Here is a 57,671-nt window from a genome sequence, read left to right on the forward strand (position 1 = left end):
GGCCTGCTGCACGTGGCGCAGGGCGAGATCGAGGTCCTTGACCTCCATGGTGTTCGGATAGGCGTTGACGGGTGCGTCGTCGACGGGCGCGGGACCCTGCCGCGGCACCAGCCCGCCGTCGATCCCGGGTCCGTCGCCGGTGCTGATCAGCCAGTACGGGTTGCTGCCCCAGCGCTCGAAGGACCAGTCGAACACCGTCTTGTAGAACGTGATCGCGCGTTCCGGGTCGGTCGCGTGGATCTCGAAGTGGACGGGACGAGGCATGCCGAGCCTCCTCGCCTGCGGGGAAGGGATTGCGCGAGTCTACCGTCCGGCCGCCCACCCGGCAGCAATCTCCACCGTCGAGGCTCGCCCGCCCAGCGGCAAGCTCCGCCAACCTCGCGTGCCCGGCAGAAGCTCCACCGGTCCGGGGTCCCACCACCCGCCAGGCAAGTTCCCCCAATCCCGCCCCGGCAGCAAGCGTCGCTCGTCCCAGCCGCGCGCATGGCAACCTGCACCGGTCCCGGCCGCGCGCCCGGCAGCAATGCCCACCCGTGCCTCCGGCAGCAGGCTTCGCCGGTCCCACCCGCGCCTCCGGCAGCAGGCTTCACCAGTCCCGGCCGCGCGCCCGGCAGCAATGCCCACCCGTGCCTCCGGGGGCAGGCTTCGCCGGTCCCACCCGCGCCGCCGGCAGCAGGCTTCACCAGTCCCGGCCGCGCGCCCGGCAGCAACCTGAACCAATCCCGACCGCCCGCCTGGCAGAAGTTTCACCGGCACGGGCGACGCGCATGGCAGCAAGCTCTGCCAACCCGCCCGGCGTCACCGGGTCCCGGCCACCCGGCAGCAAGCCCCATCAGCTCACTCACCCACCCAGCAACCCTCACCGGGCCTTGAGCCACACCATCGAGAGGTGCTCCCGCTCCACCAGGGCCTCCAGCTCCGCCACCGTGGGCAGCCTGCCGACGTTCACCTTCAACCCGAGCCGTCGCTGGGCCTGTTCCAGTCCCAGCTCCTCGAACCGCTTGGCGTACGTCTCCGCCACCGTGCGCGCGTACTCCACCAGCACCCCGCGCATCGGCGTGGTGCGGCCCTCGAACACGACGTCCACGTCCCGGCCGCCGCGAAAGTTCAGGCGCCACCGGGCACCGGTGAGCACCATCAGCCCGTCGTCCCACCGGTGGGCCGTCGCGGGCACCTCGTACCGCCGCCCGGTCCGGCGCCCGCTGAACCGCAGCACCAGCACCGACCGCCCGATCGGCCCGCCCAGCGGCGTCCGCAGCAACCCCAGCAGCACCGGGTTCAGCAACCGCACCGCGGCGGCCGGCGGCCGCGTCACCGAGACAGCATCCATGGCCGCCAGTATTTCAGCTCGTGATGTCCTTCGTGGCGAATCGGCGAGCCGCGATCAACGCCAGCACCGTCCCGTAGGCCACCGCCGACAGCACACCCGCCGCGATGTTGGCCCAGTCGACGTCCGTCGCGACCAGGTCCAGCCACGCGTAGGAGTAGTGCGTCGGCAGGTAGTTGCGCAGGCTGCCCAGCGCCGTGATCTGGTCCAGGATCTGCGACAGGATCGCCGCCAGCACCGCACCGCCGACCGCGCCCAGCGGCGCGTCCGTCGACACGCTCAGCAGCAGCGCCAGTCCCGCCACCCACGCCAGTTGGATCACGATGTACACCGTCGACACCACGATCACGACCAGGCTCTGCCCGAACGGGATCGCGTCCCCGGTCGGGCTGATCGCGTCGCCCGCGCCGTACCAGATCAGCCCCACCACGAGCGACACCAGCGGCAGCAGCACCAGCGCCAGCACCGACAGCAGCCCCGACGCGATCGCCTTCTGCCGCAACACCCGGTGCCGCGGCACGGGGATCGCCAGCAGGTACTTCAGGCTCGACCACGAAGCCTCGCTCGCGATCGTGTCGCCGAAGAACAACGCGACGATCGTCGGCAGCAGGAACCCGCCCGCCACGAACAGCGCCAGCACCACGAAGTTCGGCGCGCTCGCCGTCGCGAGGTCGACGAACCCGCCCGAACGCCGGTTCGGGCTGGACTGCCCCACCTCGAACGCGATCACCAGGATGAACGGCAGCAGCACCACGAACCCCAGCACGAGCTGCGTGCGCCGGCGGCGGAGCTGGCGCCGCAGCTCCACCCCCAGCCGCAACGTCCGCCCCGCGCGGTACCCGGCGACCGCGCCGTCCGCCCCCGAGGCCACCTGCTCCCGCCGCGCCAGCGCGGTCAGCTCGTCCAGCGCCGCCGGATCGGTGTGCACCCCGGAATCGAGCACCGCGTTCTCGGCGGCGCGATCCTTCCCGGCCATCACGACTCCCTCCCGCACGACCACGGTGACAGCGCGACCCGGCTGCCCAGCGGCGGCATGAACCGGCGGTCGACGGCGGACACCCGCGACACCGGCACGATTCGGTGGTTCGGGGCGGCCACCTGACCCGGTGCCCGCGACAGCGGCAAAGCCCGGCGGCCGGGAACGAACCTTCCGCCGTTCGACGGCGGCCTCGGCGCGGTCCGACACGCAGCGGCGAACACACCGCTGCCCGGTGGCGACCCCGGCGCAGTCCGCGGCCCTGCGGCGGATACACCGCTGCGCGGCCGCGGCATCAGCCTGGTTCGCGGCCCGGCGCCGAACTCCCCGCTGCTCACTCGCGACCCGGGCGCGGTTCGGCAAGCAGCGGTGAACTCCCCGCTGCTTACTCGCGGCCCGGGCGCGGTCCGGCCTGCAGCGGTGAACACACCGTTGCGTGGCCGCGGCATCAGCCTGGTTCGCGGCCCGGCGCCGAACTCCCCGCTGCTCGCTCGCGACCCGGGCGCGGTCCGGGAAGCAGCGGCGAACTTCCCGTTGCTTACTCGCGGCCGGGGCGCGGTCCGGCAAGCAGCGGCGAACTCCCCGCTGCTCGCTCGCGGCCCAGGCGCGGTCCGGGAAGCAACGGCGAACTCCCCGTCACGCATCCGCGACACCGGCACCGTCCCGTGCGCGGCGGTCGAAATCCCGGCGCTCGCGTGTGGCACCTCGCGCCCTCCGGTCATCACGACTCCTCACCCACCAGCCGCAGGAAGGCGTCTTCCAGGCGGCGCCTCGGGCCGGCCTGGTCGACCGCCACACCGGCGCGCACGAGCGCCGCCACGGCTTCCGCTCTCGGCAGGCCGTCCAGGTTGGCGTGCACCAGATCCCCTTCGACGTCCACATCGGACACTCCGCCGACCGAGCGCAGCGCCGCGGCCGCCGCCTCCGGGTCGCCGACCCGGAAAGTCGCCTCGCCGCCCGCCGCCGCGATGTCGCCGACCGGGCCGGACGCCACCAGCGCCCCGCGGTGCATGACCACCACGTGCGTACAGGTCTGCTCCACCTCGGCCAGCAGGTGGCTCGACACCACCACCGTGCGCCCGGTCGCCGCGTACCGCTGCAGCACCTCGCGCATCTGGTGGATCTGCGGCGGGTCCAGCCCGTTGGTCGGTTCGTCGAGCACGAGCAGCTCCGGCAGCCCCAGCATCGCCTGCGCGATCGCGAGCCGCTGCCGCATGCCCTGGCTGTACGTCCGCACCTTCCGGTGCACCGCCGAGCCCAGCCCCGCGATCTCCAGCGCCTCCGCGAAGTGCGCCTGCTCCGCCGGCCGCCCGGTCGCGTCCCAGTACAGCCGCAGGTTCAGCTCACCCGACAGGTGCGGCAGGAACCCCGAACCCTCCACGAACGACCCGATCCGCGACAGCACCGGCGCCCCCGCCGACACCGGATGCCCGAACACCCGGATCTGCCCGGCGGTCGGGGTGATGAGCCCCATCAGCATCCGCAGCGTCGTCGTCTTGCCCGCGCCGTTCGGCCCGAGCAGGCCGAGCACCTGCCCCGGCTCGACGCGGAACGACAGGTCCCGCACCGCGGTGAGCCCGCCGGGATACGCCTTGGTCAGCCCCTCGATCACGAGCGGCACGTCGGACAGCGAAGGATCGGCCCGGTGCGCCCGGCGCCGGCGCAGCGCGGCGATCACCGCCACCACCAGCGCGACGAGCAGGATTCCGAGGATCGCCAACACGGTGCCCAGCGGCCAGCCGGAACCCGCCGCCGTGCCCGGGATGACCGGCACGAACAGCCCGCCGTCGGCGGAGATCTGGTACGCCGCGGGCGCGATCGGCGTCGCGAACGCCTGGTCGGTGGTGGTGACCACGACCTGCAGCGCGTGCCCGGACTCGATCGGCCGCACGATGCCCGCGAGCGTCACGGTGACCTCGGCGGCACCCCCGGGCAGCGGCACGCGGATCGGCGCCACCTGGTTGGCGGGCAGCGTCCGCGTGCCGTCCGGGCTCACGTCGTAGAGCTTCGCGAACAGCACGGCCTCCGGCGCGGTGCCCGCGATGCGCAGCCGCACCGTCGCGGACCCGGCGACCAGCAGCTGCGAGTCGACCGGCGCCGTGGTGAAGCGCGCGGACTGCCCCGGCGGGTCGACGCCGAACAGCCCCGACACCCGCGAGGACCCGGCGAGCCCGTTGAGCCCGGGAATTCCGCTGACCGCGGCGGGCACGCCGCCCGGCGGATTCACCACGGTCTGCTCGCCGCCCCGCAGCGCGAGCGGGTTCCGCTGCGTCGTGTCGCCGGTCAGGCCCGGGTAGTCCGGCGCCGTCACGATCCGCACCGACGGCGAACCCGACGCGCGCAGCGAACCCTGCACGTCGTAGGAGAAGCCGGTGACCGGGTCGCTGCCCTCGCCGGTGAGCTGGAACCACAGCCAGTCGCCGATCTTCGCGCGCAGCTGTGGCCCCGGCTGCCCGCCGTCGTGACCGCCCGCGTACCAGATCTGCTGCACCTTCCCACCCGCCGCGACGATCTGGCGCGCGGTGGCGTCGGACTGGTCGAGCCCGAACAGCGTGTCGTTCTCACCCTGCACGAGCAGCGTCGGCACGGTGATCTTCGAGGTGACCGACGCGGGGGAGACGCGGTGCAGCAGGTCCACGGTCGCCTGCGTGACCCGGCCGGTGGTGGCGAGCTCCGTGTACGCCTGGCAGATCTGCGCGGTGAAGCGGCCGCAAACGTTCGCGGCGGGCGGCAGCTGCACCCGCCCGGGCGCCGCCGCCCCGCCCCCGGAACCGCCGCTGGAGCTGCTGCTGTCGCTGCTCTCCTGACCCGGCTCCGGCGCCTCGGTCGCCGCTTCCGCGCCGGTGCCCGAGCCCGCGGAGAACAACAGCCCCGCCCACGACCGCTTGAAGACCCCGTCCGCGGCGAAGGCTCCCGCGGCCGGAGTGGCGGCCGGGACGGCGTCGGCCCGAGCGGCGTTGGGCACCAGGCCCTGCGCGAGGTCGTTGTACGTGATCACCGGTGAGATGGCGTCGACGCGCTTGTCCGTGCCCGCGAGCAGCAGCGCGAGCGCGCCGCCGTAGGACGCCCCGATCACCCCGACGCGCGGGTCGCCCGGGCCGTCCTGGCGCACGTCGGGCCGCTTCGCCAGGTAGTCGACGAGGCGGGCCGCGTCGGCGACTTCGAGGTCCGGGTCGTCGAGGCCGATCTGCCCCGTGCTGTGCCCGAAGCCGCGCGCGGACCACGTGAGCACCACGAACCCGCGGCGCGCGAGCTCCTGCGCCTGCCCGGTGACGCTGGTCTTGTCGCCGCCGAACCCGTGCGGCAGCAGCACGGCCGGGGCCGGGGTGCGCGCCGGCAGGTACAGGGTGGTGTCCAGGTGCACCTGCGTGGCGGCGCCGGGCGCGGCGGGCACGTCGAGCACGGCGTCCTGGCTCGCGACGGGCGCGGCGTCGTTCCCGGCGCGGGCCCAGACGATCCCGGCGGCGGCGAGCAGCACCACGACCACACCCAGGGTCACGAGCCGGCCACGGCGGGTGTGCGGTAGCGGAATACGGGGCACCCCGAAACCGTAGGTGAAGTTTCCTGAGAACGGACGAGAGCGGTCCCCGATCCCGGTGATGAGGCTTACCTAAGCTGGCCCGCCGGCCTGACATCGGACATGATGGACAGGACGTGGAGGGGAGTATTCCTTCGCGGCGGTGTCGTCAGCACGGCGGTCCTGCGGGACACCCGGCGCCGTCGGCCGGTCCTCGGACCGGCGGAAGAGACCTCCGGCTAGCTGCTGTGCGCGCTAACCGGAGGTATTGCGTAAATGACTGTCCCCGTGTGGCTGTGGCTCGCGACCGTGGCGGGTCTGCTTCTCCTCATCGCGATCGACCTGGTGATCGTCGATACCAAGCCCCACGAGGTGACCACCCGCGAAGCCGCGAAGTGGGTCGTGTTCTACGTGGCCTGCGCGGTTCTGTTCGGGGCCGGGGTCTGGTTCTTCGCCGGGCACGATCCGGGGGTCGAGTTCTTCACCGGGTACCTCACCGAGTACTCGCTCTCGGTGGACAACCTGTTCATCTTCATGGTGATCATGGCGTCGTTCAAGGTGCCGCTGATCCACCAGCACCGCGTCCTGCTCGTCGGGATCCTGCTCGCGCTCGCCATGCGCAGCGTGTTCATCGCGATCGGCGCGGCGCTCATCGCCCAGTTCGTGTGGGTGTTCTTCCTCTTCGGCGCGGTCCTGCTGTGGACCGCGGTGAGCATGCTCCGCGGCGACGACGAGAAGGAGGAGTACCACGAGAATGTCCTCACGCGGTGGGTGCGCAAGATCTACCCGGTGAGCGACGACTTCGACGGGCACAAGATGTTCGTCAAGCGCGAGGGACGGCGGCACATCACGCCGATGTTCCTGGTGATCGTCGCCATCGGCAGCGCCGACCTGCTGTTCGCGGTCGACTCGATCCCCGCGATCTTCGGCATCACGCAGGAGGCGTTCCTGGTCTTCACCGCCAACGCCTTCGCGCTGATGGGCCTGCGGCAGCTGTTCTTCCTGCTCGGCGGGCTGGTCAACAAGCTCGTGTACCTGACCTACGGGCTCGCGGTGATCCTCGCGTTCATCGGCCTGAAGCTGGTGGTGCACGCGCTGCACGAGTACCACGTGGCGCCGGACTGGCTGGACATCAACAACTGGATCTCGCTCGGCGTGATCGTGGTGGTGCTGACGATCACCACGGTCGCGAGCCTGCTCAAGAGCAGGCGTGACGCTGCGGTGGAGCAACCGAGCGAACGGTAACCTCGGCGAATGCGTCCCACCGACATCGACCTTCTCACCACCCCCGGCGCGCCGGCCCTGCACGGGGACCTGCTGCTCACGGGAGTCTCCGCCCCGCACGCCGAAGGCAACACCTATCGCGGCGCACTGTGGCGGATCGGCCTCGACGGCGAGGCCCGCCAGTGGACCCACGGCGAGCGCGACTCCGCTCCGGCTGTTTCGCCCGACGGGCGCTGGGTCGCTTTCCTTCGAGCGGAAGCGAAGGCGAGCCCGCAGCTGCACGTGATCGCCGTCGACGGCGGGGACGCCCGTCGGCTGACCGACCTGCCGCTCGGCGCCGGGCAGCCGGTGTGGGCGCCGGACTCGCGCCGGATCGCTTTCACCGCAAGGATTCCCGAGCCGGGCCGCTACGGCGTGCCGACGGAGGACGGGGAGAAGCTCGAACCGGCCGAGGAGGCGCCGCGGCGGATCACGCGGTTCGACTACCGCATCGACGACATCGGCTTCCTGCGTGACCGCCCGGAGCGGTTGTTCGTCGTCGACGTCACGGAACCCGCGGGAGATCTTGTGCCGCTGACCGACGACCGGGTGGACGTGTCCGGGCCGGTATGGACCCCGGACGGTGAGCGGATCCTCGTGATCGCCCAGCGTGAATGGGGTGCCGCGGAAACCGAGGAGACCGACCTCTACGCCGTGCCCGCCGGCGGCGGCGAGCCCGTGCTGGTCGTGCGCAGCAAGGGCGGTGTCGAGAACGCCGCCGTCACCGGGGACGGCACGGTGTGGTTCATCGGCGCGGAGTACACGTGGCCGTATGGCGAAGCGCGCAACCCGGGCTTGTGGGCGGCGAAGCTGTCCGACGAGCCCGCGACGCCGCGCCGCCTGACCGACGCCGAGACCGTGCACGTCGTCTCCGGCGCCGGAGCGCCCGCGGTGCTCGGTGACCAGCTGCTCGTCGCGGTGCTCAACCGCGGCGCGGTGGAGCTGCGGGCGGTGCCGCGCGACGCGGAGGAGGCGCCGCTGGACAAGCTCGCCGTCCTCGCGGGCGAGCGGGCGGCCGTGCGGTCGTTCATCGTCGACGGCGGCCGGGTCGCCGCCGTGGTGGCGCGCCCGGACAGCGCCGGGGACGTGGTGCTGATCGAGGGCGATGCGCAGCGCACGCTCACCGACTTCTCGAAACCGTTGCGGGAGCGGGGAATCCGGCCGCTGGAGGAGCTCACCGCGACGGCGCCCGACGGTTACCCGGTGCACGGCTGGCTGGTCCGGCCCGAAGGCGAGGGCCCGCACCCGGTGCTGCTGGTGGTGCACGGCGGCCCGTTCGCCGCCTACGACTGGGGCCTGTTCGACGAGGCCCAGGTGTACGCGGCGGCGGGCTACGCGGTGGTGCTGGGCAACCCGCGCGGGTCGGCGGGCTACGGGCAAAGCCACGGCCGGGCGATCGTGCGCGCGTTCGGCACCGTCGACGCCGACGACCTGCTGGCCCTGCTGGACTCCGCGCTGGAGCGGCCGGGGCTCGACTCGTCCCGGGTCGGTGTGATGGGCGGCTCCTACGGCGGGTTCATGACCACCTGGCTGGCGGCGCACCACGGCGAGCGCTTCCGCGCGGCGTGGAGCGAGCGTGCCGTCAACGCCTGGGACTCGATGGTCGGCAGCTCCGACATCGGCTGGTCCTTCGTCGACGCCTACATCGGCGACGACCTGCAGGAGCAGCTCAACCGCAGCCCGCTGACCTACGCCGACCGCATCCGGATCCCGTTCGCCGTGGTGCACTCCGAGCACGACTGGCGTTGCCCGGTCGAGCAGGCGCAACGGCTGTACGTGGCGCTCAAGCGCGCCGGGGCCGACGTCGAGATGCTGCTGTTCCCCGGCGAGGGGCACGAGCTGAGCCGGTCCGGCAGGCCGCGGCACCGGATCCAGCGGTTCGAGGCCGTGCTCGGCTGGTGGGCCCGCCACCTGTAGGAACCCGGGATGAAGTGGACGGTGCGGCGCGCCGTGCCCGCGGACGCGGGGCGCATCGCCGAGATCAACATCGAGGGCTGGCGCGCCGCGTACCGCGGTCTCCTGCCGGACTCCTACCTCGACGGGATGCGGTACGAGACGCTGCGCGAGCGGTGGAGCACCGGTCTGCGCAGCTACACCGAGCCGGCGGCGATGTTCGTCGCCGTCGGCCCGGACCCGGTGGTCCGCGCGTACGCGTTCGTCAGCGCCGCGCGCCAGGAGACCGACCGGCACCCGAACCTGCCGACCGGTGAGCTGTGCGCGATCTACGCCGACCCGCGGTGGCGCGGCACGGGCGCGGGTTTCGCGGTGCACCAGGCGGCGCTGGGCCACCTCGCCGCGCACGGCTACCGCCATGCGGTGCTGTGGGTGCTGGCGGGCAACGCCCCTGCGCGGCGGTTCTACGAGGCGCGGGGCTGGAAGTGCGACGACGTGCTGCAGGACCTGCCGCTGGGCGGAGAGCCGATTCCGGAGGTGCGGTACTCGCGGGGGCTTCAGGAGAGCAGGACGTAGTTGAGCTGCTCGCAGACGCGCCCCAGCGGGATGTCCAGTCCGGGGTGGTCCAGCGGCAGCAGCACGTCGGGCTCGGTGGGCAGCGCCTCGCCCGCCGGCGGGTCCCACAGGCACACCGCGGGGCCGCCGCCGTCCATCGACGAGCGGTACCACAGGCCGTCGAGGTCGTCGAACACGTCGCGGATCGCGCGTGCCCACGCCTGCGTGATCTTCTTGGGACCACTGGAGATCTCCTGCGAAGCCCCGGCGCGGGTCGGCCACAGGCCGGACAGGTCGAGCAGCCGCAGCGTGCGCGTCGGGTGCGCGATCACCAGGTAGGGCTTCTTCGTGTGCCGGTCCACAATGGACGACTCCTGGAACACCTCGGCGACGCTCGTGCGCACCGAAAGCCCGTAGTACGCCACGCCGTTGCCCGGGTCGTGCACCGGCGCGCCGCCGTGGCCGGGGTGCTGCGGGTCGAACCGGCCGTGCGGCAGGGGACCGTTGTGCCGGAAGGAGTGCCACTGCTGCGGGTGGTGGCCGCCGGTGCTGAAGATGCGCACCAGCCGGGTGGCGGGGTGCACCGCCACCACGTCTTCGTCGTGGAGCGCGCCGACCAGCGTCGCGCGGTCGGGCGGCAGGGGGAGCCGGGCCATCGGGTCGGGCTACCGCCTCAGAACGCGGTGCCGAGCGTGGCCGCGAGCGCGGCCACCGGCCGCGGGTCGCCGCCGGCGAGCAGCCACTGCACGGGGCTGACCGGCTCGTTCGCCACGGTCAGGTCGGACTGGGGACGGGTCATGAACGCGGCCACCACGAGCGCGGGCTCGTCGCCGGGCACGGCCGCGAGCACGGCGTCGAGGCCCGGCAGCACGCCGTCCTCGGTGAACTGCCACGCGGGCAGCCGCCAGCCACCCTGATCCTTCCAGCCGGACAGCCGCCGGTCGGCGAGCCGGTGCCGGACGCGGCTGGGGTCGACGCCGAGCCGTTTCGCGGCGGCGCCGACGGAGAGCGCGGACTCGGCCAGCACGGCCTGCGCGGCCACGGCGCGCGCCCGGTAGTCGGGCTCGTCCTCGTGGTACGGCGAGAGGTCGAGGCCGGCCTCGGCGAGCGCCCGCCGCTCGCGGTCGTCGAAGAACTGGGCGGGCTCGGGGTTCGGCGGGGCGAGGCGGCGCGCCTCGTCCTCGACCAGCGTCAGGAACTCCGCCGCGTCGATGCGCAGTCCCGCGCGGGCGAGAACGTCCTCCAAGGCGAGCGTCACGGCTTCAGCGTAGCGCAGGCGTGCGCCTTCGTGCGCGGGCCGGAAGAACTCGCTTGACACGTGTCCTGGGTCACTCTAGCGTCGCAGTAATCGATTTCTCGCCGAGGCTGCCGAGGAGGTGGGGATGGACGGCGACGTCGCCCCGCTGGCCGGGCTGACGGGGATCAGCAAGTCCTTCGGCGGGGCGCAGGCCGTCCGCGAGGTGGACTTCACCCTGCGCGCCGGGGAGGTCCACGCGCTGCTGGGGGAGAACGGCGCCGGGAAGTCGACGCTGATGAAGGTGCTCTCGGGCGAGCTGACCCCCGACTCCGGGGAGATCCGGATCGAGGGCGCGCCGGTCCGCCTCTCCGGGCCCGGGGACGCCCAGCGGGCCGGTATCGCGATGATCCACCAGGAGCTGGACCTCGTGCCCGCGCTGTCGGTGGCGGAGAACGTCTTCCTCGGCCGCGAGCCCAGGACCAGGCTCGGCACGGTCGACCGGCGGCGGATGGTGCGCGACACCGCCCGGCTGCTGGAGCGCGCGGGGGTCGGCTTCGACCCGCGGCGGCCGGTGGAGCAGCTGCGCACCGGCGAGCAGCAGCTGGTCGTCATCGTCAAGGCGCTGTCGCTCGACGCCCGGATCCTGATCATGGACGAGCCGACGTCCGCGTTGTCCGCGCCCGAGGTCGAGCGGCTGCTGGAGGTGATCGGCGAGCTGCGGCGCGCGGGTGCCGGGATCGTCTACATCTCCCACCGGATGGAGGAGATCGGCCGCGTCGCCGACCGTGCCACGGTGCTGCGCAACGGGCGCGTCGTGGCGGAGTTCGACGCGCGGTCGATGACGGCGGCACAGGCGTCCGAGGCGATGGTCGGGCGGCCGGTGCACCTGATGTTCCGCACCGCAGGGGAAACCGCCGCGGCGGCGGGGGAGGAGCTGCTGCGGGTCGAGGGCCTGGCGGTGCGGACCCGCAGGCCCCGGCCGGGGCGCAGGGACCCGGCCGGGGTCAGCCTGCGGGTCGGCAAGGGGGAGATCGTCGGGCTCGCCGGGCTGCTCGGCGCCGGGCGGACGGAGCTGCTGGAAACGCTGTACGGCGCGGGCACCAAGGGGACCTGGCAGGGGAAGGTCCTGTTGGACGGCAAGGAGATCCGGCCGCGTTCACCGCGGCGCGCGCTGTGGCTGGGCATGGCCTTCGTGCCCGAGGACCGGCGGATCTCCGGGCTCGCGCTGGAGCACTCGGTGCTGGCCAACACGGTGCTGTCCATTGTGGACAGGATCGCCCGGCTGGGCTGGGTGCCGCGGCGGCGCGAACAGCAGGCGGCACGAGCTTCCGTGGACCGGCTGGGGGTGAAGCTCGCGTCGCTGCGCGGTCCGGCCGGCGCGCTGTCCGGCGGCAACCAGCAGAAGGTGGTGCTCGGACGCGGCCTGCTCACCGAGCCCCGCCTGCTGCTGCTCGACGAGCCGACCCGCGGCGTGGACGTGGGCGCCAAGGCCGAGATCTACCGGCTGCTCGGCGAGGCGGCGGCGCAGGGCGTGGGCGTGCTGCTGGCCTCGTCCGAGCCCGCCGAGCTGATCGGCGTCTGCCACCGGGTGGTCGTGCTGCAGGGCGGGCGCACGGTGCGGGAGCTGGACACCGCGGCGATCTCCGAGGCGGACCTGCTGGCGGCGGCGATGGGGCAGGGCGCACTGGAGGACCTGGTGGCAGGGGGTACGCGATGACGGCGGAGCTCACGGGAGTGCCCGCGCGGCGCCACGACGTACTGGCGGCGGTGTTCCGGTTCCAGAGCCTGTTCGGGCTGGTGCTGGTGTTCCTCGCGGCCGTCGTGTACTCGCCGAGCAAGAACGGGCACCTGCTGTTCCTCGACTCCGGCAACCTGTTCAACGTCGTGCGGTCGATCTCCGAGATCGGCATCCTCGCGGTGGGGATGACGCTGGTCATCCTCATCGGCGGGATCGACCTGTCGGTCGGGTCGGTGCTCGGCCTCGCCAGCGTCGGCTCGGCGGTGCTGCTGGTGAACAACGACCTCGGTGTCGTCCCGGTGGTGCTCGCCGTGCTCGCGATCGGGCTCGGTTTCGGGCTGCTGCAAGGGATCGCGGTCTCGCAGTTCAAGATCCAGGCGTTCATCGTGACGCTGGCGGGGATGCAGATCGCCCGCGGGCTCGCGCGGATCTGGTCCGGCGGGCAGGGCATCACGATCACCTACGGCGACGCGCCCGGGCAGGCGCCGGTGGTGTTCTCGCTGCTGGGCGAGCGCACCTTCGACGGCGTGGTCCCGATCCCGGCGCTGATCTTCGTCGTGGTCGCCGCGCTGGCGGTGCTGCTGCTGCGGGTCAGCGCGTTCTCCCGGCACGTCTACGCGATCGGCGGCAACGAGAAGGCCGCGCGGCTGTCGGGTGTGCCCGTGCGGCGGGTGAAGATCGTGGTGTTCGGTGTCTGCGGGCTGCTCGCGGCGCTCGCCGGCATCGTGCACGCCGGGCAGCTCAACTTCGGCGGGCCGAACGACGGCGCGATGTACGAGCTGGACGCGATCGCCGCGGTGGTGATCGGCGGCACCAGCCTGTCCGGCGGCCGCGGTTCGGTGGTCGGCACGGTCGCCGGCGCGCTGCTGGTCGGCGTGCTGCGCAACATCCTGGCGCTCAACAACGTGGACTCCAACGTCCAGCTGCTGGTCATCGGACTGGTGATCGTCCTCGCCGCGGGCCTGCAGCGCCTGCGGCCCGCCTCGGTTTCCTGAACAACGAGATGGGGTTGGTATGACAAGGAAGTCAGCCATCGTCCTCGGCGCCTGCGTCGTGCTGGCCGCCTGCGGGACGACGCACGAGAACACCGGTGCGGGCGGCCCGAGCTCACCGGGCAAGTGTGGTGGTCCGGGGGGCAGCTACACGATCGGCATGAGCCAGGCCAACGTCGCCGAGCCCTACCGGCAGCGGATGGACGACGACATCCGCGCGGCGGCCGCTGCCGTGCCGCAGTTCAAGGTCAACTTCGCCGACGCGGCGCAGGACAACTCCAAGCAGGTCGAGCAGGTCGACAACTTCGTGACGCAGCAGGTGGACCTGCTGATCATCAGCCCGAACGAGGCGACCCCGCTCACCGCGCCGGTGAAACGCGCCTACGACAAGGGAATTCCGGTGCTGGTGCTGGACCGCAAGGTCGACGGCGACGCCTACACCGAGTTCATCGGCGCGGACAACGTCGACATCGGCAGGCAGGCCGGGCAGTACTTCGCGAAGACGCTGCTGCCGCACGGCGGCAAGATCGCCGAGATCCGCGGGCTCGCGGGCTCGACACCGGCGAAGGAGCGCGGCGACGGGTTCGCGCAGGGCATCCAGGGCAGCGGTATCGACATCGTGGCCACGCAGGACGGCGACTGGCTGCGGGACAAGGGACAGCAGCAGGCGGACGCGATCCTCAAGGCGCACCCGGAGATCCAGGCGATCTACTCGCAGAACGACCCGATGGCCGAGGGCGCGCGGATCGCGGCGCAGAACGCCGGGCGCGCCGACCTGCCGATCACCGGTATCGACGGGTTGCCGATCGAGTCCGGCGGCATCAAGGCCGTCGAGGCCGGACGGCTGTCGGCGACCTTCATCTACCCCACCGGGGGCAAGGAGGCGATCGACGCGGCGAAGAAGCTGCTGATCGACTGCCAGCAGGTGCCCAAGACCCAGACCCTGAGCACGCAGCTGGTCACCAAGGACAACGCCGCCCAGGTGTACGCCAAGCTCAACGAGGGGAAGTAGCGCGCTGGGTGCTGCCGCGTTCGATGAGCCGGGCCTCGAGCATGGTCGCGGCCGGGGGCAGCGACGGCTCCGCGATCCGCGCGAGCAGCAGGCGTGCGGCCGCGGCGCCGATCTCGTAGGCCGGCTGGGCGACCACCGTGAGCGGCGGGTCGATGAGCGTCGCCCACGGGACGTCGTCGAACGCCACCACGCCGACGTCCCGGCCGAGCCGCAGCCCCGCCTCGCCGAGCGCCTCCAGCACGCCGATCGCCATCGCGCTGTTGGCCACCAGCAGCGCGTCCGGCGACTCGGCGAGCAGCGCCTCGGTCGCCTGCCTGCCGCCGGACGCGCGGTACTCGCCGCGCCGCTCCAGCCGCAGGTCCCGGCCCGCGGCGTCGAGCGCGTCGCGGTAGCCGGCGAGGCGGTCGTCGGCCGTGCGGATGCCGGCCGGGCCCGTGACGCAGCCGATCCGCCGGTAGCCCGCGCCGATGAGGTGCTCGGTGGCCTGCCGCGCGGCGAGCCGCGAGTCCACGAGCACCTGGTCGCATTCGGTCAGCGGGCGGTCGACCGCGACGAGCGGGGTGCCGCGGTGGCGGAGCCGTTCGACGCTGGAGGAGACGTCGGTGGGGGAGAGCACCACGCCCGCCACCCGCTCCTGCAGCGCGACGTCGATGTAGCGCTGTTCCTTGTCGGCGTTCTCGTCGGAGTTGCACAGCACCACGGAGTAGCCCGCGGTCTGGGCCACGTCCTCGACCCCGCGCGCGATGGACGTGAAGAACGGGTTCTCCACGTCGGAGATGATCAGCGCCAGCACCGCCGTCTCCTGCCGCCGCAGGTTCCTGGCCAGGCCGTTGGGGTGGTAGCCGAGCTCCTCGGCCGCGGCGCGCACGCGCGCCACCAGCGCCGGGTCCACTGTGGACTTCCCGTTGAGGGCTCTCGACACGGTCGCCGTGGAGACGCCCGCCTGCCTGGCGACGTCGCTGATGGTCGCCACGGCGACCCCTCCCTTCCCGGCGCCCTTGACAGCGCCGTCCGCGAAAGCATAGCGTCCCGAGTAATCGATTACCCGCATCAGGAGGCAGCGTGGCCCGCATCGGCGTAGTCAGCATTTCCGACGGGCGTGACCATGTGCACGCCCGCAACGCCGGTTTCATCCAGTCCAAACAGGACGCTCTGGTCCGCTCGCTCGTCGCGGCGGGCCACGACGTGGTGCCGGGGCCGGACCTGGTGTCCAGCAACGTCCTCGCGACGTCCGTGGCGCGGGAGGTGGCCGCCGCGGACGTCGACGTCACCGTCTTCTACTACGCGGTGTGGAGCTTCCCGCACTTCACGATGCTCGCCGCGGACGCCACGCGCAGCCCGCTGGTCCTGGTCGCCAGCACCGACCCGACGGAGCCGGGGCTCGTCGGCATGCTCGCCGCGGGCGGGGCGCTCGACCAGATCGGGCGCACGCACACCCGGTTGTGGGGCGCGCCCGACGAGGCCGAGCTGGTCGAGAAGATCGGCGCACAGGCTCGTGCCGCCGGTGCCGTCGCATCGCTGCGCGGCTCCACGTTCGGCCGCTTCGGTGGCCGCCCGATGGGCATGAACACCGCCGTCGCCAACACCGACCAGTGGATGCGCCAGTTCGGCGTCGACGTCGAGGAGATCGACCAGTACGAGCTGGTCCGCCGCGCGGAGCTGGCCGACGCGGGCGAGGCCGCCAAGGCGCGGGAGTGGATCGAGGCGCACGCGGCGGGCGTGCACTACGACGGCAAGAAGCTCACCCCGGAGCTGCTGGAGCGGCAGATCCGCTCGTACCTCGCGATCCGCGACATCATCGCCGAGCGCGGGCTGGACTTCTCCGGCATCAAGGGCCAGCCCGAGCTGACCGAGCACTTCGCGACCATGGACGTCACCGAGGCGTTCCTCAACGACCCGTACGACTGGAACGGGCCGAAGGACGTGCACGTCACCGCCACCGAGGCGGACATGGACGGCGCGCTCACCATGCAGCTGTTCCACCGGATCTCCGGCACGCCGGTGCTGTTCGCCGACGTCCGGCACTACCACGCCGACCGCGACATCTGGGACCTGTGCAACTCCGGCCAGCACGCCACCTGGTTCGCCGCCCGCAGCGACGACCCGGCGGAGAACCTGGCGAAGGTGCACTTCTACCCCGAGGTGTTCTTCTTCCCCGCGGGCGGCGCGTCGGTGCAGCACATCGCGGCGCCCGGGCAGATGACGCTGGGCAGGCTCACCCGCGAGTCCGGCGAGTACCGGCTGCAGCTGATGCTCGGCGAGTTCGAAAGCTACGACGACGCCACGAACACCGAGCTGGTGAACCAGTCCACCCCCGAGTGGCCACACGCGTTCGCACGCCTCGACGTGCCCGGCGAGACGTTCCTGTCGAAGTTCGGGGCCAACCACATCCACGCCGTGCCCGGCGACGTCCGCGCCGAGCTGCGCGCCGCCGCCGCGCTGCTGGGCGTCCGGCTCGACGAGTGGACCCGTGGCTGAGCGCGGGCTGCTGCTCGGCATCGACATCGGGACGGCCAGCTCGAAGGGCGTCCTCGTCACGCCGCGCGGCGAGATCGTCGCCCGCGCCTCCCGCGCGCACAGCACGTCGTACCCGCACCCGGGCTGGGTCGAGCACGACGCGGAATCCGTGTGGTGGCAGGACTTCGTGTGGTTGTGCCGGGAACTGACTTCGGAGGGCCGGTCCTTGGCGGGCCTGGCGGTCAGTGGCATCGGTCCCGTGCTGCTGCCCGCGGACGGCGGGGGAAAGCCGTTGCGGCCCGCGATCCTGTACGGCGTCGACACGCGGGCGCAGCGGGAAATCGAAGAGCTGACGGAGGAACTGGGCGCGGACGCGATCCTGGAGCGTGCGGGCACGGCCCTCTCGTCCCAGGCGGTCGGCCCGAAGTGGCGGTGGCTCGCGCGGCACGAGCCGGAGGTGTTCGAGCGCACGAAGCTGTTCCTCATGGCCAGCTCGTACCTCGTGCACCGGCTCACCGGGGAGTACGTGCTCGACCACCACTCGGCGAGCCAGTGCGACCCGATGTACGACCTGCGTGCGGGCGGGTGGGCGGCGGACTGGGCGGAGCGCGTCGCGCCCGGCGTCGAGCTGCCGCGGCTGCTGTGGCCGACGGAGGTCGCGGGCACGGTCACCGCCGCGGCAGCCGAGGAAACCGGTCTGCCGCAAGGGCTTCCGGTCACCGCGGGCACCGTCGACGCGTGGGCCGAGGCCGCCAGCGTCGGCGTGGCCGACCCGGGCGACACGATGGTCATGTACGGCACCACGATGTTCCTCGTCCAGGTGCTCGCGGATCCCCGGCCGCACCAGGGGTTGTGGACCACGTGCGGCGCGTTCCCCGGCACGTACTCGCTCGCCGCGGGCATGGCGACGTCGGGGGCGATCACCGAGTGGCTGCGCAAGCTCGTCGGCGGCGACTTCGCGGACCTGGTGCGGCAGGCGGCGGCCGTGCCCGCGGGCAGCCGGGGTTTGTTGCTGCTGCCGTACTTCGCGGGCGAGCGCACGCCGCTGTTCGACCCGGACGCCCGCGGCGTGATCGCCGGGCTGACCACGGGGCACGGGCTGGGCGAGCTGTACCGGGCGGCGCTGGAGGGCATCGCGTACGGGGTGCGGCACAACCTCGAAGCGATGCACGCGTCCGGCGGCGAGGCGCGGCGGCTGGTCGCCGTCGGCGGCGGCACGCAGGGCGGGCTGTGGACGCAGATCGTCAGCGACGTCACGGGCAGTGAGCAGCAGGTGCCGGCCGAGACCATCGGCGCGGCGCTCGGGGACGCCGTGCTGGCCGCGGTCGCGATCGGCCTGGAGCCCGACGCGGGGAAGTGGAACCCGGTGTCGGCCACCGTGCGGCCCGACGAGTCGCGCGGAGCCGTGTACGAGGAGTTCTACGCCCACTACCGAGGGTTGTATCCGTCCACAAAGGACACGATGCACTTCCTCGCGGATCGTCAGCAGGCCGCCGACCGGGGCGTTCCGTGAGCGTGCGATCACGAAGCGACAGCGCGAGCTCCGTGTGCCTACCCCGTCCGAGTGAAAAGAGACACCTGGTCGTCACGTGGGTAACGATTCGTACTCTTCTCCCGAGTAGTAGTTGACGCGCTTGGCGGAAGCGCGGTGAGTCGAGAGAAGACCTGCCATGGGTGTAGTCCCCGCGGTAGGCCCCGCGTCCAGGCGGAGGCTGAGGTCCGGAACGGTCGTGCTGCTGGCCGGGCTCGGAGTCGTGCTGGCGGTCGGGGTCGTCTCGGTGCTGGTGGCGGTCCAGCGCCCCGGCGCGCCGGCGCCGTCGACGTTCACCGGCCCCGAGGTGCCTGCCGCGCCACCGGTGGCTACGGCCGTCACGCATGTGGTGACGTACGAGCTGACCGGCAAGGGGACCGCGCGGAACATCACCTACGTCGGCCAGGGGGCGGACATCGAGCAGGTCCCGCAGGCGACCGCGCCGTGGTCCACGACGGTGCGGCACACGGGTGCCGCGGGCGGCAGCGAGTACTTCAGCCTGACGGCGCAGAACGCCGGCCCGGGCAGCCTCGGCTGCCGCATCTGGGTCGACGGCACGCCGGTGAGCACGTCGTCGGTGGACGCTCCGCAGGGCATGGTCCGCTGCTCGAAGTCACTGAGCTGATCTCGGCGCCCCCGCCGCACCGGGCGAACCTGGACCGGGTGCACGTCGCGTCGGTGCTGTCGTCGAGGATCTCTCCGTGACCGGTGCGACGATCGCCTTCGGGCCCATGCTCGGCGTGGTGCTGGTGGCGCTCGTCGCGCTCGGCGGGGTCGTGTTGTGGCTCGGTGAGCTGGGGCAGGCGCGCGCCGTCGTCACCGCCGCTCTGCGGGCCGTGCTGCAGCTGGCCCTCGTGTCGCTCGTGATCACCGCCGTCCTGCGCACCGGGTGGCTCACCGCGCTGTTCGTGCTGCTCATGTTCTCCGTCGCCGCCGTGACGTCCGCGCGGCGCGTCGGCGTGCCCAAACGGGTCCCGCAGACAGCCGCCGCCATCGGTGCCGGGGTGCTGCCCGTGCTGGCGCTCGTCCTGGCGACCGGCGTCGTGCCGTGGCGGCCGATCGCCGTCGTGCCCATCGCGGGCATCGTGACCGGCAACGCGATGTCCGCCACCTCCCAGGCCGCCCGGCGCGCGCTCGACGAGCTGAGGACCCGCCACGGCGAGTACGAAGCCGCGCTGGCGCTGGGGTTCCTGCCCCGCGCCGCCGCGCTGGAGATCTGCCGCCCCTCCGCGAGCCAGGCCCTGATCCCCGCCCTCGACCAGACCCGCACCGTCGGGCTGGTCACCCTGCCCGGCGCGTACGTCGGTGTCCTGCTCGGCGGCGCGAGCCCGCTGCAGGCCGGGATCACGCAGGTCCTGGTGCTCATCGGGGTGCTCGCCGCGCAGTCCGTCGCCGTGCTCGTGGCCGTCCAGCTCGTCGCGGCGGGAACGATCGCGCGGGACTAACTTGGGGGCCATGACTCTTGCCGATCTCGTGATCGACGGTTACGACCGCGTCCAGCAGGTCGTGCACAGCGCCGTGCGGGGGCTGAGCGACGAGCAGCTGGCCACCCCGCCGGAGAAGGGCGCCAACACGATCGCGTGGCTCGTGTGGCACCTGACCCGCGTGCAGGACGACCACCTCGCCGACCTCGAAGCCGCGCCGCAGGTGTGGACCGAGCAGGGCTGGCACGACCGCTTCGCCCTGCCCTTCGGCCCCGAGGCCACCGGCTACGGCCAGAGCGAGAAGGACGTCGAGGCCGTGCGCGCGTCCGCCGAACTGCTCACCGGTTACCACGACGCCGTGCACGACCAGACCGTCGCCTGGCTCCGCGGGCTGGAGGAGTCCCAGCTCGACCGCGTCGTCGACGAGAACTGGGACCCGCCGGTCACCCTCGCCGTGCGGCTGGTCAGCGTCCTGTCCGACGACCTGCAGCACGCCGGGCAGGCCGCGTACGTCCGGGGAATCCTGCAACGCCGGTGAGTTTCCGGCCCGCGCCCGGTCTGCACTCGCATGGGTGACTACGCGGACATCAACGGCCTGAAGCTCTACTACGAGGTGCACGGTGAAGGCCGGCCCGTCGTGCTGCTGCACGGCGGCCTGCACACCTTCGACCTGTCCTTCGGAGCGCTCCTGCCGCGACTGGCAGGTCATCAGGTGATCGGCGTCGAGCTGCAGGGGCACGGGCACACCGCCGACATCGCGGCCCGACGGCTACCACGACGACGTCCGCGATCCGGCGCTGTTCGCGACCTCCACGCGGTTGCCCACCGAGGCCGACTTCCGCGAGATGAGCGAGGCGTACGCGCGCGTCGCCCCCGATCCCGCCCATTTCGCCGAGTTCCAGGGAAAACTGTCCGCGGTCGTGGCGGGAATGCCGGGCTGGCCGGACGACGCGCTGCGCGGCATTCCGGTGCCGGCGCTGCTCGTGTTCGGCGACCACGACTTCGTCCGCCTCGACCACGCGCTCGCCATGACCGCGCTCATCCCGGACTCCCGGCTCGCCGTCCTGCCCGGCACCACGCACGCGGACGTCCTGCGCCGCACCGAGCTGCTCGCGCCGATGCTGACGGAGTTCCTGCGCTGAGCCGAACGGGCGACCAGGTGCCGAGCGGGTGAGCCGCCCTGCTCGGCGCCGGATTTCCGGACCCGGCGACGACGCTCGGGACAGCCGGAAGCCGTTGCGCACGCACTCTGCGTGGTTCCGCGTTCAGTCGGACAGGTAGCCGGTCCCGCCGGAATGGCCGTCGCCGGAGCGGGGCCCGGGCTGGAAGCGTCGGACGGCATGCAGGCTTTCACGTTGCCCGACTTCTACCTGCCGTACCCGGCCCGCCTCAACCCGCACCTGGAGCGCGCCCGCGCCCACAGCGAGGAATGGGCCCGGCAGATGGGCATGCTCGACGCGCCCACTCCGGACGGCGGCCTCGTCTGGGACGCCGACCGGCTGGCCAAAATGGACTACGCGCTCATGTGCGCCTACACCCACCCCGACTGCGACGGGCCCGCGCTCGACCTCGTCACCGACTGGTACGTGTGGGTGTTCTTCTTCGACGACGACTTCCTCGAACAGTACAAGTACTCCCGGGACCTCAAGGGCGCCAAGGCGTACCTGGACCGGCTGGAGCTGTTCATGACCGACGAGCCGCCGGAGGTCACCAACGCGGGCGAGGCGGGCCTGAAGGACCTGTGGCAGCGCACGGTGCCGTCGATGTCGGAGGGCTGGCGGCGGCGGTTCGTCACCAGCACGCACAACCTGATGGTCGAATCCCTGTGGGAGCTGGACAACATCGACCGCGGCCGCATCGCCAACCCGATCGAGTACATCCAGATGCGGCGCAAGGTCGGCGGCGCGCCGTGGTCGGCGAACCTCGTCGAGTACGCCGTCGGCGCCGAGGTGCCGGACCAGCTGGCCGGCACGCGGCAGATCCAGGTGCTCACCGACACCTTCGCCGACGCCGTGCACCTGCGCAACGACCTGTTCTCCTACCAGCGCGAGGTGCAGGAGGAGGGCGAGAACTCCAACGCGGTGCTGGTGTTCGAGCGGTTCCTCGACCTGCCCACGCAGGAGGCGGCGGAGCTCGTCAACGACCTGCTGACCTCCCGGCTGCAGCAGTTCGAGAACACCGCGCTGACGGAGGTGCCCGCGCTGCTGGCTGACCAGGCGGTGCCGCCGCACGAGCAGGCGGGCGTGGCGGCGTACGTGAAGGGACTGCAGGACTGGCAGGCCGGCGGACACGAATGGCACGCGCGCTCCAGCCGGTACATGAACGAGGGCGCCGCGGCGAACTCCGCGTTGAGCGGCCCGACCGGACTCGGCACGTCCTCCGGCCGGTTGTCGTTCGCCCCTGGGATCAAAGGAAAAGCACGCCAGCACGCGCACCTCCCGCACCAGCCCGTCGGGCCGCTGCCCGTACCGGAGCTGTACATGCCGTTCCCGATCCGGATGAGCCCGCACCTCGACGCGGCGCGGGAGTACTCGGTCGGCTGGGCGCGGGAGATGGGGATGCTCGACGGGAGCGTCTGGAACGAGCGCCGCTACCGCGGGCTCGACCTCGCCCACTGTGCGTCGATGATCCACTCGGATGCCACGCCGGAGCAGCTGTACCTGTCCACGGACTGGCTGACGTGGGGCACCTACGGCGACGACTACTACCCGGTGTTCTTCGGCGCGACGCGCAACATCCCCGCGGCGAAGCACCTGACGGACCGGCTGTCGTTGTTCATGCCGCTCGACGCGGGGGAGACCCCGCCACCGTCGAACCCGCTGGAGCGCGGGCTGGCGGACCTGTGGCAGCGCACGGCGGGCCCGATGAGCGAGCGGTACCGCGGCGCGTTCCGGAAGTCCGTCGAGGACATGGTGCAGAGCTGGGTCTGGGAGCTGTGGAACCAGGCACAGCACCGCATCCCCGACCCGGTGGACTACGTGGAGATGCGGCGCCGGACGTTCGGCTCCGACATGACGATGAGCCTCGCGCGCCTGGCGCACGCCGACGTCCTGCCGCCGGAGCTGTTCCGCAACCGCGTGCTGCACGAGCTGGACACCGCGGCGCAGGACTACGCGTGCTTCCTCAACGACCTGTTCTCGTACCAGAAGGAGATCGAGTACGAGGGCGAGCTGCACAACATGGTGCTGGTGGTGGAGAACTTCCTCGGCGCGCCCCGCACCGAGGCGGCGGACGTGGTGGCGAAACTGATGCGGGCGCGGATGGAGCAGTTCGAGCACATCCTCGCCAACGACCTGCCGAACCTGTTCGAGGACCTGGAGCTGTCCGGCCCCGCGCGCGAGGCGCTGCTGGCGCACGCGGACCATTTGAAGAACTGGATGTCGGGGATTCTGGAGTGGCACCGCAAGTGCGTGCGGTACACGGAACCGGAGCTGCGGCGGAACCGCTTCCCGGGCCTGGAGGCGCTGGGGCTGGCGGTGGGCTGACTCAGCGGCGGTGGCGCCGCACCCAGTCGACGGTGCAGCACCACTCGCAGGGCTCCAGCTCACCGGGCGCGACCTCCGCCCACGCGATGGGCGTCAGCTCGTGCGTGGTCATGCCCTGGCGGGTGGCGCGGCGGGTTGGGGCGGGGTCGACGGGGCGGCGGTTCGCCCGGTCAACACGCTCGGCCTACCTCCGCTCCGGCGGGTAGGCGAGGCCCGCCCCCGCCGCATGGGGCCCCTCGCTTCCCGCCGTTGGCGCCACTCGCGTGACCGCGAGTGGTAGCGCGCCGTCGTCCTCCACGACCACCGGGGCGGGGGGCGGCGGGGGAGCGGGCGGCAGCTTCGCCGCCTCCTTCGCGCCTCGCACGGCCAGCCGGTCGGCGCGCTCGTTGTCCGGGTGACCGTTGTGCCCCTTGACCCAGTGCCACTCGATCTCGTGCCGCGTCAGCGCCGCGTCCAGCCGGCGCCACAGGTCGGCGTTCTTGACCGGCTGCCGGGCCGAGGTGAGCCAGCCGTTGCCCTTCCAGCGTGGCAGCCAGGACAGCACACCGCTGCGCACGTACGTGCTGTCGGTGTAGAGCCGCACCGCCGAGGGCCGCTTCAAGGTCTCCAGCGCCTGGATGGCGGCCATCAGCTCCATGCGGTTGTTCGTCGTGGGCCCGGGATCGGCGCCGTGCAGCTCGCGCTCGTGCCCGCCGTAGCGCAGCACGGCACCCCAGCCGCCCGGGCCGGGGTTGGGGCTGCACGCCCCGTCGGTGTAGATCTCGACGAACACTTCCCCCACGCCGAGAATGTAACAACACCAGCCGTAACAACCGCCGTTCCGGTGGCGACTCATCCCGTGGAATGATCAACAACCGGAACGGGCAGTCGTGACCTTCCCACCCCCGCCGCCGTGGCAGCCACCTTCCCCTCCTCCGTCGAGGAGGTGGCGCACCCGCCTGCTGATCCGGCTCGGCGTGGCCGCGGTGGCCGCGGTGATCGGCTTCACCACCGCCGCGTCGCACCACCACACGTCGCAGCAGCCGACGTTCTCGATGACGCTGAGCCCGGTGACGCCCCCGCTGAACCCGCTCGTGCCGTCCCCGACGCGGAAGCGGGTGCCGCGCATGGTGGACACGAAGGTCGGCGAGAAGACCAGCTTCACGAGCCCGGACAGCACCGGCGGTCCCGACGTGGAGTTCACGGTCACGAAGATCACCGTCAACGGCCGGTGCACGGCGCCGTACGCGCAGAAGGCGGAGAACGGGCACTTCCTGTTCCTGGAGATGTCCATCCGGACGGCGCCCACGATGACCGGGCTGTACGCGTCGAACCTGTTCAACCCGTTGTACTTCTCGGTGGCCGGCCCCGACGGCACGGTGGAGGACGGCGACTCGATCGCGAGCTCGCCGACGTACGGCTGCCTGCCCGACAGCAAGCGTTTGCCCCTCGGCCTGGAGCCGGGCAGGACGTACCAGGCCACGATCGTGCTCGACGCGCACAACATCCACGGCAAGGTCCGCCTGGCGCCCGCCGGAGGTCTCCTCGACACCGACGGCTGGCAGTGGCAACTGGGGGAAGCGGCCTGACTCAGGCCGGGTGTGAAATCGGCGTGCCGCCAACGCACAGCACCAGCTCGCCGGACTGAGCGGCCCGCAGCGCGACGGCGACCCGTGCCGCGAGTAAAGGCGGCAAGGGGGCGTGGCATCGAGGTCGAACAGTCCGGCGGACACGATCTCCGGGGGAACGCGCGGTCCAGGCCCAGTTCCTCGCGCACCTCGCGCCGGGCGGCGGCCCACGGCGCCTCTGCGGCGTCGACGGCAGGTAGGAGGGCTCCACGAGCAGGACCCGGCCCTCGGCGTCGTGGAACAGCACGCCGGCCGACATGCGCTTGCGGTCGAGCGACCGCACGTACTCGTCGAACGGCAGCAGCTCCACGCGCCGAGGCTGCCCGCCGCTCAGCTCACCAGCCCCGCTCGCGCCACTCCGCCAGCTTCGGGCGCTCCGCGCCCAGCGTCGAGTCGTCCCCGTGACCCGGGTAGAACCACGTCTCGTCGGGCAGGACGTCGAACACCCGTGACTCCACGTCGTCCATCAACGAGCGGAAATCATCCGGAGAGGTGGTCTTTCCCACGCCACCCGGGAACAGGGAGTCGCCCGTGAACAGGTGCGGTCCCCCTTCCGGGTCGCGGTAGAGCAGTGCGATCGACCCGGGCGTGTGACCCCGCAGGTGGATCACCTCCAGGGTGCAGTCGCCGACGGTCAGGGTGTCCCCGTGCTCCACCAGGAAGTCCGGAGGCACCGGCAGCGGCCCCGCGTCCAGCGGGTGCGCCGCCGTGTTCGCACCGTTCGCCCCGGCCACCGCGCCCAGCGCCTGCCAGTGGTCGCCGTGCTGGTGGGTGGTCACGACGGTGCGCAGCGCGGGCCTGTCCGGCCCGGAACCGATGAGGTCCGAGATGCGGTCCGGGTCCGCGGCCGCGTCGATCAGCAGCGCCTCGTTCTGCGCCCGGCACACCAGCAGGTAGGTGTTGTTGTCCATCGGCCCGACGGACAGCTTGGTGATGGTCAGCGCCCCGAGCGTGCGGCGAGCGGCGTCCCCGCCCGGCTCGACGTGCCCGGTGTAGTCCTCCACGACGTTCACCTGGCACACCGTAGTCGTCGCGCTGCGGTCCGTTCCACCCGTTCAGCTTGGTCTCAGATTCACAACGTAGCCTCGTTTCCCGTTGCCGTAAGTCGATCAAGCCAGGAAGCCCGTGCCCCGTCCCCCGAAGCGCAGGATCAGCTGGGATGCCGTCCGCGTCGTCGCCGTGTTCGCGGTGATGCTGGGCCACATCACCCACCAGGGTCCGCTCGCCCACCCCGAGCTCGCCGACTACCCGTTCCGGATCACCGCCCAGTTCGGCGCCGCCGCGCTCATGGTCATCTCCGGCTACTTCGTGTGCCAGACCGTCCGCCGCGGCGGCACCCGCCGCTGGCTGTGGCGGAAGGTGGCGCGCCTCGTGCCGCCGTACCTGGTCGCCGTGCTGATCACCTACCTGGTGATGCGCATGGCGGGCGCGGTGTTCAACGGCCAGGGCTTCGGCAGCGGCTGGTTCGCCACGCTCTTCGGTCCCACCTCGGACGGCGTGGCGTGGAAGACGTCGTGGTACGTGCCCGTCGGCAAGGACCTGCTGATCAACCTGTTCATGGTGCAGGGCTGGGACCAGTCGTTCATCTGGCTCGACGGCTCGTACTGGACGCTGCCGGTGCAGCTGCTCGTGTTCAGCGGCGCCGCGCTGCTGTGGGCCCGCGCGCCCTGGCTGCGCGGCGACCGGCGGGTCCAGCTGCTGGCGTGGGGCATGGTCGTGCTGCCGTGGTTCGTCCGGTTCGTGGTGATCGGCGTGCACAACCCCGCGCCCTGGGCGTTCGGCGTGGTCTTCGGGCTCGGGCTGCACCGGATGCACGCGTTCGCCGCGGGCATCGCGATCTGGCTGTGGGCGCGCGGCCGGATGCGTGGCGCACATCTCACGCTGCTGCTCGCGGCCGTGGTCGTCGCGCAGGACCTGCACCTGTACCCGGACCACGTGGCGCTGCCGACCGACCCCGCGCGGCTGCCGTCCGACCTCGGCTTCGCCGTGATGCTCGTCGCGATCTGCGCCGCCGCGAAGGGTCCGGACTGGACGTTCCTGCGCCCCCTCGCGCCGGCGCTCACCTGGCTGGCCGGCATCTCGTTCGGCGTGTACCTGCTGCACCAGGAGCTGGGCTACGTGCTGGCCCGGATCCTGCTCGACGCCGGCGTGCCCGGCTGGGTGCGGCTGCCCCTCGTGCTCGGCGCGGCCGTCCTCGCCGGCTGGGCCCTCACTACACTGGTTGAACGGCCGGTGCACGACCGGCTGACCCGACCGCGCCGGACGGCCCCATCGCCCCGATCCGCGCCGGACGACCTGCTTCCGCCCGAGCACTCGGCTGCGGGGAACGGTCCGGCGCCCGTTTCTGTCGGTGGTCCGTCCTAGCATGGTCGCGGCCGGTCTCATACGGCCGGAATCTCCAGCGAAGGGACCTTGGCGTGGCTGATCGCCTCGTTGTTCGCGGCGCCCGCGAGCACAACCTCCGTGGCGTCGATCTCGACCTGCCCCGGGACAGCCTGATCGTGTTCACCGGCCTGTCCGGGTCCGGGAAGTCCAGCCTCGCGTTCGACACGATCTTCGCCGAGGGCCAGCGGCGTTACGTCGAGTCGCTTTCGGCGTACGCGCGGCAGTTCCTGGGGCAGATGGACAAGCCGGACGTCGACTTCATCGAGGGCCTGTCCCCGGCGGTGTCGATCGACCAGAAGTCCACCTCGCGCAACCCGCGTTCCACCGTGGGCACCATCACCGAGGTCTACGACTACCTGCGCCTGCTGTTCGCCCGCGCCGGCAAGCCGCACTGTCCGCAGTGCGGCGAGGCGATCAGCAAGCAGACCCCGCAGCAGATCGTCGACCAGGTGCTCGAAATGGAGCCCGGCACCCGTTTCCAGGTGCTGGCGCCCGTGGTGCGCGGCCGCAAGGGGGAGTACCTCGACCTGTTCGCGAACCTGCAGCAGCAGGGCTACTCGCGTGCCCGCGTCGACGGGCAGGTGTACCAGCTCACCGACCCGCCGAAGCTGAAGAAGCAGGAGAAGCACCACATCGGCGTGGTGGTCGACCGGTTGTCGGTCAAGGCGTCGTCGAAGCAGCGGCTCACCGACTCGGTCGAGACCGCGCTGCGGCTGGCCGACGGGCTGGTCGAGCTGGAGTTCGTCGACCTGCCGGAGAACGACGCGCACCGCGTGCGCGGCTTCTCCGAGAACCTGGCCTGCCCCAACGGCCACCCGCTCACCATCGAGGACCTCGAACCCCGGTCGTTCTCGTTCAACTCGCCCTACGGCGCCTGCCCCGAGTGCACGGGTCTCGGCATCCGCAAGGAGGTCGACCCGGAGCTGGTGGTGCCGGACGACGAGCTGTCGCTGGGCGAGGGTGCCATCGCGCCGTGGGCGGGCGGGCAGAGCGCCGACTACTTCCAGCGGCTGCTGGAGTCGCTCGCGGAGGCGGTCGGGTTCCGCATGGACACGCCGTGGCGCCAGCTGCCCGCGAAGGTGCAGAAGGCGGTGCTGCACGGCGTCAACGAGCAGGTCCACGTGCGCTACCGCAACCGGTACGGCCGCCAGCGCTCGTACTACGCCAACTTCGAGGGCGTCATCCCGTTCCTGGAGCGCAGGCTCGACCAGACCGAGTCCGAGTACATGCGCGAGCGCTACGAGGGCTACATGCGCGAGGTGCCGTGCCCGGCGTGCCAGGGCACCCGCCTCAAGCCGGAGATCCTCGCGGTCACGCTGGAGCACGCCGAGTACGGCGACCGCTCCATCGCCGAGGTCTGCGCCCTGTCCATCGAGGAGGCGTCGGACTTCCTCGACGGGCTGCGGCTCGGGCAACGGCAGAAGATGATCGCCGGCGCGGTGCTGAAGGAGATCCAGGCGCGTCTGCGCTTCCTGCTCGACGTGGGGCTCAACTACCTGTCGCTCGACCGGGCCGCGGGCACGCTGTCCGGTGGCGAGGCGCAGCGCATCCGGCTGGCGACGCAGATCGGGTCGGGCCTGGTCGGCGTGCTGTACGTGCTGGACGAGCCGTCGATCGGGCTGCACCAGCGGGACAACCACCGGCTGATCGAGACGCTGACCCGGCTGCGCGACCTGGGCAACACGCTGATCGTCGTCGAGCACGACGAGGACACCATCCGCTCCAGCGACTGGGTCGTCGACATCGGCCCGGGCGCGGGTGAGCACGGCGGCCACGTCGTCCACAGTGGACCGTACAAGAAGCTGTTGCGCAGCAAGGAGTCGCTGACGGGGCAGTACCTGTCCGGGCGGCGCGGCATCGCGGTGCCCGAGATCCGGCGGCCGGTGGACCGCAAGCGCAGGCTCACCGTGGTGGGCGCGCGCGAGCACAACCTGCGCGGGGTCGACGTGTCGTTCCCGCTGGGCTGCCTGGTGTCGGTCACGGGTGTGTCCGGTTCGGGGAAGTCCACGCTGGTCAACGACATCCTGGCCACGGTGCTGGCCAACAAGCTCAACGGCGCGCGGCAGGTGCCGGGCAGGCACACGCGGGTGCGCGGGCTCGACCTGGTGGACAAGCTGGTGCGGGTGGACCAGTCGCCGATCGGCCGCACCCCGCGGTCCAACCCGGCGACGTACACCGGCGTGTGGGACCACATCCGGAAGCTGTTCGCGGCCACCACCGAGGCGAAGGTGCGCGGCTACCAGCCGGGCCGGTTCTCGTTCAACGTCAAGGGCGGGCGCTGCGAGGCGTGCGCGGGCGACGGCACGATCAAGATCGAGATGAACTTCCTGCCGGACGTGTACGTGCCGTGTGAGGTGTGCAAGGGCGCCCGGTACAACCGGGAGACCCTGGAGGTGCACTACAAGGGCAAGACGGTCTCGGAAGTCCTCGACATGCCGATCGAGGAGGCCGCGGAGTTCTTCGAGCCGATCAAGGCGATCCACCGGCACCTGCAGACGCTGGTCGACGTGGGCCTGGGCTACGTGCGGCTCGGCCAGCCCGCGCCCACCCTGTCGGGTGGTGAGGCGCAGCGCGTGAAGCTCGCCAGCGAGCTGCAGAAGCGGTCCACGGGCAAGACGGTGTACGTGCTCGACGAGCCGACCACGGGGTTGCACTTCGAGGACATCCGGAAGCTGCTGGGCGTGATCAACGGCCTGGTGGACAAGGGCAACACGGTCATCGTGATCGAGCACAACCTCGACGTGATCAAGACGTCCGACTGGATCATCGACATGGGCCCGGAGGGCGGTTCCGGCGGCGGCACGGTCGTCGCGGAGGGCACGCCGGAGGAGATCGCGGAGGTCGAGGAGAGCCACACCGGCCAGTTCCTGCGTACGGTGCTCACGAACGCCTGACCAGCGGCGGCCTCCTCCACGCCGCGGGACGGTGGCTTCTCCGGTCCCGGGGCGGAGTGGTGGCGCGCGGCTGCCGCCAACCGCCGGCGTCGGCGTGAGCGAGCGGTGGCCTCTCCGCCAAGGCGGGGAGGCCGCCATGAACCACCGCGGTCCGGCGTACGTGCTCCCACCGTGAAGCCCGTCCTGCTCCGCCCGGCCGCGACGGTCCTCGGGCTGCTCGTGCTCGCCGGGTGCGCCCGGGGCAGCGGACCGGCTCCGCCGCCGGCCGACCTCAATGCCACGGACACGCCGGGCTTCGGCACGATCGTCACCGACGTGCAGGGCCACGCGCTCTACCGCTTCGACGCCGACACCGCGCAGCCCTCGGTCTCGCACTGCTACGACCAGTGCGCCGCGCTCTGGCCACCGCTGCTCGCGGCCGGGGTCACCGTCACCATCCAGGGCCTCGACCGGACGCTGATCAGCACCACCACCCGCCGCGACGGCACGCAGCAGGTGACCCTCGGCGGCTGGCCGCTCTACCGCTCCCTCAAGGACACCGCCCCCGGCGAGGCGGCCGGTCAGGGCTCGGGCGGCTCGTGGTTCGCCGTCACGCCCACCGGCGCCCGCGCGACCGCCCGCCCACCGTCCTCATCGGACACTCAGTGACGGGCGCGCATACTGGTTCCGTGCGGTTCAACGACTACCGGTTCCGGGACACCTGGTTCCTGCCCGCTCCCGGGCACGCCGTCTTCGACGCGGTCGTCGACCTGGAGCACTACCCGCGGTGGTGGCCGGATGTGCGCTCCGTCCGCAAGGTCGACGCCGACACCGCGGAGCTGGTCTGCCAGGCGAGCCTGCCCTACCGCCTCGTCATCCGCCTGCACCGCGCCGAGCAGGACGAGTCCGCCGGGCGGCTGCGCGTCCACCTCGACGGGGACCTCGAAGGCTCCCTCGCGGCGCGCCTGTTCGCCCGGCCCGGTGGCACGCGGCTCGACATCACGCAGGAGGTGGTGGCCACCAAGCCCCTGCTCCGCGGCCTCGCCCCGGTGGCCCGCCCGCTGTTCCGGCTCAACCACGCGCTGATGATGCGCCGCGGCCGCCTCGGCCTGCTCGCGTTCCTGACCTGACGACGCCGCCCGCCCGGAAAACCCGGGCGGGCGGCGGTCAGCGAAAACCTCAGACCAGCGCCTTCTCCTCGCGCGGCTCCGCCACCGCCTCCGGCTGCTCGTCGTCGCGCAGCGCGGTGTCGTCGAAGGGATCGCGCCCCGACAGCACCTCCGCCGCCTTTTCGCGGTCGAACTCCTTCGTCCACGAGCCGATCAGCACCGTCGCGACCGCGTTGCCCGCGAAGTTCGTCACCGCGCGCGCCTCCGACATGAAGCGGTCGATGCCGAGGATGAAGCCGACCCCGCCGACGAGGTCCGGGCGGTGCGACTGCAGACCGCCCGCCAGCGTCGCGATGCCCGCGCCGCTCACGCCCGCCGCGCCCTTCGACGCGATGATCATGAACACCAGCAGCGAGATCTGCTCGCCGATCGACAGCGGGCTGCCCTGCGCCGACGCGACGAACAGCGTCGCCATCGTCAGGTAGATCGCCGTGCCGTCGAGGTTGAACGAGTACCCCGTCGGCACCGTGATCCCGGCGACCGACCGGCTCACGCCCAGGTGCTGCATCTTCCCGATCAGCAGCGGCAGCGCCGACTCGGAGGACGACGTCGACACGATCAGCAGGAACTCCCGCGCGAGGTAGCGCAGCAGGCTGAAAATGTTGATCCGCGCCCCGAACCACAGGATCGCGCCCAGCACGACGCACACGAACAGCAGGCACGTCACGTAGAACCCGAGCATCACCACGAGCAGGCTCTTCAGCGCCGCCCAGCCCGTGCTGCCGACGACCGCGGCGATCGCCCCGAACGCGCCGACCGGCGCCGCCCACATGATCATCGACAGGACCCGGAACACGAGCTTCTGGAGGTGCTCGATGCCGCGCAGGATCGGCTGTCCGACGGGACCCATCTTCTGCAGCGCGAACCCGACCAGCAGCGCGACGAGCAGCGTCTGCAGCACCGAGCCCGCGGTGAACGCCGACAGCAGCGACGTCGGGATGATGCCGAGGAGGAAGTCGGTGCTGCCCTCGCCGCCGGTCGCCTGCTGGTGCGCCTTCGCCGCGTCGGCGGGGTTGAGGTGCAGCCCCGAACCCGGGTGCAGGACGTTGCCCACGACGAGCCCGATGAACAGTGCCACTGTGGACATCGCCAGGAAGTAGCCGATGGCGATCAGCCCGACCTTGCCGACCTTGGCCGCCTTCGCGACGGAACCGATGCCGAGCACGATCGTGCAGAAGATGATGGGGGAGATCATCATCTTGATGAGGTTCACGAACCCGGTGCCCAGCGGCGCGAGGCCCTTGGCGAACGCGGGGGCGGCGAACCCGACGATGATGCCGAGCACGACGGCGGCGACGACCGCGAGATACAGGTAGTGCATCCGGTCGCTGCGCCGTGGTGTGGCGTCGGCGGATTGCGTTGTCGGCACCCTTGCCTCCAATGGGGACGGCGCGCCCTCCCGGCGCGGCTCAGCACGGAACTATGCAGCCCGCGGTGGTGGCGGTCACCATTGTGTTCATTGAGTTCGCTCCCGGCCGGTGACCTATCGTCGACGGATGCGGAACCGGCGCTGGAGTCTCGCCCGCCAGCTGCTGCTGGTGCAGGTCGCGGGAGTCGTCGCACTGGTCGGCGTCGGCGCCGGGCTGGCCTACCTCGACGCCTCGAACGCGGCGAACGACCGGGCCACCGAGGAGGTCCTCGGGATCTCCCGCACGGTCGCCGACGCGCCGACCGTGCTCGAAGCGCTGTCCACTGCGGACCCGACGGCGCGGCTGCAGCCGTACGCCGAGCAGGTGCGCGCCGACACCCACGTCGACTTCGTCACGATCATGACCCCGGACGGCGTCCGCTACACCCACCCGAACCCGGCCGTGATCGGGCAGCGGTTCCTCGGCAACACGGCGCAGGCGGTGCGGGGCGGCGTGGTCACCGAGACCTACACCGGCACGCTCGGCCCGTCGATGCGGTCGGTGGTCCCGGTGTTCGACGCGCACCGCCGGGTCGTCGCGCTGGTGGCCGTGGGCATCAGGATCGAGGCGATCTCGGCGGAGCTCGCCGAGCGGCTCGAACCGCTGGTCGCGGTCGCCGCGGCGGTGCTCGTCGTCGGCGTCGCGGGCAGTGTGCTCGTCAGCGCCCGGCTGCGGCGGCAGACCCGCGGCCTCGCCCCGGCGGAGCTGAGCAGCGTGTTCGCCTACTACGAGGCCACCCTGCACGCCGTCCGCGAAGGGCTGGTGCTGCTCGGCGACGACCGCCGCGTGGTGCTGTGCAACGACGCGGCTCGCGAACTGCTCGGACTCGGCGGCGATCCGGTCGGCAGGCCGGTCGCGGAGCTGGGCCTGCCGCAGGAACTGGTGGCGACCTTTTCTTCAGGCGAACCACGCACCGACGAGATCCACCTGACCGACACCCGCGTCCTCGTGGTCAGCACCGCGCCGGTGCGGTCGGGCGAGCAGGCGCGTGGTGTCGTGGTGACGTTGCGGGACCACACGGACCTGCAGCTGCTGACCGGCGAGCTGAACACCACCCGGGGCCTCGCGGAATCCCTGCGTTCCCAGGCACACGAGGCCGCGAACCGGCTGCACACCGTGGTGTCGCTGGTCGAGATGGGCCGCGACGAGGAGGCGGTCGAGTTCGCGACGGCCGAGCTGGAGATCGCGCAGCGGCTGACCGACCGGGTCATGGGCGCGGTGGCCGAGCCCGTGCTCGCCGCGTTGCTGCTCGGCAAGGCGGCGGAGGCGAGCGAGCGCGGCGTGGAGCTGGTGCTCTCCGACGACACCGCGCTCGACGAGCTGGACCTCGAACCCCGCGACCTCGTGACCGTCCTGGGCAACCTGGTCGACAACGCGATCGACGCCGCCATCGAAAACGCCGCCGCCGCGCGGCCCCGCGTGACGGTCACCGTGCGGGGCGGGGACGGCGAGCTGCTCCTGCGCGTGGCCGACAGCGGCCCGGGCGTGGCGGAGTCCGCGCGCACCGCGGTGTTCCAGCGCGGCTGGTCGACGAAACCGCAGGAGGGCCCGGTCGGGCACGGCCTCGGCCTGGCGCTGGTCGGGCAGGTGGTGCGCCGCTACGGTGGCGAAATCGCGCTCGACAACGACGGCGGTGCGGTGTTCACCGTCCGGCTGCCGCTGCGGCAGGAGGCCGCCCGATGATCCTGGTGCTCGTGGTCGAGGACGACCCGGTCGCCGCCGAGGCACACCGCCAGTACGTCGAGCGCGTCGCCGGGTTCACCGTCGCGGGGGTGGTGCACTCCGGCGCGGAGGCGCTGCGGTTCTGCGAACGGCACACCGTCGACCTCGTCCTGCTCGACTTCTACCTGCCGGACACGCACGGGCTCGCGGTGTGCCGCGCGCTGCGGGCGTCCGGCAGCGCGGTGGACGTCATCGCCGTGACCTCCGCGCGCGACCTCGCGGTGGTGAAGGCGGCGGTGTCCGCCGGGATCGTGCAGTACCTGCTCAAGCCGTTCACCTTCGCGTCCCTTCGCGACAAGCTGGAGCGCTACGCGCGTTTCCGCGAAAGCACGGGCGAAGCGAGCGACCAGACCGACGTGGACCGTGCACTCGCGACGCTGAGCACGCCGGGCCGCACCGCGTTGCCGAAGGGCATGAGCACGCAGACCCTCGACGCGATCGTGGCGACCCTGCGCGCCGAACCGGACGGCCTGCCCGCGAGCGCGGCCGCCGAGGCGACCGGCGTTTCGCGCGTGACCGCCCGCCGTTATCTGGAGTACCTGGCCGACAACGGGCTCGCCCGGCGTGAGCCGCGCTACGGACAGGTGGGCAGACCTGAGGTTTGGTACCGCGCGCAGGCATGATCGCCTAGTCTGCGGGCATGACCCAGGGATACCCCCAGCAGCAGTTCCCGATCCTGCTGTCCACGATGAACGATTTGCCGGGCTACAAGGTGGTCCGGGTGTACGGCGAGGTCTTCGGTCTCACCGTGCGCAGCCGCAACATGTTCTCCACCATGGGCGCGGGCTTCAAGGCGATGGCGGGCGGTGAGCTGAAGGGTCTGTCCAAACTGCTCTCCGACTCCCGGCACGAGGCGCTCGGCCGGCTCGCGCAGGAGGCGATGAACTACGGCGCGAACGCGGTGCTCGCGCTGCGCTTCGACTGCAACGAGATCGCCCAGACGGCGAGCGAGATCGCCGCGTACGGCACCGCGGTCTACGTCGTGCCCGAAGGCGCCGAGCAGGGCCAGCAGGCGGCGCCGCAGCAGGCTGCGCCCCAGCAGTACCAGCAGCAGTACGCCCAGCCGCAGCAGTACCAGCAGCCGCAGCAGGGCTACCCGCAGCAGTGACTCAGCCCGGCCGGTCCAGTTCGGCGGCGATCTCGTCGAGGTGGACCGGCCGCAGATCGCTCACGTCGAGGCCGACGTTCAGCTGACGGCCGTGGCGCCGCCACGCGCCGTGCACGTGCCCGTGCAGCAACGGCAACCCTTCGTCGGGCAGCCGGTACTGCGACGCGCGGTCGTCCTCGGTGTGGTCGCCCTCGTACGGGAAGTGGCTCAGCAGGACGTTGCGCCCGCCGATCCGCCGCCGCGCGAACGCCTGCACGGAGGCGAAGTGCTCCAACCATGCGCGCTGGTGCTGGTACGCCTGCCGCAGCCCGGGCCACGGCTCGTCGTGGTTCCCGGTGACCAGGTGCAGCTCCCCGTGCAGCTGCCGCAGCACGCCGGCGAAGCGGGCCAGCCGCCCCATGCCGACGTCGCCGAGGTGCCACACCTGGTCGCCGGGGTGCACGGTCGCGTTCCACCGCTGCACCACGAACTCGTCGTGCTCGGCCGGTGAGCCGAAGCCACGCAGCCCCGCGACCAGCTGGTGGTCGAAGTGGGTGTCGGCGGTGAACCAGACGTTCATCCACCCATTACAACAGCACCACCGCGACCGACGGCACCGCGAGCGAACCCCGCGCCGTGCCCAGCGCACCGGTGGCCGGGTCGCGGGGCAGCCACGTCACGGTGCCCGACCGCTGGTTCGACACGTACAGCCAGCGCTGCCCCGTGTCGAACGTGAAGTGCCGCGGCCACACCCCGCCGGTGGGCACGTTCTCGCCCAGGCGCTGGAGTTCCCGTCCCCGCACCGCGAACGTGGCGATCGTGTTCTCCCCGCGCACCGAGGTGTAGACGAACCGGCCGTCCGCGGACGCGGCGATCTCCCCGGGGTAGTTGGGCCCCGGCGAGGTGGCGGTGTCCACAACCTGCTCCGCGGTGAGGGTGCCGGTTCCGGCGTGCCAGCCCAGCACGGTGACCACCGGCGTCAGTTCGCACGCCAGGTACGCCAGCGGGCCCGCGGGGTGGAAGGTCAGGTGCCGGGGCCCGGTCCCGGCGGGCAGTTCGAGCTGCTGGTGCAGCGTCAGCCTGCCGCCGTCGAGCCGGTAGACGTACACCGAGTCCGCGCCCAGGTCCACCGACAGCACCCAGCGGCCGCTCGGGTCGGTCACCACCTGGTGCGCGTGCGGCTCCCCGCTCGCCGCGCTGTGCTGCACCAGGTCCGTGGCCTCGCCGAGCCTGCCGCCGGCCAGGATCGGGTGCACCACAACGGATCCCGAGCCGTAGTTGGCGGTCAGCAGGTACTTCCCGCTCGGGTGCACGGACAGGTGCGTGGGCAGCGAACCGAGCGTCGGCCGGGTGCCGAGGATCCTGCCGCTCACGTCCAGCGCGGTGACCGTGCCGGTGTCGCTCTCGTTGGTGGAGTACAGGACGTTGCCGCGGCGAGCGAACCACGACGCGTCCGGGACGCCGGGCACGGTGTGGTCCGCGCGCAGGCCCGGGGTGCCGACGGTGACGACGTCCAGCCCGTGCCCGGCGGGCTCGGAACTGGTGTAGCTGCCGACGAACGCGGTCCGCTTCGGACTGGCGAGAGCGGGGGTGGCGGTGAGCGCCAACGCGGTGGCGCCGAGGAAAGCGCGGCGGGGGAGCGGGGACACTTCGACCTCCTACACGAGCGCCATCAGCACGGCGGCGACGGCGAAACCGGTGACGGACAACAGGGTTTCCAGCACGGTCCAGGTCTTGAGGGTGTCGGAGACCGACAGCCCGAAGTAGCGCGAGACGATCCAGAACCCGCCGTCGTTGACGTGCGAGGCGATGATCGACCCGGCGGAGATCGCGACCACCAGCAGCGCCAGCTGCACCTGCGAGTAGTGCAGCTCGGTCACGGTCGGCGCGATGATGCCGCTCGTGGTCACGATCGCGACGGTCGCCGAGCCCTGCGCGACCCGCAGCCCGCAGCTGATCACGTACGCCGCGAAGATCACCGGCAGCCCGGCGTCGTGCAGCGAGTCCGCGACGGCCTTGCCGATCCCGGTCGCCGACAGCACCGCGCCGAAGAACGCCCCGGCGCCGACCACCAGCAGCAGCATCGCGACCGGCCGCAACGACGCGGCGGCCAGCTCGGACAGGTGCTTGCCCGTCATCCCGCGGCGGTAGCCCAGCAGCCACGACGCGAGCAGCACGGTGATCGTCAGCGCGACCGCGGGCGTGCCGACGAACGCGGCGATGCCCGCGAGCGTCGAGTCCTTGGGCAGCCAGATGCTGCCGAACGTGCCGGCCAGGATCAGCACGAGCGGTACCGCGATGATCCCGGTGACCAGCCCCAGCGACGGCGGGTGCTCGTCCTCCTCCTCGTCGACGACGATCATCTCCGCGGGCACCGGCCGGTTCATCCGCTTGCCGATCCACGTCGGGAACAGCACGCCGCTGACGAACCACGCCGGAATCCCGCACACGGCGCCCATCAGGATGATCCAGCCGAGGTCCACGTGCAGCAGCCCGGCCGCGGCGACCGGGCCGGGGTGCGGCGGGATGAACGCGTGCGTCATGGACAGGCCCGCGAGCAGCGGCAGGCAGTACAGCAGGATCGACCGGCCGCCCTGGCGCGCCGCGACGTACACCAGCGGCGCCAGCACGAAGATGCCGATGTCGAAGAACACCGGGATGCCGAAGATCAGGCCCGCGAGCCCCATCGCGAGCGGGGCGCGCTTCTCGCCGAACGCCCGCAGCAGCGCACCGGTCAGCACGCGGGCGCCACCGGAGCGTTCCAGGATCGACCCGAGCAGCGTGCCCAGGCCGATGATCGCCGTGATGTGCCCGAGGATGCTGCCGAAACCCTTTTCCAGCAAGGAGTCCGACGTCTTCTGCGCGGTGCCGACGATCGTGCCGACGGGCAGGCCCGCGGCGAGCGCGGTCAGCAGGCCCACCACGATCAGCGCGATGAACGGCTCGACCTTCAGCCTGATGATCAGCGCCAGCAGGACGGCGATGGACACCGCGGCGAGGACGAGCAGCCCGCCGGTCGTGTGTTGCAGCCAGTGGATCAAGCGGACCTCCGCAGCGAATGCCCGGCGAGCGCGCCGGTCGGGGACCCGTCTTCGAGCGTGGCGACGCCGTTGACGAAGACGTGGGTGATGCCCTCGGCGGGTTGCCGCGGGTCGTCGAAGGTGGCGGTGTCGCGGATCGTCGCCGGGTCGAACAGCACCAGGTCGGCCGCGTAGCCCGGTTTGACGAGCCCCCGGTCGGTCAGCCGCAGCCGCCGCGCGGGCCGTCCGGTCAGGTGCGCGACGCACTCGGGCAGGTCGAGCACGCCGAGCTCGCGGACGTAGTGGCCGAGGTAGCGGGGGAACGTGCCCCACGCCCGCGGGTGCGGCCGGTCACCGACCAGGAGCCCGTCGCTGCCGCCGGTGTGGGTGCGGTGGCGCATGATCGTCCGGACGTTCTCCTCGTGCCCGACGTGCATCAGGCAGGAGGTGCCCAGCCGTTCGGACACCAGCACGTCGAAGTACAGCCGCGCGGGCGGGATCCCTTGCCGCCGCGCGGATTCCGCGACGGTGTGGCCGACGAGGTGCGCGTTCTCCGCCTTGCGCACGCCGTTGATCTCGATGGTGTCCCAGTCGATCGGCACACCGTGCGCGCCGTCGGAACCGGTCTCCTCGATGTCGACACGGATCCTTTCGCGACTGTCCGGATCGGACAGTCGCGCCAGCGTCGCCGCCAGCCCGCCCTCGGCGGACCAGCTCGGCAGCAGCGCGGACAGGTAGGTCGCGCCCGGCAGGTACGGGTAGGTGTCGAGGGTGATGTCGGCGCCGTCGTCGAGCGCCTCGTCCAGCAGGCGCAGCAGGTCGGGTGCCTTTCCCTTGTTCACGGAGAAATTCATCGTCGCGTGCGCCAGGTGCAGCGGGCAGTGCGCGCGGCGCGACACGTCGACCATCTCCGCGAACGCCTCCAGCGCGCCCGCGCCATAGCTGCGGTGGTGCGGGCTGTAGTAGCCGCCGAGCGAGCCGACGACCTCGCACAACGCGACCAGTTCGGCGGTGTCCGCGTACATGCCCGGCGTGTACGTCAGCCCCGACGACATGCCCACCGCGCCCTCGCGCAGCCCGGTGGCCACCAGCTCCCGCATCCGGTCCAGTTCGGACTCCGTCGCGGGCCGGGCGTCGTGCCCGACGACGAGCATCCGCACGGTGCCCTGCGGCACCAGGTACGCGGCGTTGACGGCGATGCCCTCGTCGAGCCGGTCCAGGTACTCGCCGACCGAGCGCCACGACCACGCGAAGCCCGGCGGGTCGTCGTTCCAGCCCGCGAGCTGCTGGCGCAGCGCCGCGAGGGTCTCGTCGTCGACCGGGGCGTAGGACAGCCCGTCCTGGCCCAGGACCTCCGTCGTGACGCCCTGCGAGACCTTCGCCAGGTGGTCGGGCCGGGCGAGGATCTGCAGGTCCGAGTGCGAGTGCATGTCGATGAACCCGGGCGCCAGCACGAGCCCGCCGGCGTCGATCGTGCGGCGCCCGGTGAGCGAGGGGCCGATCTCGGCGATGCGGCCCTCGCTGATCCGGACGTCGGCACGCGTGAGGGGAGCCCCGGTGCCGTCGGCGATCCGGGCACCGCGGAGCACTGTGTCCATGCCGGTCCCTAGAAGTAGGTGCGAACGAAGTCGACGACGGTGCCGCCGTCCACCACGGGCAGCAGGGTCCACTTGTCGAACACCGTGCACGGGTGCGACAGGCCCAGGCCGACCCAGTCACCGACGCGTAGCGGCGAACCGGCGGGAAGTGCGACGAACGCGTGCTGGTCGTTCAGCGCGGTCACCCGGTGCCCGTCCAGCCGCCGCGTCTGCCCGTCCCGGCGCACCAGCTGAGGCTCGGGCAGCCCCTCGTCGAAGGAGGCGTCGCGCTTGCCGAGCGTTAGCAGCGCGAGGTCCTCGGTGGGCTTCGACGTCACCTGCGCCCACGCCCGCAAGGCCGGGCGGAGTTGGTCGGTGAGCGGCGAGATGGACCGGTAGAAGCCGTCGTCGTGCGTGATGTAGGCACCGCTGCGCAGGACCGTCAGCACGTCGAGGCCGTCGGGCCAGCCGGCGAGCTCGGCGACGACGAGGTCGAAGTACGCGCTGCCCCCGGCCGTGACCACGATCTGCCCGTCGAAGAAGCCCCGCTCCGCCAACGTGATCGCGAGGCCGCGCAGATTGCGGAGGTACGCGCTGACGACCTCCCGCGACCGCGCCGAGTTGTCGTGCGCGAGCGCGCCCTCGTACCCGCTGACACCGCCGAGCCGCAGCACCGGGCTGTCCCGCACGGCTTCCGCGATCGCGAGCGCCGTCGCCTCGTCCCGCGCGCCGGTCCGCCCGCCGTCCCCGCCCAGCTCGACCAGCACGTCCACCGGCCGTGCCGTGCCACGCAACGCCTCGGTCATCAGCTCGACGGCGGCGACCGAGTCCACCCAGCAACTGAACTCGAAGCCCGGGTCACGCTCCAGCTCGCCCGCGAGCCAGCGCAACGCGGCCGGCTCGACCAGCTGGTTCGCCAGCAGCACGCGCGACACCCCGAACGCCCGGTAGACCCGCAGTTGGCTCGCATTCGCGGCGGTGATGCCCCACGCGCCCTGCTCGATCTGGCGCGCGAACAGCTGAGGTGCCATGGTCGTCTTGCCGTGCGGCGCGAGCAGCACGCCGTGCTCGGCGCACCACGCCGCCACCGTCCGCAGGTTGTGCTCCAGCGCGTCGGCTTCGAGCACCACGACCGGGCCCGGAAAGCCGTCCTCGAACAGGTCGAGCCGCCGCTTCGCCGCGTCGGCGAGCGAAAGCCCCCACAACGCCGGCGGCACCGCCTTGAACCGCCAGTCGAGCGTTTCGGCCCGGAGGGCGGCCAGCGCGGCCTGGTCGATCGAGCAGGGAGAGGACGCCATCGCTACTCCGTTGCGTAATGTGCAATCGGCATTGCACATGATGATGGAAGTAGATGTAGCATCGTCACCCGTGCGGGTCAATGGGAGCGGTTGTGAGCCAAAGTCTTGATCGTGGGCTGAGCGTGCTCGGCGCGCTCGCGCGGGGCACGGACACGCTCGACGCGCTGGCCGAGGAGCTGGGCGTGCACAAGTCCACAGTGCTGCGGCTGCTGCGGACGCTGGAGGCGCACCACTTCGTGCGGCGCGAGGGGCAGCGGCACTACCGGCTCGGCAGCGCGCTGTTCGACCTCGCCAGCCGCGCGCTCGAAGACCGCGACGTGCGCCGCAGCGCCGCTCCCGCGCTGGCCGCGCTCAACGCGCGCACCGGGCACACCGTGCACCTCGCCACGTACGAGGAGGGCGAGGTCGTCTACGTCGACAAGTACGAGGGCCGGCACAGCGTGCGGATGTACTCGCGGATCGGCAAGCGCGCCCCGCTGCACTGCACGGCCGTCGGCAAGGTGCTGGTCGCCGCGTTCGACCCGGAACGCCGCGAAGAGATCGCGCGTTCGCTGGAGTACCCGGCGCTGACCGGGAACACGATCACCACCGCGGAGGCGTACCTCGACGAGCTGGCGCGCGTGGCCGAGCAGGGCTATGCCGTCGACAACGCCGAGCACGAGGACTTCATCCACTGCGTCGCGGCGCCCGTGCGCGGGCCCGGCGGCGCGGTGCTCGCGGCGGTGTCGCTGTCGGTGCCGCGCGTGCTGCTCGACTACGACGGCCTGCTCGCGCTGCTGCCCGAGCTGACCGCCACCGCGGAGGAAGCCTCCGTCCACAGTGGATGGACGGGACAGTGAGAGAGGGGAATTCGATGGGCAAGGTCGCGATCAGCACCGGGAACGCGCCGAAACCCGCCGCGAACTATTCGCCGGGCGTGCGCAAGGGGAACATCCTGCAGGTCGCCGGGCAGGTCGGGGTCGACCCCGCCACGGGCGAGGTCGCGGGCACCACGGTGGCCGAGCAGGCACGGCAGGCGTTCGCGAACGTCGAAGCGGTGCTGGCGGCGGCCGGTTCGAGCTTCGACGACGTGGTGATGGTGCGCGTGTACCTGACCGACACCGCGCACTTCGCGGAGTTCAACGAGGTCTACAACCAGCTGGTGAAGGAGCCGTACGCGGCGCGCACCACGGTCTACGTGGGCCTGCCGGAGGGGCTGCTGGTGGAGATCGACGCGCTCGCCGTCCTCGACTGAGAACTCCCCGCCGCGGGGCCTGCTGCGGCCCCGCGGCGGGAGTGTCAGTGGACGGGGCCGGTGTACTTCTCGCCGGGGCCCTGGCCGGGGGCGTCGGGCACGGCGGAGGCCTCGCGGAAGGCCTTCTGGAGTGACTGGAGGCCGTCGCGCAGCGGGGCGGCGTGCAGGCCGAGGTACTCGGCGGACGCCGTGACCAGTCCCGCGAGCGCGGTGATCAGGCGGCGGGCTTCGTCGAGGTCGCGGTGCGGGCTGGAGTCCGGGTCGGGGTCGGCCAGGCCGAGGCGCTCGGCCGCCGCGGACATGAGCATCACGGCCGCCCGGCTGATCACCTCCACGCTGGGGATGTCCTCCAGCTCGCGCACGCCCGGGGAATTCTCGGGCTGGGGGGAAGCGTTGTAAGACACGTCTGCTACCCTTCCACGTGCGACCAGCCTCCGAGAGATCGGGGGCCGCAAGTGGAGCCCCGCTCCCACCCGCGTTGCCGTACCGGCGGCCGGGTCCGGTCTCGCCACCTTCGAGGTGGCGAAGCGTCCGCATCGGCGGGCGCGATCGGAACAGGGCCCCGCGTGCCGGCGTTGAGAACGAAGCCGGCGTCGGGGCCCGTGGTATGTGGGCACCAGGTCGAGCAGGCTGGACAACTTTCCTCGGACCAAGGAGGCCACATCAGTTCCGAGACACGCATCAACGACCGCATCCGCGTTCCGGAGGTCCGGCTCGTCGGACCCAACGGTGAGCAGGTCGGGATCGTCAAGATCGAGGATGCGCTCAGGCTGGCACAGGACGCGGACCTCGACCTCGTCGAGGTCGCGGCACAGGCGCACCCGCCCGTCTGCAGGCTCATGGACTACGGCAAGTTCAAGTACGAGAGCGCGCAGAAGGCCCGCGAGTCACGCCGCAACCAGCAGCTGACCGTCATCAAAGAGCAGAAGCTGCGTCCCAAGATCGACCAGCACGACTACGAGACGAAGAAGGGGCACGTGTCCCGCTTCCTCGCCGCTGGTAACAAGGTCAAGGTGACCATCATGTTCCGTGGTCGCGAGCAGTCCCGGCCCGAGCTCGGGTTCCGGCTGCTGCAGAAGCTCGCCGACGAGGTGGCTGAGCTCGGCTACGTGGAGTCCTCGCCGAAGCAGGACGGCCGGAACATGATCATGGTGCTGGCGCCGCACAAGAACGCGAAGGCGAAGCAGAAGGCGGCCAAGGAGCCGGTCGAGTCCTGACGGGGCTTCGCGCAGACGCAGTCCGCAGCACACCGGGCGACCGGTGTGCTGCACTCTGAAGGAGATCAATCATGCCCAAGATGAAGACGCACAGCGGGACTTCCAAGCGAGTCCGCGTGACCGGCAGCGGCAAGCTGCGCCGCCAGCGGGCCGGCCGTCGTCACATTATGGAGAAGAAGGCCAGCAAGGTCGCCCGCCGCCTGGAGGGCACCACCGAGATCGCCAAGAACGACGTGGGCCGGGTCAAGCGGCTCCTCGGTCGCTGAGCTTTCCAGGACTCGCTTCGTAAACCCGGGGTGCTCCCGCGCCCCCTGAGATCGACAGGATGGACCCGTGGCACGCGTCAAGCGGGCGGTGAACGCCCAGAAGAAGCGTCGCGCAACCCTCGAACTGGCCAGCGGCTACCGCGGTCAGCGTTCGCGGTTGTACCGCAAGGCCAAGGAGCAGACGCTCCACTCGCTCAACTACGCCTACCGGGACCGTCGCGCCCGCAAGGGTGACTTCCGCCAGCTGTGGATCACCCGCATCAACGCGGCGGCCCGGCAGAACGGCGTGACCTACAACCGGTTCATCCAGGGCCTCAAGGCCGCCGGTGTCGAGGTCGACCGGAAGGTGCTGGCCGACCTGGCCGTCAACGACGCCGCGGCGTTCGCGGCGCTGGCGGAGGTCGCCAAGCAGAACGTGACGACCGGCCCGGACTCCGAGAAGAAGTCGGCCTGAGCACGAACACCACCCGGCCCGGGGCGGATCCGTTCACCGAACGGACCCCCCGGGTCGTTGCTGCGCGCCGGTTGACGAGGCGAGCGGACCGCCAGAAGGCGGGCCGCTTCCTGGCGGAGGGCGCGAACGCGGTGGCCGCGGCCTTGGCCCGCGAGCCGGGCTTCGTGCACGAGCTGTTCGTGACCACCCGAGCCGAGCAGGCGCACCCGGAACTGGTCGCCGCCGCCCGGGAAGCGGGCGTCCGAGTCTCCCCGGTAACCGACCGCGCCGCGGCGGCCCTGTCGGAGACGGTGACCCCGCAGGGCATCGTCGCGGTCTGCGACCTGCTGGACAGGCCCCTGGAGGAGGTCCTGCCCCCGGCCCCCGGCGGTGATTCGGCCCCTGGCGGTGGTTCGGCGCTCGGCGGCGCCCCGGCGCCTGGCGGTGGTTCGACGCTGCCCGGCGGTAGCTCGGTGTCGCCCGGCGATGGCGTCGCGCTCGGCCGCACGCCTGAACCCGGCAGTAGCCCGGCACCCGGCAGTAGCCCGGCACCCGGCAGTAGCCCGGCGCCCGGCAGTAGCCCGGCGCCCGGCAGTAGCCCGGCGCCCGGCAGCCCCCCGGCGTCCGGCAGTGGCTCGACGCTGCCCGGCGATGGCCCCGCGCCCGGCCGCACGCCTGAGCCCGGCAGCACCCCGACGCCCGGCGCTGCCACGAAGTCGCCCAGCGATGACCCCGCGCCCGGCGGCGCCCCCGCGATGCCGACCCCGGATCCCGGCGGCGCCCGCCTCACGTTGACGCCTCCCGCCGTGGAGCCGGTGTCTGCTCCTGCGGGCGAGTCGTCGACCTCCGCAACCTCGCCCTCCGCCACCATCGGCGAGGCCGCCGCTCCTGGTAGCGCAACCGCGGCCCCCGCTGTCCGTGATGAGGCTGACACTGATGTCGCCACCTCCGCGGCAGCCGCCCCCGCCTCCGATGCTCCCGCCGTCCCCAACCCCGCGGCCGCTGTTGGCGTCCCGTCAATCCCACGCCTGGTCGCCGTCCTGGTGGATGTCGCCGATCCGGGCAATGCGGGCACCGTCATCCGTGTCGCGGACGCCGCCGGGGCCGACGCCGTGATCCTGGCCGGCGACAGTGTCGACCCGCACAACGGCAAGTGCGTGCGCGCCTCCGCCGGCAGCCTGTTCCACCCACCGGTCGCCCGCGAGCGCGACGTCGCCCGCGTCCTCGCCGCGTGCCGCGCCGCAGGGTTGCGCCTGCTCGGCGCCCACGGCTACGCCGAAACCGAACTTCCCGCCGTCCCGCTCGACGAGCCCGTGGCTTGGGTCTTCGGCAACGAGGCCCACGGCCTGCCCGCCGAGGTCCTCGACGCCGTGGACGAAACCGTCCGCATCCCGATCTACGGCGGGGCCGAAAGCCTCAACCTGGCGACCGCCGCCGCCGTCTGCCTGTACGGCAGTGCCATGGCCCAGCGCAGGTCGAGCGGAGGGTGACCGGCCGTCACCGGATGACAGTCGCCTAGAATCTGCCGGTAATCGCTTACGTGTGCTCGCGCCGAGCCGCGGACCCGTCCAGCGGACGCTGAGGAGTTATGTCCGGAGCCAACGACAAGCAGGAGCCGCAGCCGGCCGACGCGCTGAAGCCGGAGACCCTGCAGGCGGCGATCAAGAACGCCGAGGCCGAGTTCGCCCAGGCGGCGGACCTCGACGCGCTGGCCGCCGTCAAGCCCGCCCACCTCGGCGACCACTCGCCCCTGCTGCTGGCGCGCCGCGCCATCGGCGCCCTGCCCAAGGACGAGAAGTCCGAGGCGGGCAAGCGCGTCAACGAGGCCCGCCAGGCCATCCAGGGCGCCTTCGACGCCCGCCGCGCCGTGCTGCAGGTCGAGCGCGACGAGCGCGTGCTGCGCGAGGAAGCCGTCGACGTGACCCTGCCGTGGGACCGCGTGCCCCGCGGCGCCCGCCACCCCATCACCACGATCAGCGAGCGCGTCGCCGACGTGTTCGTCGCGATGGGGTGGGAGGTCGCCGAGGGCCCGGAGCTCGAGGCCGAGTGGTTCAACTTCGACGCCCTGAACTTCGGCAAGGACCACCCGGCCCGCCAGATGCAGGACACCTTCTACGTCGGCGAGCCCGGCTCGGGTCTCGTGTTGCGCACCCACACCTCCCCGGTGCAGGCGCGCACGCTCCTGCACCGCGACCTGCCCGTCTACGTCGTGTGCCCCGGCCGCACCTACCGCACCGACGAGCTGGACGCCACGCACACCCCCGTCTTCTCCCAGGTCGAGGGCCTCGCGGTGGACAAGGGGCTCACGATGGCCAACCTCAAGGGCACCCTCGACGCGTTCGCCCGCGCGATGTTCGGCGAGCGCTCCCGGACCAGGCTGCGCCCCCACTTCTTCCCGTTCACCGAGCCGTCGGCCGAGGTCGACGTGTGGTTCGAGGAGAAGAAGGGCGGCCCGGGCTGGGTCGAGTGGGGCGGCTGCGGCATGGTCCACCCGAACGTGCTGCGCGCCTGCGGGGTCGACCCGCAGGTGTACAGCGGCTTCGCGTTCGGCATGGGTCTCGAGCGCACCCTGCAGTTCCGCAACGGCATCCCCGACATGCGCGACATGGTCGAGGGCGACGTTCGCTTCACCCTTCCCTTCGGAACGGAGGCATAGTGCGAGTCCCCGTGAGCTGGCTCCTCGAGCATCTCGACGCCGGCGAGGTCGGACCGCAGGAGCTGGCCGACGCCTTCGTCCGGATCGGGATGGAGATCGAGGAGGTCCAGCCCCTCAACGTGATCAGCGGCCCCGTCGTGGTCGGCCGTGTCGCCGAGATCGAGGAGCTGACGGGCTTCAAGAAGCCCATCCGGTACTGCCGCGTCGAAACCGGCGAGGACGACCTGCCGGACGACGAAGGCGACGAGCAGAACGCGGGCCCGCACGGGCTCAAGACGCGCGGCATCGTCTGCGGCGCCACCAACTTCGCGGAGGGCGACCTCGTGGTGGTCGCGCTGCCGGGCAGCGAGCTGCCCGGCGGTTTCGCGATCGCCCAGCGCAAGACCTACGGCCGCGTCAGCGACGGCATGATCTGCTCCGCCCGCGAGCTCGGCCTCGGCGACGACCACACCGGCATCCTCGTGCTGCCGCCGTCCACGGCCTCCCCGGGTGACGACGCGCGCGCCGTGCTCGGCCTCGAGGACACCGTGCTGGACGTCGTGCCGACCCCTGACCGCGGCTACGCCCTGTCGGTGCGTGGCCTCGCGCGCGAGCTGGCCTGCGCCCTCGACGTGCCGTTCGGCGACCCCGCCGCGATCGACCTGCCGGAGCCCGAGGGCGAGGCGTGGCCGGTGCGGATCGAGAGCGAGGACGGCTGCAAGCGGTTCGTCCTGCGCCGGGTCACCGGCCTGGACGCCACCGCACCCACCCCGTGGTGGCTGCGCCGCAGGCTGCTGCTCGCCGGGATCCGGTCCATCTCGCTCGCGGTGGACGTGACCAACTACGTGATGCTCGAACTCGGGCACCCGCTGCACGCCTTCGACTCCGCGTCGGTGAAGGGCGAGCTGGTCGTCCGCCGCGCGCGGCAGGGCGAGAAGCTGACCACCCTCGACGACGTCGAGCGGGCCCTCGACCCCGACGACGTGGTCATCGCCGACGACAGCGGCGTGATCTCGCTGGCGGGGACCATGGGCGGCGCGAGCACCGAGATCAGCCCGGAGAGCACCGACGTGCTCCTCGAAGCGGCGCACTGGGACCCGGCGTCGATCAGCCGCACCGCCCGCCGCCACAAGCTGTTCTCCGAGGCGGCGAAGCGTTTCGAGCGCTACACCGACCCTCAGCTGTGCGCGGCCGCCGTCGAGCTCGCCGCGCGCCTGCTGCGCCGGTACGGCGAGGGCAGCATCCAGCCGGGCCGCACCGATGTCGGGCACGTGGAGCCGATGGCACCGGTCACGATGCCGATCGACCTGCCGGACCGGGTCGCCGGCGTGCGCTACGAGCGCGGCGTGACCGTGCGCAGGCTCGGCCAGATCGGCTGCAAGGTCCAGGTCAGTACCTCCGACGAGGGCGTCGCGCAGGTCACCGCCGTGCCGCCGAGCTGGCGCGGCGACCTGCTGCAGCCCGCCGACCTGGTGGAGGAGGTGCTGCGGCTGGAGGGCTACGACAGCATCCCGTCCACGCTGCCGCCCGCTCCGCCCGGCGCCGGGCTCACCGAGAGCCAGCGCCGTCGCCGGACCGTGTCGCGCGCACTGGCCGAAGCCGGGTACGTCGAGGTGCTGCCGTTCCCGTTCATGTCGGACGAGACGTGGGACGCCTTCGGCCTTGCCGGTGACGACGTGCGGCGCCACACCGTCAAGGTGCAGAACCCGCTGGAGGCCGACAAGGACCGGATGGCCACCTCGCTGCTGCCGGGCCTGCTGGAAACCCTGCAGCGCAACGTGTCCCGCGGTTTCCGCGACCTGGCGCTGTTCCACGTCGGCCAGGTGGTGCTGCCCAGCGCGGCGCCCGTCCCGATGCCCGAACTCGGCGTCGGTGACCGGCCGGGCGACGAGGAGCTGGCCCAGCTCGAGGCCGCCGTGCCTCCGCAGCCGCTGCACGTGGCCGTGGTACTGGCCGGGCAGCGCGCCCGCTCCGGCTGGTGGGGCGAGGGCGAGCAGGCGAACTGGGCCGACGCGGTCGAGGCCGCGCGGCTCGTCGGCGCCGCCGCGGGCGTCGAGCTGCGGGTCCGGGCCGCGGATCTCGCACCGTGGCACCCCGGCCGGTGCGCCCAGCTGCGCGTGGGCGACTGGCCGGTGGGGCATGCCGGTGAGCTGCACCCCAAGGTGGTCGAGGCGCTCGGGCTGCCGAAGCGCACGGTGGCGATGGAGCTCGACCTGGACGCCATCCCGCTGCCCGAGAGCAGGCCGGCCCCGGCGGTCTCGCCGTACCCGCCGGTACTGCTGGACATCGCGCTCGTCGTGGACGCCAAGGTGCCGGCCGCCGATCTCGCCGAGGCCGTCACTGCGGGCGGCGGTGAGCTGCTGGAGGACGTCACGCTGTTCGATGCCTACACCGGTGACCAGGTGGGTGAGGGCAAGCGCTCCCTGGCCTACAAGCTGCGCTTCCGCGCGCCGGACCGGACGCTGACCGTGGAGGAGGCGACCAAGGCGCGCGACGCCGCGGTCGCCGAGGCGGCCTCGCGGTTCGGTGCCGTCCTGCGGGGCTGACGCTGCTGTCGCGGTGAGCCGGAGCCACCTCCGGCTCACCGCGGCACGTGCTTGAGCGCTTCGCGCACCGACAGCGGCGAAAGCCCGGGATGCGTGTCGACGAAGCGCGTCACCCAGTCCGGATCGAGCCGACTGTACTGCCGCAGCGCCCACCCGATCGCCTTGCGCAGGAAGAACTCCCGCGCGTCGAGGTTCGCTTCGATCGCGAAGCTCAGCAGTGCCAGGTCGGTTTCCTCCTTCGCGCCGAGCTGGCAGATGATCGCCGTCCGGCGGCGCCACAGGTCGGTGTCGACGGCCCAGCGCCGCATGACGGGCTCCACTGTGGCCGGTTGGGCCCGCAGCAAAGGCCCGACGCGATGCGCGGCGATCTCGTCGACGAAGTCCCACCAGGCCCCAGTCACGATCATCTCTTCGTGCAACGGCAACAGGCCGGTGTCCTGCCACCGCGCGTACGGCCGGTTCCCCGTCAGGTCGATCGCGACGTAACGCTCCTCCCGGAACTCCGCCTCCCGCCACAGCTTCTCCGCGACCGCGACGAAGGACTCCTTGTCCGGTAAGGGATGAGCGGCGAACACCCGGCGGGTCACCTGCTGCCGGACGGGTTTCGGCACGCCGTGGAACGGCATCGCCGACTTCATGTAGCGGCGCATCTCCACCGCCTTCTCCGGATCGCCTGCCGCGGCGAGGGATTCCCGGACCGCCGTCACCAGATCGTCCACAGTGTCCACCTCCATCGGGTGACCAGGGGAAGTACCGACGAATGTCGGGTGGCGAAACCGAACGAGATCCGAAAGGTTGTACCGAAACGTTGCTCGTTTCCGTTGGATCCCAGCGGGATTGTCGACGAAAAGGACCAAAGTGAACAAACTCGTCTCCGCGTTCGCGGTGGCCGGCCTGCTCGCCGCCTCCGTGGTCGCGGCCGTCCCGGCGAACGCGGCTCCGGCGCTGCCGGAGTTCGACCCGGCGCCGATCACCTGGGGAACCTGCGCCTCTACCGGCCTGCAGAAGGCGGGCGCGCAGTGCGGCTTCCTCGAGGTGCCGCTCGACTACCGCGATCCGGAGGGCACCAAGATCTCGCTCGCGGTCTCGCGGGTTCGGCACACCACGGCGCAGTCGCAGGGGGTCATGCTCGTCAACCCGGGAGGCCCCGGCGGATCCGGCCTGACCCTCTCGGTGCTCGGCCGCTCGGTGCCCCACCACGCCGGGGACTCCTACGACTGGATCGGCTTCGATCCCCGTGGCGTCGGCGCCAGCAAGCCCGCGCTGTCGTGCGACCCGGACTACTTCGGCTACAACCGGCCCGACTACGTGCCCCGCACGCCGCAGCTGGAGCAGACCTGGCTCGCTTCGTCGAAGGCGTACGCCGCGGCCTGCGCGAAGAACGGGCCACTGCTCGACCACATGAAGACCAGGGACTCCGCGCAGGACATGGAGTCGCTGCGCAAGGCGCTCGGCGAGCAGCAGATCAACTACTACGGCTTCTCCTACGGCACCTACCTCGGCCAGGTGTACTCGACGCTGTACCCGCAGCGGGTGCGGCGGATGGTGCTCGACAGCACCGTGGACCCGCGCAAGGTCTGGTACCGGGCCAACCTGGACCAGGACATCGCCTTCGACCACAACATCGGGATCTACTTCGACTGGGTGGCGAAGTACGACAGCGTCTACCACCTCGGCACGTCCGGCGACGCGGTCGAGAAGCTCTGGTACGACCAGCAGCAGAAGCTCGCGCAGAGCCCCGCGGGCGGAGTGGTCGGGCCGGACGAGTGGACCGACATCTTCCTGCAGGCCGGCTACTACCGGTTCGGCTGGGAGGACATCGCGAAGGCGTTCAGCGGCTGGGTGCACGACGGCGACTGGCAGACGCTCAAGGCGCTCTACGACGACTCCGCAAGCCCGGGCGACGACAACGGGTACGCGGTGTACGCCGCGGTGCAGTGCAGCGACGTCCAGTGGCCGCAGAGCTGGGGGAAGTGGCGCGTCGACAACTCTGCGACGTACTTCCGCGCTCCGTTCGAGACGTGGGGCAACGCCTGGTACAACGCACCCTGCCTGTTCTGGCCCGCGAAGGCGGGCGTGCCGGTGAAGATCAACGGCGCGAAGGTGCGGAGCGCCCTGCTCATCGACGAGGAGCTCGACGCCGCGACGCCGTTCGAGGGCAGCCTGCAGGTGCGCCGCCTCTACCCGAACTCGGCGCTGATCAGCGAACCCGGCGGCATGACCCACGCCGACTCGCTCTCCGGTGACGCGTGCGTGGACGACCAGGTGGCGGACTACCTGGCCACGGGCAAGCTGCCCGAGCGCAAGCCGGGCAACGGCCCCGACACCACGTGCGACCCGCTGCCCGACCCGGTGCCCGCCGGGGCCGCGGCCAAGTCCGACACGGACGCCACGCAGCAGCCCCTTCAGCCGCTGACGGGCCCCGCGCGGCGCTGATCGTCCGGCCTTCGCCGCCCCGGTGTGCTCGCCGGGGCGGCGTTGTCGTTCGTGGTGGTTCATGCGGCCCCCAGATGGCTCGTGGTCGTGTGCCCAGCACGGTACGAGCGGGGTACGACAGTTTCGGAACGCGACCGCCCGGAAGCCCCCGGTGACGAAAATTGTCGGAGGGTGCCGCTAGCGTCCGCGGCATGAACATCATCGAAGAGCACCGGACCAAGATCCGGGCCGGCGAGAACACCTATTCCATCGAGGTCAGCGCGGTGCCGGACGGCGAGCGTCCGCAACGGCTGATCGTGAGCATCGGCGGGGCGGACCCCCAGGGCGAGTCCGTCGTGGACGGGCACCTGGAGCTCGCCCCGGCGGCCGCGGAGGCCCTGGGCTCCGTGCTGTCCGAGACGCTGCGGCACCACGCGGCGATCACCGAACCGGGAGGCCGAAGAACACGGGCACGACCCGCGAGCCAGGGGCGGCCGTGGACGCCGAAGCAGGACGCGGACCTGGAGCGCCGCTGGATCGAACGCGTCCCGATAGCCGACATCGCGGCCGAGTTCGAGCGGTCACCGGGCGGCATCCGCGCCCGGCTGCCGAGGGTGGGCTGCGATCCCGAGCGGCCGGGGGAGTACCTGCCCGAGCCGCCGAGCCAGCGATCCGGCGGGGGAGGGTCGCCGGACTCCTGACCGGCCTGGTGGGGGCGGCTGCGTGCCGCCCCCACCCGGGGCTGCCCTGCGACCGGACGCTCGCTCGGGCCGCTCGGGCCGCTCGGGCCGCTCGGGCCGCTCGGGCCGCTCGGGCTGCTCGGGCTGTCGGGTCCGGCGGTTGCGTGCCGCCCCACCCGGGGCTGCCCGGTGTCCGGACGCTCGCTCGGGCTGGTCGCGCTGGTCCGGCGGTCGCATCGCCCGCCCCAGTGTCGGCACGCTCGCTCGGCTGCTCGGCTGCTCGGCTGCTCGGCTGCTCGGCTGCTCGGCTGCTCGGCTGCTCGGCTGCTCGCTGTCGGGTCCGGCGGGTTGCGTGCCGCCCCACCCGGGGCTGCCCGGTGTCCGGATGCTCGCTTGGCTCGGGTTACTTGAGCTGGTCCGGCGGTTGCACCCCCCGGGGGTGGTCCGTGTCGGCAGGTTCGCTCGGGCCGCTCAGACTGTCGGGTCCGCGGTTGCATGCCGTCCCCGAGGTGCCCCGTGACCGGGCGCTCGGTCCGGTCACAGGGCTGGTCCGGCGGGTTGCGTGCCGCCCCCACCCGGGGGCTGCCCGGTGTCCGCACGTTCGCTCGGGCTGCTCGGGCCGGGCCGACGGCTGGGCCACGGTGTCCGCACCCTCGCACGGGCTGTCGCGTCCGGCGGCGGCCAGTACGAACCCGGCGCCCGGCACGACGACCGGCACCGGCCGCCCACCTGTGAAAATTCCGAACCCCGGAAAGGAGCCGCCATCCATCATCCCTCAGCGTGACACACCCGCCGTTGATTGACCTTGCGCTGTCATGCATAATCATTCGTATGACGGTGAAGGTCGCGGTGGCCGGGGCGAGCGGGTACGCGGGTGGCGAGCTCCTGCGTCTGCTCCTCGTGCACCCGGAAGTGGAGATCGGCGTGCTGACCGCTGCCAGCAGCGCGGGTACCCCGCTGGGGCAGCACCAGCCCCACCTGGCCCCGCTGGCCGGCCGTGTCCTGCGCGAGACGACGGCGGAGACCCTCGCCGGGCACGACGTCGTCTTCCTCGCGCTGCCGCATGGTCATTCGGCGGAGATCGCGGCGCAGCTCGGGCCCGACGTGCTGGTCGTCGACCTGGGCGCCGACCACCGGCTGCGCGAGCCGGCGGACTGGCAGCGCTGGTACGGCGGCACCCACGCGGGCACCTGGCCCTACGGCCTGCCCGAGCTGCCCGGTGCCCGCGAAAAGCTGGCGGGTACCAAGCGGATCGCGGTGCCCGGCTGCTTCCCGACCGGCGGCACGCTGGCGCTCGCACCGGCGCTGGCCGCGGGGCTCGTGCGACCCGAGGTCTCCGTCGTCTCGGTCACCGGCACGTCCGGCGCGGGCAAGAGCCTGAAGCCGCACCTGCTCGGGTCCGAGGTGATGGGGTCCGCGAGCGCCTACGGGGTGGGTGGCGCGCACCGCCACACGCCGGAGTTCGCGCAGAACCTCGGTCTCGTGGCGGGGCAGCCGGTCACGGTGTCGTTCACGCCGGTGCTCGCGCCGATGCCGCGCGGGATCCTCACCACCGCGAGCGCGCCGCTGTTGTCCGATATGGACACCGCGGACGCGCGGGCGGTGTACGAGAAGGCGTACGACGACGAGCCTTTCGTGCAGCTGCTGCCCGAGGGAGCCTGGCCGACCACGGCGGCGACGCTGGGTTCCAACAACGTGCAGCTGCAGGTGACCGTGGACCGCGACGCGCGCAGGCTGGTCGCGGTGTCCTCGATCGACAACCTGACCAAGGGCACCGCGGGTGGTGCCGTCCAGTCCATGAACCTCGCCCTCGGTCTCCCTGAGACCACCGGACTTTCGACCGTAGGAGTCGCCCCGTGACCGTCACCGGACCGAAGGGGTTCCGCGCCGCCGGAGTGGCCGCCGGGATCAAGGCGTCCGGCGCGCTGGACCTCGCGCTCGTCGTCAACGACGGCCCCGAGCAGGCGGCCGCCGGCGTGTTCACCCGCAACGTGATCAAGGCCGCGCCGGTGCTGTGGTCCCAGGAGGTGCTGCGCCACCAGCGGCTGCGTGCCGTGGTGCTCAACTCGGGCGGGGCGAACGCCGCGACCGGGCCCGGCGGGTTCCAGGACACGCACGCGACGGCGGAGAAGGTCGCGAAGGTCCTCGACACCGGAGCGGTCGAGGTCGCCGTGTGCTCCACCGGCCTCATCGGCGAGCGGCTGCCGATGGACGCGGTCCTGTCCGGAGTGGACACGGCGGCGGAGGCGCTGGCGGACACACCGGAGGCGGGCGTCGCCGCGGCCACGGCCGTCATGACCACCGACACCAAGCCGAAGCACACCTACAAGACGCACGCCGGCGGCTGGGGCATCGGCGGCATGGCGAAGGGCGCCGGCATGCTGGCGCCGAACCTCGCGACGATGCTCTCGGTCGTCACGACCGACGCCTCGATCGAGCCGGACGCGCTCGACGCGGCCCTGCGCGCCGCCACGCGGGTCACGTTCGACCGGCTGGACGTCGACGGCGGCACGTCGACCAACGACACCGTGCTGCTCCTGGCGTCCGGCGCCAGCGGGATCGCCCCGAAGCTGGACGACTTCACCGAGCTGCTCACCGCGGTCTGCCTCGACCTCGTCTACCAGCTGCGCGCCGACTCCGAAGGCGCCACGAAGGACGTCGACATCGTCGTCCGCGGCGCGGCGAGCGAGCAGGACGCGATCAACGTCGGCCGCACGGTCGCCGAGGACAACCTGGTCAAGACCGCACTGTTCGGCTCAGACCCGAACTGGGGCCGCGTCGCGATGGCGCTCGGCCGCGCCCAGGCCGAGATCGACCCGGAGACGGTGTCGATCACCATCAACGGCGTCACGCTGTTCGCGCACGGCACCACCGCCGCCGACCGCTCGGCCGCCGACCTGTCCGGCCGTGCGATCGAGATCCTGATCGACCTCGGTGTCGGCACCAGCACGGCGACGATCTACAGCACCGACCTGTCGCACGGTTACGTCGAAGAGAACAGCGCGTACTCCTCATGACGCCTTCCGAAGCCCTCGTGCCGGCCGACGACCGGCTCGCCACCGCCGCCGAGAAGGCCGGCGTCCTCATCGAGGCCCTGCCGTGGCTGCAGCGCTTCCACGGCGCCACCGTCGTGGTCAAGTACGGCGGCAACGCGATGATCGACAACGAGCTCAAGCACGCGTTCGCGCAGGACATGGTGTTCCTCCGGCTCGCCGGGCTGCACCCGGTCGTGGTGCACGGCGGCGGGCCGCAGATCACCGCGATGCTGGGCCGTCTCGGCATCGAGGGTGAATTCAAGGGCGGCCTGCGCGTCACCACGCCCGAGACGATGGACGTCGTGCGCATGGTCCTGGTCGGGCAGGTCAGCCGCGAGCTGGTCGGCCTGATCAACGCGCACGGCCCCTACGCCGTCGGCATCTCCGGCGAGGACGCCCAGCTGTTCATCGCCGAGCGCAAGCAGGCGACGGTCAACGGCGAAGCGGTCGACGTCGGGCTGGTCGGCGAGGTCGCGTCGGTGAACCCCGCCGCGGTGCTCGACATCGTCAACGCCGGGCGCATCCCCGTCGTGTCCACCGTCGCCCCGGACGTCGACGGTGTGGTGCACAACGTCAACGCCGACACCGCCGCCGGTGCGCTCGCCGCGGCGCTGGGAGCCGAGAAGCTGGTCGTGCTCACCGACGTCGAGGGCCTGTACGCGAACTGGCCGGACCGCTCCTCGCTCGTCGACCGCATCCGCGTCGACCGGCTCGAACAGCTGCTGCCGTCACTGGCCAGCGGCATGATCCCCAAGATGGAGGCGTGCGCGAAGGCCGTCCGCGGCGGGGTCCGCGGCGCGCACGTGATCGACGGCCGCATCGCCCACTCCGTCCTGCTCGAAGTGTTCACCTCCCGCGGAATCGGCACCATGGTCCTGCCCGAAGAGGAGCCCTCATGACCCCGATAACGTCCAATGTGGACGGCCAGGCGCACTGGCGGTCCGCGCTCATGGACAACTACGGCACACCGCAGCTGACGCTGGTCCGCGGGGAGGGCGCGCGCGTCTGGGACGCCGAGGACAACGAGTACGTCGACCTGCTGGGCGGGATCGCGGTGAACGCGCTCGGTCACGCCCACCCCGAGGTCGTGCGCGCGGTCACTGAGCAGATCACGAAGCTCGGGCACACCTCGAACCTGTACGTGAACCCGGTCGCCGTCGAGTTCGCCGAGGCCCTGCTGGACGTCGCCGGGCTGACCGGCAACGCGAAGGTCCTGTTCGTCAACTCCGGCGCGGAGGCGAACGAGGCCGCGATCAAGATCAGCAGGCTTACCGGGCGCACGAAGATCGTCGCGTGCGAGGGTGCCTTCCACGGCCGCACGATGGGCTCGCTCGCGCTCACCGGCCAGCCGGCGAAGCGCGAGCCGTTCGAGCCCGTCATGCCGGGCGTCACGCACGTCCCCTTCGGCGACGTCGACGCACTGCGCGCCGCGGTGGACGAGGAGACCGCGGCGGTCGTGCTGGAGCCGATCCTCGGTGAGGGCGGGGTCATCCCCGCGCCCGACGGCTACCTGCAGGCCGCGCGCGAGATCACCAAGAACACCGGCGCCCTGCTGATCCTCGACGAGGTGCAGACCGGCATCGGGCGCACCGGCACGTGGTTCGCCTTCCAGCGCGCCGGGATCACGCCGGACGTGTTCACCCTCGCCAAGGGCCT

At 72.0% G+C, this 57,671-nt stretch carries 51 protein-coding genes and 4 pseudogenes (1 of these 55 running past the window's edge); 37 read left to right on the forward strand and 18 right to left on the reverse strand.

The window, feature by feature from the left end; genetic code table 11:
• The 4 genes from FHX82_RS16680 to FHX82_RS16695 all read right to left on the reverse strand — a co-directional run.
• A partial coding sequence (locus tag FHX82_RS16680; protein ID WP_183176673.1) for a VOC family protein occupies positions 1 to 264 on the reverse strand: 264 nt, incomplete at its 3' end.
• Between the two features lie 595 nt (positions 265 to 859).
• Positions 860 to 1,330 (reverse strand): hypothetical protein, encoded by a 471-nt coding sequence (locus FHX82_RS16685; RefSeq protein ID WP_145938777.1) that lies wholly within the window; start codon positions 1,328 to 1,330, stop codon positions 860 to 862.
• A gap of 13 nt (positions 1,331 to 1,343) precedes the next feature.
• Positions 1,344 to 2,303 (reverse strand): ABC transporter permease, encoded by a 960-nt coding sequence (locus FHX82_RS16690; RefSeq protein WP_183176674.1) that lies wholly within the window; start codon positions 2,301 to 2,303, stop codon positions 1,344 to 1,346.
• A 721-nt stretch (positions 2,304 to 3,024) separates the two neighbouring features.
• Entirely contained in the window at positions 3,025 to 5,844 is a 2,820-nt protein-coding gene (locus FHX82_RS16695) for an alpha/beta fold hydrolase (RefSeq protein WP_145938776.1), read from the reverse strand.
• A gap of 252 nt (positions 5,845 to 6,096) precedes the next feature.
• Here FHX82_RS16695 and FHX82_RS16700 point away from each other — a divergent pair, with 252 nt between their 5' ends.
• The 3 genes from FHX82_RS16700 to FHX82_RS16710 are packed head-to-tail and all read left to right on the forward strand — an operon-like array spanning position 6,097 to position 9,552.
• Positions 6,097 to 7,065, forward strand: a complete 969-nt coding sequence (locus tag FHX82_RS16700; protein WP_145938775.1) for a TerC family protein — start codon at positions 6,097 to 6,099, stop codon at positions 7,063 to 7,065.
• Positions 7,066 to 7,074: 9 nt separating this feature from the next.
• A complete protein-coding gene (locus tag FHX82_RS16705) occupies positions 7,075 to 9,000 on the forward strand; it encodes a S9 family peptidase (protein ID WP_145938774.1) in 1,926 nt (641 codons plus the stop codon).
• Between the two features lie 9 nt (positions 9,001 to 9,009).
• Positions 9,010 to 9,552 carry a GNAT family N-acetyltransferase gene (locus FHX82_RS16710; protein ID WP_145938773.1) on the forward strand — a complete coding sequence of 181 codons (543 nt, stop codon included), beginning with the start codon at positions 9,010 to 9,012 and terminating at the stop codon, positions 9,550 to 9,552.
• On the opposite strand, the gene FHX82_RS16715 is transcribed toward FHX82_RS16710, so the two are convergent.
• Positions 9,534 to 10,187, reverse strand: a complete 654-nt coding sequence (locus FHX82_RS16715) for an RES family NAD+ phosphorylase (protein WP_145938772.1) — start codon at positions 10,185 to 10,187, stop codon at positions 9,534 to 9,536. The genes FHX82_RS16710 and FHX82_RS16715 overlap by 19 nt on opposite strands.
• Before the next feature lie 17 nt (positions 10,188 to 10,204).
• Positions 10,205 to 10,789: a DNA-binding protein gene (locus tag FHX82_RS16720; protein WP_145938771.1), complete on the reverse strand. Its 585-nt coding sequence runs from the start codon at positions 10,787 to 10,789 to the stop codon at positions 10,205 to 10,207.
• Positions 10,790 to 10,913: 124 nt separating this feature from the next.
• Between FHX82_RS16720 and FHX82_RS38170 the strand changes: the two are divergent.
• From FHX82_RS38170 to FHX82_RS16735, 4 genes and pseudogenes are all read left to right on the forward strand, one after another.
• Positions 10,914 to 11,423: pseudogene (locus FHX82_RS38170) on the forward strand (ATP-binding cassette domain-containing protein); the annotation flags it as partial.
• A gap of 357 nt (positions 11,424 to 11,780) precedes the next feature.
• A pseudogene (locus tag FHX82_RS38175) lies at positions 11,781 to 12,485 on the forward strand (ATP-binding cassette domain-containing protein); the annotation flags it as partial.
• Positions 12,482 to 13,501: an ABC transporter permease gene (locus FHX82_RS16730; protein WP_145938769.1), complete on the forward strand. Its 1,020-nt coding sequence runs from the start codon at positions 12,482 to 12,484 to the stop codon at positions 13,499 to 13,501. The pseudogene FHX82_RS38175 and the gene FHX82_RS16730, both read left to right, overlap by 4 nt.
• Before the next feature lie 19 nt (positions 13,502 to 13,520).
• Positions 13,521 to 14,510, forward strand: coding sequence for a substrate-binding domain-containing protein (locus FHX82_RS16735; RefSeq protein WP_145938768.1), 990 nt, complete (start codon positions 13,521 to 13,523; stop codon positions 14,508 to 14,510).
• On the opposite strand, the gene FHX82_RS16740 is transcribed toward FHX82_RS16735, so the two are convergent.
• Entirely contained in the window at positions 14,494 to 15,483 is a 990-nt protein-coding gene (locus FHX82_RS16740; protein ID WP_145938767.1) for a LacI family DNA-binding transcriptional regulator, read from the reverse strand. The two genes, FHX82_RS16735 and FHX82_RS16740, sit on opposite strands and share 17 nt — an antisense overlap.
• Positions 15,484 to 15,572: 89 nt before the next feature.
• Here FHX82_RS16740 and FHX82_RS16745 point away from each other — a divergent pair, with 89 nt between their 5' ends.
• The 7 genes from FHX82_RS16745 (at position 15,573) to FHX82_RS16775 (ending at position 23,407) form a co-directional block, all read left to right on the forward strand.
• A complete protein-coding gene (locus tag FHX82_RS16745; protein WP_145938766.1) occupies positions 15,573 to 16,988 on the forward strand; it encodes an L-fucose/L-arabinose isomerase family protein in 1,416 nt (471 codons plus the stop codon).
• Positions 16,981 to 18,480: an FGGY-family carbohydrate kinase gene (locus FHX82_RS16750; protein WP_145938765.1), complete on the forward strand. Its 1,500-nt coding sequence runs from the start codon at positions 16,981 to 16,983 to the stop codon at positions 18,478 to 18,480. Before FHX82_RS16745 ends, FHX82_RS16750 begins: the two co-directional genes overlap by 8 nt.
• A gap of 217 nt (positions 18,481 to 18,697) precedes the next feature.
• A complete protein-coding gene (locus FHX82_RS16755; protein WP_229881490.1) occupies positions 18,698 to 19,123 on the forward strand; it encodes an MmpS family transport accessory protein in 426 nt (141 codons plus the stop codon).
• 76 nt (positions 19,124 to 19,199) lie between these two features.
• Positions 19,200 to 19,943 carry an ABC transporter permease gene (locus FHX82_RS16760; protein ID WP_145938763.1) on the forward strand — a complete coding sequence of 248 codons (744 nt, stop codon included), beginning with the start codon at positions 19,200 to 19,202 and terminating at the stop codon, positions 19,941 to 19,943.
• A 10-nt stretch (positions 19,944 to 19,953) separates the two neighbouring features.
• On the forward strand, positions 19,954 to 20,460 hold the full coding sequence (locus tag FHX82_RS16765) for a mycothiol transferase (RefSeq protein ID WP_145938762.1): 507 nt from the start codon (positions 19,954 to 19,956) through the stop codon (positions 20,458 to 20,460).
• A 280-nt stretch (positions 20,461 to 20,740) separates the two neighbouring features.
• Positions 20,741 to 21,064 (forward strand): alpha/beta fold hydrolase, encoded by a 324-nt coding sequence (locus FHX82_RS36545; RefSeq protein ID WP_221216131.1) that lies wholly within the window; start codon positions 20,741 to 20,743, stop codon positions 21,062 to 21,064.
• Positions 21,065 to 21,262: 198 nt separating this feature from the next.
• A complete protein-coding gene (locus FHX82_RS16775; RefSeq protein ID WP_145938778.1) occupies positions 21,263 to 23,407 on the forward strand; it encodes a terpene synthase family protein in 2,145 nt (714 codons plus the stop codon).
• Positions 23,408 to 23,747: 340 nt separating this feature from the next.
• On the opposite strand, the pseudogene rnhA reads toward FHX82_RS16775, so the two are convergent.
• A pseudogene (gene rnhA / locus FHX82_RS16780) lies at positions 23,748 to 24,179 on the reverse strand (ribonuclease HI); the annotation flags it as partial.
• 97 nt (positions 24,180 to 24,276) lie between these two features.
• Between rnhA and FHX82_RS16785 the strand changes: the two are divergent.
• Positions 24,277 to 24,975 carry a hypothetical protein gene (locus FHX82_RS16785; RefSeq protein WP_183176741.1) on the forward strand — a complete coding sequence of 233 codons (699 nt, stop codon included), beginning with the start codon at positions 24,277 to 24,279 and terminating at the stop codon, positions 24,973 to 24,975.
• A gap of 1 nt (position 24,976) precedes the next feature.
• Here FHX82_RS16785 and FHX82_RS38210 read toward each other — a convergent pair whose 3' ends face one another.
• A complete protein-coding gene (locus FHX82_RS38210; protein WP_308431623.1) occupies positions 24,977 to 25,324 on the reverse strand; it encodes a hypothetical protein in 348 nt (115 codons plus the stop codon).
• 25 nt (positions 25,325 to 25,349) lie between these two features.
• Positions 25,350 to 26,027, reverse strand: coding sequence for an MBL fold metallo-hydrolase (locus tag FHX82_RS16795; RefSeq protein ID WP_145938816.1), 678 nt, complete (start codon positions 26,025 to 26,027; stop codon positions 25,350 to 25,352).
• A 112-nt stretch (positions 26,028 to 26,139) separates the two neighbouring features.
• Between FHX82_RS16795 and FHX82_RS16800 the strand changes: the two genes are divergently transcribed.
• From FHX82_RS16800 to FHX82_RS16815, 4 genes are all read left to right on the forward strand, one after another.
• Positions 26,140 to 27,378 (forward strand): acyltransferase family protein, encoded by a 1,239-nt coding sequence (locus FHX82_RS16800; RefSeq protein WP_229881488.1) that lies wholly within the window; start codon positions 26,140 to 26,142, stop codon positions 27,376 to 27,378.
• Between the two features lie 53 nt (positions 27,379 to 27,431).
• A complete protein-coding gene (gene uvrA / locus FHX82_RS16805; protein WP_145938815.1) occupies positions 27,432 to 30,293 on the forward strand; it encodes an excinuclease ABC subunit UvrA in 2,862 nt (953 codons plus the stop codon).
• Between the two features lie 171 nt (positions 30,294 to 30,464).
• Complete coding sequence (locus tag FHX82_RS16810; RefSeq protein WP_183176676.1) at positions 30,465 to 30,941, forward strand: COG4315 family predicted lipoprotein; 477 nt, start codon at positions 30,465 to 30,467, stop codon at positions 30,939 to 30,941.
• Positions 30,942 to 30,961: 20 nt separating this feature from the next.
• A complete protein-coding gene (locus FHX82_RS16815) occupies positions 30,962 to 31,402 on the forward strand; it encodes an SRPBCC family protein (RefSeq protein WP_145938813.1) in 441 nt (146 codons plus the stop codon).
• Positions 31,403 to 31,451: 49 nt separating this feature from the next.
• Here FHX82_RS16815 and FHX82_RS16820 read toward each other — a convergent pair whose 3' ends face one another.
• Positions 31,452 to 32,762 carry a cation:dicarboxylate symporter family transporter gene (locus tag FHX82_RS16820; protein ID WP_145938818.1) on the reverse strand — a complete coding sequence of 437 codons (1,311 nt, stop codon included), beginning with the start codon at positions 32,760 to 32,762 and terminating at the stop codon, positions 31,452 to 31,454.
• 175 nt (positions 32,763 to 32,937) lie between these two features.
• On the opposite strand from FHX82_RS16820, the gene FHX82_RS16825 reads away from it, so the two are divergent.
• The 3 genes from FHX82_RS16825 to FHX82_RS16835 are packed head-to-tail and all read left to right on the forward strand — an operon-like array spanning position 32,938 to position 35,680.
• Positions 32,938 to 34,533, forward strand: a complete 1,596-nt coding sequence (locus FHX82_RS16825) for a sensor histidine kinase (protein WP_145938812.1) — start codon at positions 32,938 to 32,940, stop codon at positions 34,531 to 34,533.
• Positions 34,530 to 35,195 carry a response regulator gene (locus FHX82_RS16830; protein ID WP_145938811.1) on the forward strand — a complete coding sequence of 222 codons (666 nt, stop codon included), beginning with the start codon at positions 34,530 to 34,532 and terminating at the stop codon, positions 35,193 to 35,195. The genes FHX82_RS16825 and FHX82_RS16830 overlap by 4 nt, the downstream gene beginning before the upstream one ends.
• A gap of 17 nt (positions 35,196 to 35,212) precedes the next feature.
• Positions 35,213 to 35,680, forward strand: a complete 468-nt coding sequence (locus FHX82_RS16835) for a YbjQ family protein (RefSeq protein ID WP_145938810.1) — start codon at positions 35,213 to 35,215, stop codon at positions 35,678 to 35,680.
• 1 nt (position 35,681) lies between these two features.
• Here FHX82_RS16835 and FHX82_RS16840 read toward each other — a convergent pair whose 3' ends face one another.
• From FHX82_RS16840 to FHX82_RS16860, 5 genes are read right to left on the reverse strand one after another with little or no spacing between them, the layout of a single operon-like run.
• The gene (locus FHX82_RS16840) at positions 35,682 to 36,239 is read right to left on the reverse strand and encodes a metallophosphoesterase family protein (RefSeq protein WP_145938809.1); all 558 of its coding nucleotides are present in this window, start codon (positions 36,237 to 36,239) and stop codon (positions 35,682 to 35,684) included.
• Positions 36,240 to 36,246: 7 nt separating this feature from the next.
• Positions 36,247 to 37,308 (reverse strand): lactonase family protein, encoded by a 1,062-nt coding sequence (locus FHX82_RS16845; protein ID WP_145938808.1) that lies wholly within the window; start codon positions 37,306 to 37,308, stop codon positions 36,247 to 36,249.
• 9 nt (positions 37,309 to 37,317) lie between these two features.
• Positions 37,318 to 38,700, reverse strand: coding sequence for a GntP family permease (locus tag FHX82_RS16850; RefSeq protein WP_145938807.1), 1,383 nt, complete (start codon positions 38,698 to 38,700; stop codon positions 37,318 to 37,320).
• The gene (locus FHX82_RS16855; RefSeq protein WP_145938806.1) at positions 38,697 to 40,277 is read right to left on the reverse strand and encodes an N-acyl-D-amino-acid deacylase family protein; all 1,581 of its coding nucleotides are present in this window, start codon (positions 40,275 to 40,277) and stop codon (positions 38,697 to 38,699) included. The genes FHX82_RS16850 and FHX82_RS16855 overlap by 4 nt, the downstream gene beginning before the upstream one ends.
• A gap of 8 nt (positions 40,278 to 40,285) precedes the next feature.
• On the reverse strand, positions 40,286 to 41,554 hold the full coding sequence (locus FHX82_RS16860; RefSeq protein WP_145938805.1) for an amino acid deaminase: 1,269 nt from the start codon (positions 41,552 to 41,554) through the stop codon (positions 40,286 to 40,288).
• A 92-nt stretch (positions 41,555 to 41,646) separates the two neighbouring features.
• Between FHX82_RS16860 and FHX82_RS16865 the strand changes: the two genes are divergently transcribed.
• Positions 41,647 to 42,393 (forward strand): IclR family transcriptional regulator, encoded by a 747-nt coding sequence (locus FHX82_RS16865; RefSeq protein WP_145938804.1) that lies wholly within the window; start codon positions 41,647 to 41,649, stop codon positions 42,391 to 42,393.
• A 14-nt stretch (positions 42,394 to 42,407) separates the two neighbouring features.
• Positions 42,408 to 42,788, forward strand: a complete 381-nt coding sequence (locus FHX82_RS16870; protein WP_145938817.1) for a RidA family protein — start codon at positions 42,408 to 42,410, stop codon at positions 42,786 to 42,788.
• 44 nt (positions 42,789 to 42,832) lie between these two features.
• Here the strand turns inward: FHX82_RS16870 and FHX82_RS16875 are convergent, their stop codons facing one another.
• Positions 42,833 to 43,192, reverse strand: a complete 360-nt coding sequence (locus FHX82_RS16875) for a DUF1844 domain-containing protein (protein WP_145938803.1) — start codon at positions 43,190 to 43,192, stop codon at positions 42,833 to 42,835.
• Positions 43,193 to 43,390: 198 nt separating this feature from the next.
• Between FHX82_RS16875 and infC the strand changes: the two genes are divergently transcribed.
• The 7 genes and pseudogenes from infC to pheT all read left to right on the forward strand — a co-directional run bounded on the left by infC (position 43,391) and on the right by pheT (position 49,885).
• The gene (infC, locus tag FHX82_RS16880) at positions 43,391 to 44,005 is read left to right on the forward strand and encodes a translation initiation factor IF-3 (protein ID WP_145938802.1); all 615 of its coding nucleotides are present in this window, start codon (positions 43,391 to 43,393) and stop codon (positions 44,003 to 44,005) included.
• Between the two features lie 71 nt (positions 44,006 to 44,076).
• Positions 44,077 to 44,271 (forward strand): 50S ribosomal protein L35, encoded by a 195-nt coding sequence (gene rpmI, locus FHX82_RS16885; protein ID WP_145938801.1) that lies wholly within the window; start codon positions 44,077 to 44,079, stop codon positions 44,269 to 44,271.
• A gap of 67 nt (positions 44,272 to 44,338) precedes the next feature.
• Entirely contained in the window at positions 44,339 to 44,725 is a 387-nt protein-coding gene (gene rplT, locus FHX82_RS16890) for a 50S ribosomal protein L20 (protein WP_145938800.1), read from the forward strand.
• Positions 44,726 to 44,796: 71 nt separating this feature from the next.
• Positions 44,797 to 44,991: pseudogene (locus FHX82_RS38180) on the forward strand (RNA methyltransferase substrate-binding domain-containing protein); the annotation flags it as partial.
• Between the two features lie 468 nt (positions 44,992 to 45,459).
• On the forward strand, positions 45,460 to 46,194 hold the full coding sequence (locus FHX82_RS37995) for a TrmH family RNA methyltransferase (protein WP_373308702.1): 735 nt from the start codon (positions 45,460 to 45,462) through the stop codon (positions 46,192 to 46,194).
• A 98-nt stretch (positions 46,195 to 46,292) separates the two neighbouring features.
• A complete protein-coding gene (pheS, locus tag FHX82_RS16905) occupies positions 46,293 to 47,360 on the forward strand; it encodes a phenylalanine--tRNA ligase subunit alpha (RefSeq protein ID WP_145938990.1) in 1,068 nt (355 codons plus the stop codon).
• A complete protein-coding gene (gene pheT, locus FHX82_RS16910; RefSeq protein WP_145938989.1) occupies positions 47,360 to 49,885 on the forward strand; it encodes a phenylalanine--tRNA ligase subunit beta in 2,526 nt (841 codons plus the stop codon). The genes pheS and pheT overlap by 1 nt, the downstream gene beginning before the upstream one ends.
• Positions 49,886 to 49,920: 35 nt before the next feature.
• Here pheT and FHX82_RS16915 read toward each other — a convergent pair whose 3' ends face one another.
• Complete coding sequence (locus tag FHX82_RS16915; RefSeq protein WP_145938992.1) at positions 49,921 to 50,613, reverse strand: DNA alkylation repair protein; 693 nt, start codon at positions 50,611 to 50,613, stop codon at positions 49,921 to 49,923.
• Positions 50,614 to 50,743: 130 nt separating this feature from the next.
• Between FHX82_RS16915 and FHX82_RS16920 the strand changes: the two genes are divergently transcribed.
• The 6 genes from FHX82_RS16920 to FHX82_RS16945 form a co-directional block, all read left to right on the forward strand.
• Positions 50,744 to 52,321, forward strand: a complete 1,578-nt coding sequence (locus tag FHX82_RS16920; RefSeq protein ID WP_145938988.1) for an alpha/beta hydrolase — start codon at positions 50,744 to 50,746, stop codon at positions 52,319 to 52,321.
• A gap of 191 nt (positions 52,322 to 52,512) precedes the next feature.
• Positions 52,513 to 53,001 (forward strand): helix-turn-helix domain containing protein, encoded by a 489-nt coding sequence (locus FHX82_RS16925; RefSeq protein ID WP_145938987.1) that lies wholly within the window; start codon positions 52,513 to 52,515, stop codon positions 52,999 to 53,001.
• A gap of 810 nt (positions 53,002 to 53,811) precedes the next feature.
• Positions 53,812 to 54,840, forward strand: a complete 1,029-nt coding sequence (gene argC, locus FHX82_RS16930) for an N-acetyl-gamma-glutamyl-phosphate reductase (RefSeq protein ID WP_145938986.1) — start codon at positions 53,812 to 53,814, stop codon at positions 54,838 to 54,840.
• Entirely contained in the window at positions 54,837 to 55,997 is a 1,161-nt protein-coding gene (gene argJ / locus FHX82_RS16935) for a bifunctional glutamate N-acetyltransferase/amino-acid acetyltransferase ArgJ (RefSeq protein WP_145938985.1), read from the forward strand. The genes argC and argJ overlap by 4 nt, the downstream gene beginning before the upstream one ends.
• Positions 55,994 to 56,914, forward strand: coding sequence for an acetylglutamate kinase (argB, locus tag FHX82_RS16940; RefSeq protein ID WP_145938984.1), 921 nt, complete (start codon positions 55,994 to 55,996; stop codon positions 56,912 to 56,914). The genes argJ and argB overlap by 4 nt, the downstream gene beginning before the upstream one ends.
• Positions 56,911 to 57,671 carry the 5' portion of an acetylornithine transaminase gene (locus FHX82_RS16945; RefSeq protein ID WP_145938983.1) on the forward strand. 439 nt of this gene lie beyond the right edge of the window, so 761 of the gene's 1,200 nt are visible here — the first part of the coding sequence; it begins with the start codon at positions 56,911 to 56,913; its stop codon lies beyond the right edge, outside the window. The genes argB and FHX82_RS16945 overlap by 4 nt, the downstream gene beginning before the upstream one ends.

The sequence above is a fragment of the Amycolatopsis bartoniae genome (assembly GCF_014191255.1).
Lineage (GTDB): Bacteria > Actinomycetota > Actinomycetes > Mycobacteriales > Pseudonocardiaceae > Amycolatopsis_E > Amycolatopsis_E bartoniae.

Coding starts and splice junctions, on each gene's coding strand:
- FHX82_RS16730 (WP_145938769.1), top strand. CDS start 12,482: ATGACGGCGGAGCTCACGGGAGTGCCCGCGCGGCGCCACGACGTACTG.
- FHX82_RS16700 (WP_145938775.1), top strand. CDS start 6,097: ATGACTGTCCCCGTGTGGCTGTGGCTCGCGACCGTGGCGGGTCTGCTT.
- FHX82_RS16775 (WP_145938778.1), top strand. CDS start 21,263: ATGCAGGCTTTCACGTTGCCCGACTTCTACCTGCCGTACCCGGCCCGC.
- FHX82_RS16830 (WP_145938811.1), top strand. CDS start 34,530: ATGATCCTGGTGCTCGTGGTCGAGGACGACCCGGTCGCCGCCGAGGCA.
- FHX82_RS16685 (WP_145938777.1), bottom strand. CDS start 1,330: ATGGATGCTGTCTCGGTGACGCGGCCGCCGGCCGCCGCGGTGCGGTTG.
- FHX82_RS37995 (WP_373308702.1), top strand. CDS start 45,460: ATGCCGACCCCGGATCCCGGCGGCGCCCGCCTCACGTTGACGCCTCCC.
- FHX82_RS16835 (WP_145938810.1), top strand. CDS start 35,213: ATGACCCAGGGATACCCCCAGCAGCAGTTCCCGATCCTGCTGTCCACG.
- argB (WP_145938984.1), top strand. CDS start 55,994: ATGACGCCTTCCGAAGCCCTCGTGCCGGCCGACGACCGGCTCGCCACC.
- FHX82_RS16825 (WP_145938812.1), top strand. CDS start 32,938: ATGCGGAACCGGCGCTGGAGTCTCGCCCGCCAGCTGCTGCTGGTGCAG.
- FHX82_RS16870 (WP_145938817.1), top strand. CDS start 42,408: ATGGGCAAGGTCGCGATCAGCACCGGGAACGCGCCGAAACCCGCCGCG.
- rpmI (WP_145938801.1), top strand. CDS start 44,077: ATGCCCAAGATGAAGACGCACAGCGGGACTTCCAAGCGAGTCCGCGTG.
- FHX82_RS16765 (WP_145938762.1), top strand. CDS start 19,954: ATGACTCTTGCCGATCTCGTGATCGACGGTTACGACCGCGTCCAGCAG.
- FHX82_RS16925 (WP_145938987.1), top strand. CDS start 52,513: ATGAACATCATCGAAGAGCACCGGACCAAGATCCGGGCCGGCGAGAAC.
- FHX82_RS16715 (WP_145938772.1), bottom strand. CDS start 10,187: ATGGCCCGGCTCCCCCTGCCGCCCGACCGCGCGACGCTGGTCGGCGCG.
- FHX82_RS16860 (WP_145938805.1), bottom strand. CDS start 41,554: ATGGCGTCCTCTCCCTGCTCGATCGACCAGGCCGCGCTGGCCGCCCTC.
- FHX82_RS16705 (WP_145938774.1), top strand. CDS start 7,075: ATGCGTCCCACCGACATCGACCTTCTCACCACCCCCGGCGCGCCGGCC.
- pheS (WP_145938990.1), top strand. CDS start 46,293: ATGTCCGGAGCCAACGACAAGCAGGAGCCGCAGCCGGCCGACGCGCTG.
- FHX82_RS16735 (WP_145938768.1), top strand. CDS start 13,521: ATGACAAGGAAGTCAGCCATCGTCCTCGGCGCCTGCGTCGTGCTGGCC.
- FHX82_RS16855 (WP_145938806.1), bottom strand. CDS start 40,277: ATGGACACAGTGCTCCGCGGTGCCCGGATCGCCGACGGCACCGGGGCT.
- FHX82_RS16710 (WP_145938773.1), top strand. CDS start 9,010: ATGAAGTGGACGGTGCGGCGCGCCGTGCCCGCGGACGCGGGGCGCATC.
- FHX82_RS16690 (WP_183176674.1), bottom strand. CDS start 2,303: ATGGCCGGGAAGGATCGCGCCGCCGAGAACGCGGTGCTCGATTCCGGG.
- FHX82_RS16820 (WP_145938818.1), bottom strand. CDS start 32,762: ATGCACTACCTGTATCTCGCGGTCGTCGCCGCCGTCGTGCTCGGCATC.
- argC (WP_145938986.1), top strand. CDS start 53,812: ATGACGGTGAAGGTCGCGGTGGCCGGGGCGAGCGGGTACGCGGGTGGC.
- FHX82_RS16840 (WP_145938809.1), bottom strand. CDS start 36,239: ATGAACGTCTGGTTCACCGCCGACACCCACTTCGACCACCAGCTGGTC.